This is a genomic window from Pantoea sp. Cy-639 (assembly GCF_011752525.1).
Lineage (GTDB): Bacteria > Pseudomonadota > Gammaproteobacteria > Pseudomonadales > Pseudomonadaceae > Aquipseudomonas.
Genome location: NZ_VWXI01000008.1, coordinates 115343 through 173013, shown reverse-complemented (window position 1 = coordinate 173013; position 57671 = coordinate 115343). Strand labels below are relative to the sequence as shown.

The following is a 57671-nucleotide window of genomic DNA, read 5'->3' as shown; positions in this document are numbered from 1 at the left end:
TGGTCTGCCGCCCCGACCCCACGGCGGTGTACCAGATCCCTTGGGCCATCGAACCGACTGCTATCGTCATCCACGACACCTTCGACAAACAAGGCAATCCCATCGAGCTGTCGCCGCGCAACGTGCTCAAGAAGGTCCTCAAGCTGTACGCGGACAAGGGCTGGCAGCCGATCGTCGCGCCGGAGATGGAGTTCTACCTGACCCAGCGCTGCGAAGACCCCGACCTGCCGCTGCAAGTGCCACTGGGCCGCTCCGGCCGCGCCGAAAGTGGCCGCCAGTCCTTCTCCATCGATGCCGCCAACGAATTCGACCCACTGTTCGAGGATGTCTACGACTGGTGCGAACTCCAGGGCCTGGACCTGGACACGCTGATCCACGAGGACGGCCCGGCGCAGATGGAGATCAACTTCCGCCATGGCGATGCCCTCGACCTGGCCGACCAGATCACCGTGTTCAAGCGCACGATGCGCGAGGCCGCGCTCAAGCACAACGTCACCGCCACCTTCATGGCCAAGCCGATCACCGATGAGCCGGGCAGTGCCATGCACCTGCACCAGAGCGTGGTCGACATCGCCACCGGCAAGCCGATCTTCGCCAATGAAGACGGCAGCATGAGCGAACTGTTCCTGCACCATATCGGCGGCCTGCAGAAGTACATCCCCAAGCTGCTGCCGATGTTCGCGCCGAACGTCAACTCGTTCCGCCGCTTCCTGCCCGACACCTCGGCGCCGGTGAACGTCGAGTGGGGCGAGGAGAACCGTACCGCCGGCCTGCGCGTGCCGACTTCCAGCCCCGAGGCGATGCGGGTCGAGAACCGCCTGCCGGGCGCCGACGCCAACCCCTACCTGGCCATCGCCGCCAGCCTGCTGTGCGGCTACATCGGCATGGTCGAGCGGATCGAGCCGAGCGCGCCGGTACAGGGCCGGGCCTACGAGCGGCGCAACCTGCGCCTGCCGATCACCATCGAGGATGCGCTGCAGCACATGGAAGACTGCGAGGTGGTGCAGCAGTACCTGGGCCAGCAATTCGTCCAGGGCTACGTGGCGGTCAAGCGTGCCGAACACGAGAACTTCAAGCGCGTGATCAGCTCGTGGGAGCGTGAGTTCCTGCTGCTGAGCGTGTGAAGAACAACGCCATGTGACTGCTTGTATGGGAGCGGACCCGCTCCCATGCCACCACTACACGTGCCACGACCCAGAACAAGACCAACGAGGTGTCGACATGCGTCATCTGCAAGCCCTGATCCCCGCAACCTTCGCCCTGCTCTGCGGCGCTGCCGCCCAGGCCCAGCCCACGGTCAGCGTGTACAACTGGACCGACTACATCGGCAGCACCACCCTGGCGGATTTCCAGGCCAGCAGCGGGATCAAGGTGGTCTATGACGTGTTCGACTCCAACGAGACCCTGGAGGGCAAGTTGCTGGCCGGGCGTACCGGCTACGACGTGGTGGTGCCCTCCAACCATTTCCTCGCCCGCCAGGCCCAGGCCGGCGCGTTCCTGCCACTGGACCGCAGCAAGCTGCCCAACTGGCAGCACCTGGACCCGAAACTGCTCAAGCAGCTGGAGCAGAACGACCCCGGCAACCAGTACGCCGCCCCCTACCTGTGGGGTACCAACGGCATCGGCTACAACGTCGACAAGGTCAAGGCGGCACTGGGCATCGACAAAGTCGACTCCTGGGCCGTGCTGTTCGAGCCGGAGAACCTGAAGAAACTCAAGCAGTGCGGTGTCGCCTTCATGGACTCGCCCGACGAGCTGTTCCCGGCCATGCTCAACTACCTGGGCCTGGACCCACGCAGCGAAAAGGCCGCCGACTATGCCAAGGCCGAGGCGCGGCTGCTGGAACTGCGTCCGTACATCACCTACTTCCACTCCTCCAAGTACGTCTCGGACCTGGCCAACGGCGACGTCTGCGTGGCCTTCGGCTACTCCGGCGACGTGTTCCAGGCCGCCAACCGCGCGGTGGAAGCGAACAACGGCGTGAAGATCGCCTACAGCATCCCCAAGGAAGGCAGCAACCTGTGGTTCGACCTGCTGGCCATCCCCAAGGACTCGGCCAACCCGGAACAGGCACTGGCCTTCATCAACTACCTGCTCGACCCGCAGGTGATCGCCAAGGTCAGCGCCGCCGTCGGCTATGCCAACGCCAACCCCGAGGCCAAGCGCTACATGGACGCATCGCTGGTCGACAACCCCGAGGTCTACCCACCCCAGGAGGTGCTGGACAAGCTCTACGTGTCCAGCACGCCGAGCCCGCAGATCATGCGGGTCATGACCCGTTCCTGGAGCAAGATCAAGTCCAACCGCTGAGCCGAGCCCGCCCATGCCACACATGACTGAACACACCGCCTCCTACTACGCCGCCACGGCGCGCCAGGCGGCTCCCTACCCTGTGCTCGAGCAGGACCTGCAAGCCGACGTGTGCGTGGTCGGCGGTGGCCTGACCGGGGTCAACGCGGCCCTGGAACTGGCCGAACGCGGCCTCTCGGTGGTGTTGCTGGAAGCCCGGCGGATCGGCTGGGGCGCCAGTGGCCGCAACGGCGGCCAGCTGATTCGCGGGATCGGCCACGACGTCTCGGGGTTTGCCCGCCACGTTGGCCAGGATGGCGTGCGCTACCTCAAGCAGGCCGGCATCGACTCGGTGGCGCTGGTGGCCCGGCGCATCGAGCAGTACGCCATCGCCTGCGACCTGCGCTGGGGCTTCTGCGAACTGGCCAACACCCCGGCGCAGTTCGCCGCCTTTGCCGACGAGCAGCGCGAGCTGGCCGAGCTCGGCTATCGCCACGAAACCCGCCTGGTCGAGCCCGGGCGCATGCATGAGGTAGTGGCCAGCGACCTGTACGCCGGAGGCCTGGTGGACATGGGCTCGGGCCACTTGCACCCGCTCGACCTGGTGCAGGGCGAAGCCCGCGCGGCCCACGGCCTGGGGGTGCGGATCTTCGAGCAGAGCCCGGTGCTGCGTATCGACCACGGCGCCACGGTGACCCTGCACACCGCGCGCGGCAAGGTCCGCGCGCAACACCTGGTGCTCGGCTGCAACGCCCACCTAGACGAACTGGAACCGCGCCTGAGCGGCAAGGTGCTGCCCGCCGGTAGCTACGTGGTGGCCACCGCGCCACTGCCCGAAGCCCTCGCGCGCACGCTGATTCCACAGAACATGGCGCTGTGCGACCAGAAGGTAGGCCTGGACTACTACCGGCTGACTGCCGACCGGCGCCTGCTGTTCGGCGGCGCCTGCCACTACTCCGGGCGCGACCCGAAGGACATCGGCGCCTACATGCGGCCCAAGGTGCTCAAGGTGTTCCCGCAACTGGCGGATGTGCGCCTGGACTACCAATGGGGCGGCATGATCGGCATCACTGCCAACCGCTTCCCCCAGGTCGGCCGGCTCAGCCAGCACCCCAACGTGTACTACGCCCAGGGCTACTCCGGGCACGGTCTCAACGTCACCCACTGGACCGCGAAGCTGCTGGCCGAGGCCATCGCCACCCAGGCCAGCCAGGGCCTGGACGTGTTCAGCGCGGTGCCGCACCTGACCTTCCCCGGCGGCAAGGCCCTGCGCTCGCCACTGCTGGCGCTGGGGATGCTGTGGTACCGACTGCGTGAGGCGTTGGGCTGAAGCCCTGCAGAACTGGCCATTTCCGTGAGCTGGAGCAGAATCTTCCGACACGCCGGGCAAGGTGCTGGCCATCCGCCTGGCACCTGCTAGCGTTGATCTGGCCAACCCACACATGGAACCCGTCATCATGATGCAACTGCCCCGCGCCACCCTGCTGTGCGCTGCTGTGCTGGCACTGGTTGCCTGCTCCAGCAACAAGGTCGACCCCAAGGACTATTCCGGGTTTCTCAAGGACTACAGTCGCCTGAAGCCTGCACAAAGCGCGTCCGGGACGCCGGTGATGCGCTGGATCGATCCGGACGTCAAGGCCAGCCGCTACACCAAGGTGTTCATCGAGCCCAGCCAGTACTACCCCAAGCCACAACCGACCGCGGTGATTTCGGCGCAGACCCTGCAGCAGATCACCCGCTACTTCAACGAGGCGATGCGTCGCGAACTGGGCAGCGTGCTGACCCTGGTCAAGACCCCGGGCGCGGACACCATCGTGGTACGCCCGGCGATCACCGCAGTGTCCACCAGCAACGAGGGGCTCAAGCCCTACGAGGTGATCCCCATCGCCCTGGTCGCCGCCGCCGTCAATACCGCCGCCGGCGGGCGTGACCAGGACGTGGACATCGGCGTCGAGGCCGCGTTCCTCGACGGCAGCAGCCAGCAGGTGCTGGCCCAGGTGGTACGCAAGGGCAACGGCAAGGCCCTGGAGAACGACACCCAGCAACTGACCCTCGACGACGTCAAGCCCGTGCTCGACGGCTGGGCCAGGGACATGCGTCGCAGTTTCGTGGCACTGCAACGCAAAGCGAAATGAGTGACCAGTCAGTCAAGTTCTGAACCGCTCGTCGGAGATACTGCAAAAAGGCCATCACTGCCTGGCCGCCCTGCTTAACTCAAGCGGGCTGCCAGGCAGGCGGCACCATGTACCAGGGATGGCTGCACAAGCCGGCTGCCAACAGCCGCTCGCACCGGGCACGCCAGTTCATCCGCCCGTTCTCCTGCCTTTCCCCGCCTCTTCCGCCCGCCTGCGCCAGTCGTGGTAACGGTCTGTCATTCATCGAATGCAATGGAGGCAATCATGTCTGAATCGCTACTCGCACCCGCCGAAGGCCTGTTCCCGGTGTCCTATCTCGTCGGCGCCAACCTGCCGGGCGCCCCGCGCCTGGAACTCAACCTGCTGGTCTATACACCCGATCGCAGCGTGCGTGGCCACGCACAGCTGACCCAGGCCACCAACCCGCCGCTGGACCTGCACCTGGATGTCTGGGGTACCTACAGCTACCTGTCCGTGCAGCCACCGAGCGAAGGCAAGATCCTGCTCACCCTGCGCGGCAACCAAGGCGGTCCGCAGGCCAATTCGCCGATCCAGCTGAACCTGCAAGGACTGCTGGAGCTCGACTGGCAACGCGGTTTGGCCAACTACCGCTATTACAGCGGCCAGCGCTGGATCGAGATCGACAATGCGCCGGTGGTCCTGCAGCCCCAGCACGTGCAGACCCTGGCCAACGTCGACCTGCAGCGTGAGCTGCACAGCGCCACCCTGGAGGCGGCCATCGCCACCGGCGATGTCGCGCAGCTCAAGCAGCTGGCCAGCGGCGCCGTGGGCAAGGCCCTCGACCAGGCCATCGCCTCGACCAAGAGCCCGGCCGGCAAGGCCGCCAAGAAAGCCTGAGCAGACAAGGAGAATCAGCAATGGCCATCGGACTTTTCCATACCCGCCTGAACGTTGGCAACGGCCTGCCTGGCGCACCGTTCCTGACCCTCGACCTGCTGGTGAACGTGGTGAGCAAGAAAGTCACCGGCAAGGCCCGCCTGTACCAGGCCACCCATCCGGTGCAGGTGTTCCACGCCGATGTCTGGGGCAGCTACAGCGAACTGCCGTTCGTGCCAGCCGCCAGCCCGTCGGTGATCCTGCACCTGGACGGCAGCCCCAGCGGCCCGTTCAGCCAGATCGCCCAGACCTTCCACTTGCAAGGCCTGCTGGACAAGGCCTGGAGCCATGGCACCGCCAGCTACCGGTACTTCGCCAACGGCCACTGGATCGACCAGCATGGCCGGGTACGCAAGGTCCCGGAGATCACCCACCAGGACCACGCCAGGCCAGCCGAGCGCCTGAAGGCGGCGATCAAGCACCTGGAACACGCCTGATCTGAAAAACGTCGCGGGGCCGGCCCGCTCCCACGCCATCATCGCGGCGTGGGAGCGGGCCGGCCCCGCGATGCCTCACCGGTTCAGGCGACGAAGCTGTAGACGATCGCCGACAGCGTGATCAAGCCGATCAGCACCACGAACACATTCGACAGCGTGCCCGAGTACTGACGCAGCGCCGGTACCTTGCGCACCGCGTACATCGGCATCAGGAACAGCAGGCAGGCGATCACCGGCCCACCGAGGCTTTCGATCAGCCCGAGAATGCTCGGATTGAGGGTCGCCACCGCCCAGCAGGTCACCACCATGAACAGCGCCGTGGCCCGCTCCAGGCGTTTGGCCGGCCAAGCCTTGCCACGCCCGCGCAGGCTCTTGACGATCATGCCCTGGAAGCCTTCGCTGGCGCCGATGTAGTGGCCCAGGAACGACTTGGTGATCGCCACCAGGGCGATCAATGGCGCGACGAAGGCGATCACCGGGGTCTGGAAGTGGTTGGCCAGGTACGACAGGATCGAGATGTTCTGCGCCTTGGCCGCGGCCAGGTCGCCAGGGCTCAGGGCCAGCACGCAGCTGAAGCAGAAGAACATCACCGTCAGCACCATCATCACGTGGGCGGTGGCCAGGGTGCGCCCGCTCTTGCGGTCGGCGTCGGCCCCGTAGCGGTGTTTCTGGTCGACGGCGAAGGCCGAAATGATCGGCGAGTGGTTGAACGAGAACACCATCACCGGAATCGCCAGCCACAGGGTCAGCAACAGCTTCGAGGCGCTGATGCCCTCATTGGCCTGGGCGAAGAACGCGCCGTTCCAGTTGGGCACCAGGCTCACCGCCAACAGCAGCAGCGAGGCGACGAAGGGGTACACCAGCACGCTCATGGCCTTGACGATCAACTGCTGGCCACAGCGCACGATGATCATCAGCCCGCAGATCAGCAGCAGTGCCAGCAAGGCACGGGGTGGCGGGGTCAGGTGCAGTTGGTGCTCGAGGAAGCTGGTCAGGGTGTTGGTCAATGCCACGCTGTACACCAGCAGGATCGGGAAGATGGCGAAAAAGTACAGCAGGGTGATCAGCTTGCCGGCGCCGGTGCCGAAGTGCTCTTCCACCACCTCGGTGATGTCCTCGCTGCCGCCCTTGCGCCCGGAGAGCACGAAGCGGGTCAGCGCGCGGTGGGCGAAGAAGGTCATGGGGAAGGCCAGCAACGCCAGGATCAGCAGCGGCCAGAAGCCCCCTACCCCGGCGTTGATCGGCAGGAACAGGGTGCCGGCACCGATGGCGGTGCCATACAGGCCCAGGGCCCAGGTGGTGTCGTGACGGTTCCAGGTGGTCGAGCCCGTCGCCGGGGCAGCCGAATCCGCACGAACGCTCGTGGTGCTTTGTACATCAGTCATGGGTATCGCCTTTGTAGTTGTTTTTGTCGCAGGTACAGCGGGTGTTGCAGGTTCAGCAGGATGTTGCAGTGACGCATGCCGGAGCGGGCGTGCCCGGCGATGGGCATTGCCTCGCCATCACGGGGCAAGCCCGCTCCCGAAAGTCAGCGCTTGGACTCAGCACTCGACGAACGCGACGGCCAGGCCGCCACGGGAGGTCTCCTTGTAGTTCGCGTGCATGTCGGCGCCGGTATCGCGCATGGTGCGGATCACCCGGTCGAGGGAGATGAAGTGCTCGCCGTCGCCACGCAGGGCCATCTGCACGGCATTGATCGCCTTCACCGCGGCGATGGCGTTGCGTTCGATGCACGGAATCTGCACCAGTCCACCGACCGGGTCGCAGGTCAGCCCAAGATTGTGCTCCAAGGCGATCTCAGCGGCGTTCTCCAGTTGCGGCGGGGTCGCCCCCAGCACCTCGGCCAGACCCGCGGCGGCCATCGAGCAGGCCGAACCGACCTCGCCCTGGCAGCCCACTTCGGCCCCGGAAATCGAAGCGTTCTTCTTGCACAGGATGCCGACTGCGGCAGCGGCCAGCAGGAAGGCCACCACGTCGTCGTCGCAGGCACCGGGGTTGAACTTCATGTAGTAGTGCAACACCGCCGGAATGATCCCGGCCGCACCGTTGGTGGGCGCGGTGACCATGCGCCCGCCGGCGGCGTTCTCCTCGTTGACCGCCAGGGCGAACAGGTTGACCCACTCCATGGCGCTGAGGGTTGAGCCGATCACGTTGGGCTTGCCCAGCTCCTGCAGGCTGCGGTGCAGGCGCGCGGCGCGACGCTTGACGTTGAGCCCGCCAGGCAGGATGCCTTCGTTGCGCAGGCCATTGTCGACGCATTCGCCCATGGCCGCCCAGATCTTCAGCAGGCCTTCACGTACCTCGTGCTCCGGGCGCCAGGCGCACTCATTGGCCAGCATCAGCTGGCTGACGCTGAGGTTGTGGGCCTTGCACAGGGCCAGCAGTTGCGCGCCGCTGGAGAACTCGTAGGGCAGCTCGACCTGGCCTTCGCTGGCCTGGGGCGCATCGATCTCGCCGGCTTCGAGGATGAAGCCGCCGCCAATGGAGTAGTAGGTCTGGACGAACAGGCTGCCCTGTTCGTCGAAACACTCAAGGCTCATGGCATTGGGATGATAGGCCAGGTTCTCGTCGAGCAGGCGCATGTCACGGGCGTACTGGAACACCACCGGATGACTGCCATCGAGCATCAGGCACTGCTCCTGCAGCAAGTGGGCGATGCGCGGCTCGATGCTGTGCGGGTCGATCCGGTCCGGCCACTGGCCCATGAGGCCCAGCAGGCAGGCACGGTCGGTGGCATGGCCAACGCCGGTGGCCGACAGCGAGCCGTACAGGCGCACCTCGACACGGCTCACCCGTGCCAGCAGGTCACGCTCACGCAGCGCCTGGGCGAATGTCGCCGCGGCGCGCATGGGGCCGACGGTATGGGAGCTGGAGGGACCGATGCCAATCTTGAAAAGGTCGAAAACACTGATAGCCATGCTAATGCCTGGCCGTGAAGGCGATAGGTGCCTGCTCACGGCTCTCTGTAAAAATTGAACGGTACTGCAAAGTTGCGCGATACTGCCGCGCTCCGGTTGGCTTGACCAACGAAACTTTCTACACAAGCCTTTAGTGGGACTAAACGATGAAGGGGCCACTCAACGGCCAGGTGTTCGTCTGGCTGCATGTGTTTTCCTGCGCCGCCCGGCACCTGTCGTTCACCCGCTGCGCCGAGGAACTGCATATCACCCCCGGCGCGGTCAGCCAGCAGATGCGTCAACTCGAAGAGCGCCTCGGTTTTCGCCTGTTCCTGCGCCGGGCCCGGGGCGTCGAGCTGTCCGCCGAGGGCCAGCGCCTGGCGCAGACCGTGGCCGAGGCCTACGGCAGCATCGAGAGCGAGCTGCTGCGCCTGGACGCCGGCGAGATCCGCGGCACCCTGCGCCTGCGCTCGATCCCCTCGTTCCTGGCCAAGTGGCTGACGCCGCGCCTGCCCCGCTTCCAGCAGCGCTACCCGGACATCGAACTGCGCCTGGTGGCCGAAGACAGCAACCAGGCCCTGCACCCGGAAGACTTCGACCTGGCCATCGACCTCAACGACGGCAGCTACCCGGGCATGCTGTCCACGCCATTGCTGGACGAGCAGATCTTCCCGGTCTGCTCCCCCGCCCTGCTGCGTGGGCGTCCACCGCTGCATGGCCCGGCCGACCTGGCGCACTACCCGCTGCTGCACGACATCACCGCCTGGCGCGGCAGTTCGGAGTACGCCGAGTGGGAGTTCTACCTGGATGGCATCGGCGCGGACGGCCTGGACGTACGCCGTGGCCATACCTTCAACCGCAATCACCTGACCATCGAGGCGGCGATCGCCGGTATCGGCGTGGCCATCGCCCGGCGCACGCTGCTCAACGACGAACTGGAACGGGGCGCGCTGATCGTGCCGTTCGGCATGCCGATCGCCAATCACAAGCGCTATGTGCTGCTCTATCCGCCTGGTGGCCTCAACCAGCCCGGCGCGCGTGCCGTGCATGACTGGCTGGTGGAGGAAGCGCAGGGGTTCCGGGCCCTGCACCCGCTGGCGCTCGGCTGACTAATAGGCCTGCTTGCCGGTGAAGGCGTTGAGGGTACGGACCAGGATCACGAAATCCAGCCACAGCGACCAGTTGTTGATGTACTCGATGTCCGAGTCGACCCGCTGGATCATTTGCGCGATGTCCTTGGTCTCGCCACGGAAACCGCGGACCTGGGCCAGTCCCGTCATCCCAGGCTTGATGTTGTGGCGGGCGAAGTAGTCGACGATGTCCTGGGAATACAGGGTGTCGTGCTGCAGCGCATGGGGGCGCGGACCGACCAGCGACATCTCGCCGGTGATCACGTTGAACAGTTGCGGCAGCTCGTCGAGGCTGGTGCGGCGGATGAAGCCACCGATCCGGGTCAGCCGCGGGTCGTTCTTCTGCGCCTGCTCGATCACCCCGGCCTCGGGCTGATGCACATGCATGCTCCTGAACTTCCAGATGCGGAACGACTCGCCGGTCCAGCCGGTGCGCTCCTGGCGGAAGAACACCGGCCCCGGGCTGTCGAGCTTGATCACCACGGCGATGGTCAGCAGTACCGGCGAAGCGCAGAGCAGGATCAGCGCCGCCAGCACCCGGTCCTCGAGGTTCTTGAGGAACAGGCTCATCCCGGTCAGCGGGGTCTCCGACAAGGTCAGCACCGGGATCCCGGCGATTTCCCGCACGCTGTGGTTGATCAGCCGCAGCGAGAAGATGTCCGGCACCCAGTTCACCGCGATGCACTTGTCCAGCAGCTTGAGGTAGACGTCGTTGATCACGTCCGACCCACCCAGCGGGGTCACCAGGTAGACGGTGCGAATGGCATGCCGGGCAACGATGGCATCGAGCTCGCGGATATGCCCCAGCACCGGTAGCGGCGGCAGGCTCTGCGGGTTGTCGTCGGCCTCGGCCTCGCCGATCAACAGACAGCCGATCACCCGCTCGCCCAGCCACGGGTTGTTGCTGATCTTCAGGTAGAGGAAATTGGCCAGGTCGCCGGAGCCGATGATCAGCACGTTCTCCGGACGCGAAGCATGGGCCATGAAGTGTTTCTGCGCCTCGCGCACGATGAAGTGCAGGAACAGCTGTACCGCGTAGCCAATCACGAACAACTGCGCCACCAGCAACCGCGAGTACTCCTGGCTCTGCTTGGTGAGGAACGCCATGACCGCGAGGAAGCAGAACGTCGCCGACCAGGCCTTGAACAGGCGGAACGCCTTGGTGGTCAGGCCGACATTGCTGCGGTAGATGCCGTAGTGGTCGTAGATCACCGCCAGGGCGCCGATCAGCAGCAACAGCATGATCACGTAGTCAGAGGTGATGTAGCCGAATTGCTCGTAGATCAGGTACCAGGCCACCCCGGTCACCGCGATACCGTCCAGCCCGGCCTGGAGGGCGTTGCTCACGCTGCTCCGGCGCTGGAGCACGGAGCGGCTGCTTCTGGGTTCGAAAACCATGATCGGACCTCATCGGGTGGACACGTCGGCAACGCTGTTCCCGCAGGCAGGCAAGCGTGCCTGCAACGGACCTTGGCATCCCGACATTGCAGTTCGACGCAATGCTCGATGAGATTCAGGATTATCCAGGACGCAGTCGACATACCGCCCCAAGGCATACGGCATGCGCTCGAGCAAGCGGCATCCGCAAGGTGGCGAAACAGACGAACGAACCAGGCATGCCGCAGACTCCTCCCAGGGACTGGCCCATCCTCGCCAGGCAAGGAAGGTTCCGTCAGAAGGTTGTGATATCACTGTAGCAGTGCCTCGCTGGCCGCGTAGGACATGTCGCTCTGATCGCCCATTGTGGCGCAATCACCCCGTGCCAGCTCGCTTCGCCTCGGCCCTGGCATAGTCCAGCACGCGCCAGAGGAACAGTGGATTGCCCAGCACATAGCGGGTGAACAAGCGCTTGGGTTCGCGCAACAGCCGATACAGCCACTCGCAACCGAACCGACGGACCCAGCGCGGAGCACGGGTGACCTTGCCGCCGAGAAAATCCAGGATCGCCCCGCCACAGACAATCACACAAGGCCCGGCACTGGCCGCCAGGGCAGCGGCGACTGTCTCCTGCCGAGGCATGCCCATGCCCAGCACGATCAACGCAGGCTGGTGTGCCCTGGCCAGTTCGACATAGGTGGCGACTTCGGAAAAGCCTTCCTGCAAAGAGACAGAGCGCACCCCGAACTCGGCCACGCAGCGCTGCATCGCCTGGCCCAGGTAAGGCTCGCGGGTGCCCCAGAAGGCCACCGGGCGCCCATTGAATGCCGTCAGCAAGCGGGGGATGAAATCAGTGCCATTGAGGTTCAGCCCCGGCGCCTGCCCCAACCGCCGTTGCAGGATCGCCATGCCGGAACCATCGCGCAGCAACAGGTCGGCAGCGGCCAGGGTCTCGGCAAAACCCATGTCGGTGGCGGCCATGTTCAAGGCATGGGCATTGACGAAGGCCAGCACCAGGGGCCGTTCGGGCTGCGCCAGCGTCTGCAGCAGTCGCTGCTCGTCGGCCAGGTCATGGACCACCATGAGCTTGTCCAGCACCCGGCGCCAACGCGCTTGCCATTCTGGCCCGGGCATCAGTCGCCGTCCCGCTTCGAGCGTACCCAGTCGACCTGGCGCCGAATCAGGAACTTCAGGTACACAGGGATCTTCCGGACCGCGTAGAACGGCGCGTACAGCAGCACAGAGAATGGCAGCTGCTCGCGGGCGAAACGCCCCCAGGCAAGCAGGACCGCGCCAGACAGCAAGCCTGCGGCACAGGTGGCGAGCAGCGCCGGCGCCAGGCTGCCCGACAGGGCGAAGAACAGCCAGCACACCACCAGCAGTGCCATCAGGGTCAGGCTCAGCAGGGCCAGCGGCGGCACCAGCAGATCGATGGTCATGGCCAGCAGCGCCCAGTTGCGCTGGGCGAAGGCACGTGCGACCAACCCCGGCGCATCGGCCAGGATCAAGCCCAGGTGGCCGTGCTCCCAACGGGTCCGCTGGCTGGTCAAGCCCTCGTCGCTGCTGGGAAACTGGCTGGTCACCAGTGCCTGCGGGCAGAACAGCGGCGGCTTGCCGTCCCGGCACAGCTCCAGCCCGAGCTTGATGTCCTCCACCAGGTGGCCACTGGCCAGTTCGCTGGCGGCCAGGTCCTTCCAGGCGAACGCCATGCCCGCCCCCATCAACTGGCACGGCAGCCCGAGACGCGACCAGCCCCGGGCCCGCACCAGGTTCTTCACCCGCCAGGCGAACTCGGCGATCAGCACTTTCACCCCCGCCCCGGCGGGTGCGCGCATCAGGTACAGCGACTGCACCGGCCGGCCACTGGCCAGGCAGCAGCGTGCCAGTTGCTCGATGGCGTCTTCGGCCACCAGGCAATCGGCGTCGATGATCACCACCACGTCCGGCGGCTGCTGCGCCAGCTGGCGTACACCATGGTCCAGCGCATAGCCCTTGCCACGCCGCTCGGCATCCTGGCGCTCGACCACCTGGGCGCCAGCGCCGCGGGCCAGCGCCGCGGTGTCATCGCTGCAGTTGTCCGCCACCACCAGCAGGGTGTCGTCTTCGCGCAACTGCGGGATGATGCTGGCCAGCGATGCACGGATGACCGATGCCTCGTCATGGGCCGGCACCAGCACCGCCACCCTGCCCCGCGCCGTGCTGGTCGATGGCAGCCAAGGCCCTGGCAGGCAGGCCAGCAAGACCTGGAGGAACAGCACCAGCACCGGCAGCAGCACGACCACTGCCAGTGCTCCCAGCAACCAAGCCAACAGGGTAATCATGCCAAGCCCTTCAGATAACCGGCCAACCTGGCCGCTTCGGTATCGATGTCATGACGCTGCAGGACACGCTGACAGGCCGCATCGCCCATGCGCTGAAGCGCCGCCTGGGGCAATGCCAGGCACTGCGCCATGGCCTCGGCCAGCGCCTCGACCGCGCCGGCCGGGAACAGCCAGCCGTTCTCGCCAGGAATCACCAGCTCCGGAATACCGGCGACATAGGTAGTCAGCACCGGGCGGCGCAATGCCATGGCCTCCATGATGACCACCGGCAGCCCCTCGGCGAAGCTGGGCAGGACCAGCGCCCGGGCCGCCAGCAGCTCCTCGCGCACCTGTGCGCCGCTGATCCAGCCGGTAATCCGCACCCGGTCCTGCAGATTGTGGCGGACAACCAAGGCCTCGATTTCACCACGCATTTCACCATCGCCGGCCAGTACCAGCTCGCAGGCTATCCCGCTGTCGGCCAGGCGTCGCACGGCCTCCAGCAGCAGCAACTGACCCTTCTGTTCGCACAGGCGGCCCACGCAGACCAACCGTGGCGCCTCGGGCACTGCCACGCTGTATCCCGCGTGGAAGTGCTGCTCCAGGCCGCAGTGCACCACCTTCACCTTGCGCCACTGCGCATGCTCGACCCAGCGCAGCAACTGGCTGCGACCGTAGCTGCTGATGGCCACGACGAACGCCGCCCGGCGAACCTTTTCGCCAAGGTGCAAGAATTGCGGCTTGTCGAACTCTTCAGGCCCATGCACGGTGAAACTGTAGGGTGGCCCGCCAAGAGCGCTGGCCAGCATGGCCACCTCGGTCGAGTTGGTGCCGAAATGCGCGTGCACATGTTCTGCGTCAAAGGCATTCAGCCACTGCAGCAGACAGCAGGCCTCAGCCAGGTAAACGAGGTGATAGGGCCACGCCCGGTCAGCGCGCACGCCCATTCGCAGGGCCAGCCACAAGGCCCGGCCGAACAGCCGCGGTCGCTCGCGCAACACCTGCAGCATCGGGCGCAACAAGCCCTTGAGCCCTCCTTGCAGCACATAGCGGGTCCTGTCTCGCTCGGCCAGGTCCTCGGCGTCCTGCAACTCGGCGTCCCAGCCACGCAGGGCGATTCGCTCGATCTCGAAGCCCTGCCGTTGCAGCGCCAGGATCTCCCGGCGAATGAAGCTGTGGCTGACCTTGGGATACTGGTTGATGAAGTAAGCGATACGCATAAGCCCCCGAATCAATACCGCGAGGTGAGCGAGCGGTGCGTCTGAGCTCCCGTCGCCACGCCTGTGGCGAGTACGTCCTGATAGATCCGCTGCAGCTCCGTGGCCTGGTCGCTGCACAAGGTGATGCCGGTCTTGAAACTGTTGCGGTGCTGCAGGTAACGCTGCGGATCATCCAGGATGTCGGCCAATGCCTTGGCCAGGTACTGGGCATCGGCGCTCAGTGGAATGATCGTGCCATTGACCCCGTCGACGATGTCCTCGACCGTGCCGCCGGCGTCGGTGCTGACCACCCAGATATCGCGCACCAGTGCCTCGCGTACCGCCAGACCGAAGGTTTCCTTCCACTGCGTGGGAAACAGCAGCACATCGATGCCCGCAAAGAATTCGTCGATGTTCTCCTGTGTATAGCCCGGAATGACACTGACCGTGCCGGAAATCCTGACGCTGTGCCGGTTGTAGGAACGAAAGCCCAGATTCAGCAGGTTGTCGACCAGCTTCAGTTCATAGTCGGAACGTTCCAGCGCGGCAAACGCACGACTGATCAGGGTCACCCCCTTGATCGCGGTGTTGCCGCCGACATAGCCGAAGCGCAAGCGCTGCCCTGGCTGGCGCTGATAGCCGGGCCCCGGGGGGAGGATGCCGTTGCGGTTGATCCGTACCTTCTCCGGGGCGAAGCCATTGGCCAGGTAGAGCTGCCTGGCGAAAGCGCTCGGCGCCAGCAGCATGTCGGCCTGCTGCAAGGTCTCGGCCAGCAGGCGCTGACGCTGCTCGTTCAATGCCGGATCGTCGACGCAGGTCGCGCAGACATCGCTGTGGATCCGGGTCTGACCACAATAGCGGCCCTTGCCATCGATCATGAACTGACGGGCGCAGATCCACCACGCATCGTGTAGCGTGACCACGAAGGGAATGCCCGCCTGGCGGCAGCTCGACGCCAGCAGCGCGCCCAGGCCCTGGATCGAATGCAGGTGCACGATGTCCGGTGCCACGCTGGCAAGCACCGTCGCGAACGCTTGCAGCGTCGCGGGGTTGTCGAAGTCATCACGGGCGCTGCGCGCGTCCGGCAGCCCCATGCCCAGCACAGTGGCGCCCTGTGCTTCATAGCGGTACAGCCCGTAGGCATCGACTTCGGTCAACGGCAACGAGGTGAAGACGAATGGCTGCCACTGCGACGACAGGCCCAGCAGCCGCACCATCTGCTCTGCCACCACGGTGGCGCCGCCAAAACTGCGTGGGGCGAAGAAGATGTTGGCCGCCAGCACCCGCAGCCGCCGGGGGCCGGACAGCGCTGGCAGGCACTCGCCCAGTTGCGCCTCGCTTTCGACCCAGGCCACCTGGCCCATGCCGGTATCACCCATCGCCGCTGCCAGCTCCGGTGTGGCGGCGAGCCCCCGTTCGCAGGCCAGCAAGGCCTCGCGGTACAACTGCACGCCACCGATCAGCCGTTCGGCCTCATGCGCGGGCAAGGCGTCGAGCGCATGCGCCTGGCGATAGGCCTGTGGCGCGAACACCTGCTCGTCGCAGTCCCAGTAGCGCTCCACCTTCAAGCGCCCCGCCTCGGCGATCAGCGCCAGCGCCTCGGGCAGCGCCGGCACGCGGTGCAGGATCAGCGTCGAGCAGGTCTGCACGGCTGACAGGCAGGCGTCCTGTGCCCGCCAGTCGTGTACCTGGCAGCGATAGCCCAGCCCCTCCAGCCACTGCCGCAGCTGCGCCGCCCGGGGTGGCAGGCCAGCGCTGGCATCGAGGCTGGCGACCAGCAGCACATCGCCAGGGAACAGGGTACTGGCCGCCACCGTCGGGGCCGCCAGCGGCAAGTCATGGTGACGCCCGTCAGGACGCTCCCACAGCAGGCTCGGCCCTTGCCGGCGCAGCTCTCGCCACAGCTTGCGCAACGTGCGATAGCTTCCGGCCTTGCGCAGGTAGGCGACGAAACGCTGGTCGGCCCGCGGCTCGCGCAGCAACTGCGCCTTGAGCACCTGCAGCCGGTCCCGCCAGGACGGGGCGAGCGCCGAGGGCCGGTCCGCCAGCAACGCCGGGCCGAGCCGCTGCCGATGCACGGCCAGCGGCGACTGCCCGGCGCCACCGGGCAGGAACGTGTCGATCCGCGCGAACAGCGCCTCGAGCAGCGCCTGGCGCCGGCGGTACATGGCCCGCTTCTTCGGCGCGACCTCCTCGGCAGCGCGCTGCGCCGAGGCCAGGGGAAGACTGAAGAAGTCTTCCCGCTCCGAGGCTGTCGCGCCGTTCTCTTGCCAGATGGTGTCGTAGTTGGCGGCCAGCTCATGGGCCTTGTCGGCCCCGAAATAAGGGTGGCGGTGATGCCGGCAGTCGTCGGCCACTGCGTAGATCCGCTCGACCCCGACATTGCGGGCGAGGCCTTTGAGCGCCTCGATCAGCAGGCTCCTGGGGCGCAGCCCTTCGAAGTCCTTGGTCAGATCGCGGTAGATGTTCAGCGAAGTCTCGCTGTCGATGCCCTTGTGGATCCCCTGCACGGCACCGATGAACATCGCCAGCCCAGCGTCGGCGCGCTGCAGGGTAAAGGCCAGCGAGGCCACGCGCAGGTTGCCCTGGAACAGGTTCAGCACCAGTTCGCCCTCGCGCTTGAACCATATCGGCCGGTCCAGCACCAGCGTGCACCCAGGGGAGTAGTCCGACAGTTCGCAGATCACCAGGTATTCGTCACGCCCGAACAGCAACAGGCCAGGCAGTTGCCCCGCCACCACTTCATAGTGCGAGGCCACGGCGTCGAAGCGTTGGCTGGCTTCCCAGCATTTGCTGATATACGGCCACTGCACCACGCCGACGCAGTCCACCCCCAGCCGGGCAAGGCCCTCACGCCCCAAGGCCGCCGACATGCGTTGCAGGAAGCGGCGCAACTCGGCCCGCTGCCTGACCATCAGGATGGCCAGCTTGCCAGTGCTCTTCAGTGCCCGCAGCGAATAGCCTGGTTGGAGGGTGAGGACACTCTTGACGATCGCGCGATAGAACATGGTGTCCTCACTTGTACTCGATCAGTGCCGTCCTGCTGCCAGACAGCCGGCTCAGCAGGAACTTCACCTGCCCCAGCATCTCGGGAAACTTGCCGAGCACCAGGAATGTCGCCTGCAACCAGTTCTCGCGGGCCGACCTGACGCCGCGCAGCGCCAGGCGCGTGACCTGTACAGGGTAGACCAGCAGCAACGACGCGCCCCAGGGCCCGCACGACAGGGTGGCGGCAACGACGCCCAGCGGCAGGCCCAACCCCCACCACCAGGCACGCCGCGACTCGCGCCGCCAATGGCGCTCCGGCGTCGAGCCATGCAGCGCGGCGCCCTCGGCGAAGGCATGCCCGGCGCGCAGGCTGCGCCGCCACCATTGGCCGAAACGGGTCATCGCCGCGTCGTGCAGGGTCATCTCGCCATCGAGCCGCCAGATCTTCCAGCCCTGGGCCCGCAGGCGCACGCACAGCTCAGGCTCCTCGCCGGCGATCATGCCCGCGCGGAAACCGCCCGCAGCGGCGAACGCCTCGGCCCTCATCAGCGCATCACCGCCGCAGGCCATTGCCTCGCCCACCGGGGTATCCCATTCCAGGTCGCACAACAGGTTGTATACCGAACGCTCGGGGTGGCGCTCACGGCGCCGGCCACAAACCACCGCGACCTGCGGATGCTCATCGAGAAATGCCCGCGCCTGCGCCAGCCAGCCCTCTGCCACCTCGCAGTCGCCGTCGACGAACTGCACGTAGCGCAGTTGCGGCAACTGCTGGCGCAGGCAGGCGAAGCCCTCGTTGCGGGCGCGGGCGGCGGTGAACGGGATCGACAGGTCGAGTGCCAGCACCTCGGCCCCGCGGGCATGGGCCAGTTGCACCGAATCGTCGGTCGAGCCCGAATCGACATAGACCAGGCGGTCCACGCCGACGGCCAGCGAGGCCAGACAGCGCGCCAGGCGCGCGCCCTCGTTACGACCGATCACCACGACTCCGATCCCTGTCACGCGCAGGCCTCGCTCGACTGTCCTGAAGGGCTCACTCCTCGGCGCCTGGCATCACGTCCCGCAGCGACTTGCGCGGCTTGACGGTGGCCGGCACGCCGACGGCGATGCAGTTGTCCGGCACATCCATCAGCACCACGGCATTGGCGCCGATCACCACGTTGTCGCCAATGCGGATGGCGCCCAGGATCTTGGCCCCGGTCCCGATGTCCACGTTGTTGCCGAACACCGGTGCCACCGGTGTGTCGACGTTCTTGAGCCCCACCACCACACCGTTGCGGATCCGGCAGTCATCGCCGAAGCGGGCATAGCCACTGACGACGATGCCGCCGAAATGGTCGATGACGAAATTGCGGCCGATCTCGACCTCGCAGGGCAGTTCGATGCCGGTGAGTACCTGTACCAGCTTGAACAATAGCTTGTAGACCAACGACAGCAGCTTGCGCAGCAACGCCGGACGCACGCCGTAGCGCCAGCGCCCGAAGCGGTACACCAGCATCACCCAGAAGCCCTGGGCCCCCCAGTCGCCACCGTACGCGCGCAGGTCGGCGCGGATATTGTCGAGCATGGCTTCTCCCTGGCTAACGGGTCGGTTGGCTGGCGAAACGGGTCTTGCGCAACAACGACCAGGTAGTCCGGGTGTGTCGCCAGCAAGCGGCGATGGCCGCCAGACCCCGCCCCTTGAGCAGCGCCTTGAGCGCCAGCAGCAGGTCGCCCAGGCCTACCAGCAGCATGTGCAAGGCCAGGCCGCCGATACCATGGTGCTTGCGAAAGTACAGCAGCTCGCTTTCGATCTGGTAGCTGGAGATCTGCCGGCTGGCGGCCTCCAGCGCGGCGACCGACTTGGAGCTCTCGCCACCGATGTGCACCACGGTGGTGTGCGGGTAGTACACCACCTTCCAGCCCGCCTGCTTGACCCGCTTGCAGTGGTCGACCTCCTCGTAGTAGAGGAAGTAGCGTGGGTCGAACAGACCCACCTGGTCGAGCACCTCGCGGCGGATCAGGTAGAAGCATCCCGGCAGCCAGTCGCACTCGCGCACGGCGTTGTGGTCCCAGTCCATCTCGTCGACCATCTTCAGCCCCGGGAAGAAACGCCCCAGCCCGGTGCGGGCGACGAACACGTTCAATGGCGTGGGGAAGTACCGGCAGCTCGGCTGCAGATCACCGTCGCGCCCGACCAGGCGCACTCCCAGCACGCCGCAATCGGGGTGTTCGTCCATGTAGTCGAGGGTCTTGGCCAGCGAGTCGACGGCCACGAAGGCGTCGGTGTTGAGCAGCAGCGCGTAGCGGCCGCGCAGATGGTCGAGCAGCTGGTTGTTGGCACGGCCGAAACCGACGTTCCTGGCGTTGCGCAGCAACAACGCCTCGGGGCATACCTCGGCCATGCGCTGCAGCGAATCGTCCACCGAGGCATTGTCCACCACCAGGTAGCTGGCCAGCACCTCGCCTCCTGCCCGGCGCAAGGCGTCGAACATAGGCTGCAACAGCGAAGCGGTGTTGAAGTTGACCACCATCACATCGACCGGCTTGCTATCCATGGTCTTCATTCCCGAAGAAGTACTGGCGCCGCCGCGCCGCCAGGATCGGCTCCAGTTCCGGGTCGTAGGCCCCCTGGCGCTGGTTGATCAGGTCGATCCACGGATACGCCGCGCAGCGCTCCTCGACCCGCTTGATCAGCGCCTCGGTGGTGCAGATGAACTTCGCCGGATTGCCGCCGACCACCGTACCGGGGGCGACATCCTTGGTCACCACCGCGCCGGCGGCGACGATCGCGTTGGGGCCGATGGTCACCCGCGGCATGACGATGGCGCCATGGCCGATGAAACAGTTGTCCTTGATATCGATGTAGCCCACCGAGTCGAGGTGCTTGCCGGTGGCGAACTCGATCAGCGCGACCACGCCGTCATGACCGATCAGCGTGCAGTCCGACAGCCCGACATTGGTGCCCAGGCGCACCAGGGTCGGGTCGGTGACGTTGCATCCGGGGTTGATGTGGATGTTCTCGCCTACCGAGTAGAACTTGCCCCAGCGCCCGAGGTAGGCGCCCCAGTCACGGGCGTTGGGGTTGCAGAATTTCTTGTAGGTCGAACCAGCACGACCTGTCGTGGTGGCGTAGTACGCCACTGCCCTGCGCATCCATCCGAACATGCTGCGTGCCTCGCGAGTCTGGTGTTGCTGGACTGTTCCTGAGGCGATGGGGTCAGTGGTACCTGCTGTCGACCGTGTCGCGCTCACTCCCTCTGCACTCTCCCTCATGCCTACATGGTGGCGCCCTCCCAGGCATCAGCTGGCAACGACCACGCCGTTCGCCGAGCGCAGGCGCTCATCCAGATGGTCCACCAGGCGCAGCGCGAACTGCAGCAGTGGCATGGTCGGGTTGGCGGCGGCGCCGCGGGCGTAGATGCTGCTGCCGGCCACGTACAGGTTGTTCGTGCCGAACACCTTGCAGTCATGGTCGACCACCCCGTGTTCGGGGGAGGCGGCCATCCGCGTGGTGCCCATGTGGTGGGCATGGGGCTCGAGCTTGAGAGGCTTGCTGGTGTCGTAGACGAATTCGTTGAGCTTGATGAAGCCCTCGCCACTGTCGGCGAACTGCTTGGCCAGCTCGGTGCCGATGCACTTGATGGTGTGGCGGTCCTCGGGGGTCAGCGCCCAGTTGACGTTGACCTTGGCCACCCCGAGGGCGTCCTTTTCACGGTGCAACGTCACCCGGCTCTGCAGGTTGGGACACTGCTCGATCATGGTGCCGATGATGCCATCGCCCGGGCAGCTGAAGTTGGCGATGAAATCGATCTTGTCGGCTACTTCCCAGCGGCACGCCAGGCTTTCCAGGAACTGCTTGACCTCGGCCATGCGCCCGTAGGTCTTGACCTGGTCCAGCACCGCTGCCGAGACATTGCCCTTGCCCGCCTTGTAGGTCTTGGCGAAGGCCTCGCTGGTGTAGTACGAGCGCAGGCCGGTGTCCTGCCCCGACTTGAGAATGAACGTGCCCATCTCGACATTCAGGTGATCCATCAGGCAGCGCCCGACCATGCCGTCCTTGCCGACCACGCCGGCCGCCGCCAGCGAGCCGCTGTTGAGCAACTGCCGGGCGTTCTCGATGGCCCCCATTGCCAGCACGAACTGCTTGGCCACTACCGCCTCACGGTGCCGCTCATAGTCCGAGACCATCACCGAGGCCAGGTTGCCGCTGGCCTTGTCGAAGTGCAGGTCGACGCAGTTGCAGTTGATGAACACATCGAGGCCGGGGGTATCGTTGAGCGCCGCGGCGTACTTCTGTGCAAAGCGCGTCGGTGGGCTGAGCAGGAAGCGGTCCGCATCGAACTCGCCGCCGTTCAAGGCGGTGTTCACCGCGCGAAAGTCCGCCCCTTGCTCAAGGTCGACGATATCCATTGCCGCCGGCAGGTAACGCTCGACCTCGGCGTAGGCAATGGGCCAGCCAGGCAGCGCGCCGGGAGGCGGATCGCTGAAGTCCGAGGCGTCGAACGGCCGGCAGCGCCCTGCCCAGTGGTTGGACGTGCCGCCCAAAAAGCGCAGGCGGGTGTCATGGGGGTACAGCTCCAGGCCCGACGAAGTGCAGGTGTAGAAGTCCTGCGAACGCTCCGCGTAGGCCTGGCCTCCGGCCTCCAGCAGCGCCACGCTCCAGCCGGCCTTGGCCAGGCGCAAGGCCAAGGTGATGCCGGCCGGCCCCGCGCCGACGATGCAGACGTCGTAGAGCACGCGCAGGGTCTTCTGTGTCTGATAGTCCTTGATCATGCCTGCCCGTCCCTGAAGTAGTGAGAAGGCAACACCCACCCGTTGATCAGCACGAAATCCGTCTGCGCCACGACTGAGGACCTGGCGACAGCCCCCGTGCCGAACACCGCCGCGCCTGCGCCCAGCACCGCGCAATTGCGCAGGAATCCTCGACGGCCCAACTGTGGAATGCAGAACCGAAGCTTCGTCATGCTTGCCAAGCCCCATGTCGTTGATTGCCCATCCCGGTGCCCCGACGCGCCCTGCGCGCGGCACTGCCCGAACCCCGTGAGCCCGCCGGCCTCACAGCCAGTTGAAGAAGTCCGTCAACAGCACGCCGCACAACGCCCCGAGCGCGATCATCGGCAACACCACCAGTTCCCGTTTCAGGTTGAACATGTCCAGCTTGCAATTGACGTAGACGATCAGCACCAGCGTCGGGAAGCTGTGCAGGGCCACGCCCCAGATCGCATACTTGACCCCGCCGATGGCCAGCAACAGCGGCAAGCCACCCCACAGCGCCACCAGCCGGATGATGTTGTCCATCGCCTGGTACTTGGTCAGCCCGAGGGCGATCCAGACCTGGTGGGCCAAGGTATAGCGCAAGGTGAAAAACGACAGCGAGAGAATAGCCAGCATAGTGCCTGCACCGGCATAGCGCTCGTCGTACATCCAGTCGATCAGCAGCGGGCTGGCCGTCAGGAAACCGCCCATGGCGAACAGCATCAGCAGGTCGACCAGCAGCCGTGCACGGTGGTACAGGGCCTTCAGGCGCTCGGTATCGCCGGAGCGTGTCGCCTCGCTGAAGGCCGGCAGCGCGACCATGCCGACCACTTTCATCAGGCCGGTCTGGATCGACCCGAGGATCAGCACGGCGATCGAATAGACGCCAAGTTCGGCCGCCGACATGCTGGCACCGAACCACATGCGGTCGCCGTACATGGCCAGCACGCCGACGATCGACGACACCAGGATCCAGCGCCCGAACACCACCAGTTCGGCCAGCGCCGTGCGGTCCCAGCGCAGGCGGTTGCGCGGTCCGCTCATGGCCAGGTGGCCGAGCACGGTACCGGTCAGCGCCCCGGCCAGCCCCGCCGCCACCAGCGACCAGATGGAGCGGGTGAAATAGCCGATCACCAGCATCACCACGAGCCCGACCACCTGCGAGGCCAGGTCCACCAGCACCACGCGCTTGTGCTGCAGGGTGCGCACGGCGATGTCCATCTTGGTCGACTGCAGGCCGTAGATGATCGCCGAGACACCGGTGATCGCCAGGACCAGCGGCAGTTCCGGCGCAGCGTAGGTGGAATCGGCCGGCCACAGGTTGGCCAACTGCGCCAGCCAGGAGGCCAGGGCCAGCAGCAAGGTCATCGCGAACAGGGTGAAACCGCGCAGGATCTGTACGGTCCAGGCCGTGTTGAGGAAGTCCGGATCATCACCCCGTGGGCTCTGGATGATGTTCTGCCGCAGGCCGACATCCGAGAGCAGGTGCAGCAGCACCGACACCGTGGTGGCGATGACCATCACGCCGAACATCTCCGGCAGCAGCAGCCGGGCCATGATCAGGTTGCCGCCCAGGCGCAGTACCTGCGAGGCGAGCAGCGACAGCGCATTCCATGCCCCGGCCCAGATCGCGCGCCTGCGCAGGCTCACCGGTGACGGCACCTCAATCGACGGCATGAGTTCGATCCCTGACTGGATGGCTAGAAGTCACTATAGTTTCAATCAGCCATGATGCGAGTGACCCGGGTGGCGAATTCACGCAAGCGCAAATGCCACCCAGGCCAGCCCTTGTCCACCAACGGATAGGTGTCCCAGCCCAATGCCCGAACATTTCCGCGCGCTGATCGTGATCCTGCTGGTGGCCATCCTGGTGTTCGGCTTCGCCCGCCGGTCTGCCTGCGACCTGATCCCCTACGCTGACTTCAAGCGGCGGCGCAACCTCTGGTTCATCTTGACCCTGGTGGCGTTCTGCTCGTTCAGCTTCTGGGTGTATGCCGTTGCCGCCAGCGTGATCATGTACCTGGCCGGGCGCCGCGAACACAATCCGGTGGCGCTGTTCTACATGCTGCTGTTCCTGATTCCGCCGGCCACGGTGCAGGTCCCCGGGTTCGGCGTGGTCAACTACCTGATCGACCTCAATCACGTTCGCCTGCTGAGCCTGTGCGTATTGCTGCCGGCAGCCCTGAAGCTGCGCAAGCTCCCCGAAAGCATAGGCTTCGGGCGCACCTGGCCTGACAGGCTGGTGCTGGCCGGCGTGCTGCTGATGGGCGGGTTGTACCTGCGCGAGACCACCCCCACCGACACCTTGCGCCAGTCACTGTACCTGTACCTGGACGTGATCCTGCCCTACTACGTCGCCAGCCGCGGCCTGCGTCAGCTCAGCGACTTCAAGGACGCGTTGCTGGCCTTCGTGCTGGCCGCCTTCCTGCTCGCCCTGATCGGCGTGGCCGAGACCATCCGCCACTGGTTGCTGTACGACGCCCTGCTCGACGCCATGGGCGTTGAGTGGTCGATGACCAGCTACCTCAGCCGCGGCGGTTCGCTGCGCGCCAGCGCCACCACCGGCCAGGCCATCGCCCTGGGCTACGTCATCAGCGTCGGCATCGGTCTGTTCCTGTTCGTCCAGGGCTATGTCCGCAACCGCCTGCACTGCCTGCTCGGAGCCCTGCTGCTGGCGGCCGGGCTGTTCGCGCCGCTGTCGCGCGGCCCCTGGATCGGTGCCGGGGTGATCGTCGCCGCGTTCATCGCCACCGGCCGCGGCGCCGTGCGCCGCCTGATGCTGCTGGCGCTGGCCGGAGTGCTGGCGCTGCCCCTGCTGGCAGTGCTGCCCGGGGGCGAGAAGGTCCTCGACCTGCTGCCGTTCATCGGCAACATCGAGGCAGAGAACATCACCTACCGCGAGCGCCTGATCGACAACTCGATGATCGTCATCCAGCGCAACCTGTGGTTCGGCTCGTTCGACTTTCGCAGCACGCCGGAGATGCAGTCGATGATCCAGGGCGACGGCATCATCGACATCGTCAACACCTACATCAACCTGGCCCTGCGCGTCGGCCTGGTCGGCCTGGGGCTGTTCCTGGCGTTCTTCGCCAGCGTCCTGCTGGGCATCAACAAGGCCATGCGCGCCTTCCCCGACAAGGACGACGAGTACCGCCAGCTAGGTCGCGCGCTGCTGGCGACGCTGATCGGCATCCTGGTGATCATCTTCACCGTCAGCAGCATCACGGTAATTCCCATCGTCTACTGGTCGGTCGGCGGCCTGGGCGCAGGCTACATCCAGATGGTCCGCCGGCTCAGGTTCCAGCAGGCCAGCCAATTCGCCCATCCACGCCTTCAGGCCAGGTGATCGCCCATGACGACCGCTGTGCTGTACCGAGTGCTGCGCATCACCACCCTTGCCGGACTGCTGACCATGCCGCTGGCCGGCTGGGCCTCGGCCTGGGGCGTCGCGGTCGACGAACAGACCGGCCTGCCGGGGCTCAGCCACGGCGGCGGCCCGGCGATGCAGGCCAAGTACGACTTCTGGGCGGCCGACTGGCGCTGGACCGGCTTCTACAGCCGCTTCAAGGTCGAGGCCCCGGGACGCTACAGCCTGGAGGGCAAGAACAAGGACCTGGACTTCGACCTGCGGGCGAACATCCTCCGTCGGGACGACAAGGCCCTGACCTGGACCTTCGACCTCGACGCTCACAGCCGGCAGAGCAACGTCAAGGGCGGCGGCCTGGTATTCCAGTTCGACCCGGCGCTGGTCGCCGGCGAGATGGGCGCCCCACAGCTGCTGCCAGGCAATACCGGCTGGGCCTGGGGCAAGCAGGACCGGCATGTCGAGATGCGCTTCGAACCGCCGCTGGCCAAGGTCTATTTCGAGCAGGGCAACCCCAGCGAGGTCCGCGCGTTCTTCTACCAGGACCCGATCGTGCCAGGGCACCAGCAAGTCAAGGCAACCCTGACGCTCAACGGTGACATCGGGCTCGAGCCGACCACTACCGAGCGCTTCGGCCTGGCCGACCCTGCCCGCTGGCCCGACGACCAGCTCGACTGGCAGACCTCGCCGGTAGACCTGGCGTTCCTCAACGCCCCGGAAAAACCCGCCGGCAAGCGCGGTTTCGTCAAGGCCGACGGCGAACGACTGGTGTTCGCCGACGGCACGCCCGTGCGCTTCTGGGGCACCAACCTGTCGGCCTATGCGCTGTTCAAGACCCCGGACGAGGAAATCAAGCGCCAGGCCCGGCGCCTGTCGGCCCTAGGCGTCAATCTGGTACGCCTGCACCACCACGACTCGCCCTGGGTGAGCCCGAACATCTTCGGCGACGTCAGTACCCTGCGTGACACCCAGCGCCTGAATGCCGAGTCGCAGCGCAAGATCGACCTGTGGATCAAGAGCCTGAAGGATGAAGGCCTCTACGTGTGGCTCGACCTGCACGTGCAACGCCCACTGACCGCCGCCGACGACATCTTCGCCTTCGACGAGCTGGCCAAGGGTGAACGGGCCGCCGACCTCAAGGGCTACGCCTACGTCAACGTCACCATCCAGCAGGCCATGAAGCGCTTCGCCGAACAGTACCTGACCCATGTGAATACCTACACCGGCCTGGCCTACAAGGACGATCCGGCGGTGGCCGCAGTACTGATCACCAACGAGAACGACATCACCCAGCACTTCGGCAACGCCCTGCTGCCCGACAAGCAGGTCCCCCGTCACAGCCAGCTGTACATGGATGCAGCCAAGGCCTTCGCGTTGCGTACCGGCCTGCCTGCCGACCAGGTCTGGCGGGCCTGGGAGCACGGCCCCTCGAAGCTGTTTCTCAACGACCTCGAGCACCGCTTCGACGCCGACATGATCCAGCACCTGCGCGGGCTAGGGGTCAAGGTGCCGATCGCCACCACCAGCACCTGGGGCGGCAATGGCCTGAGCGCGCTGCCGGCCCTGACCAGCGGCGACCTGATCGACGCCCACAGCTACGGTGGTAGCGGCCAGTTGCAACGCAACCCGCTGACCAGCGACAACCTGGTCAACTGGCTTGGCGCCGCGCAGGTGGTTGGCCTGCCGATGACGGTCAGCGAATGGAACGCCGAGCCCTTCCCGACACCTGACCGCCACTCGCTGCCGCTGTACGTCGCGGCCAGCGGCGCCTACCAAGGCTGGGACGCGATCTTGCAGTACGCCTACAGCCAGCAGGCGTTCAACCCCGGCTGGCGCACCGCCGACAACTGGCATGCCTACAACGACCCGGCGCTGCTCGCCACCCTGCCCGCCGCCGCCCTGCTCTACCGCCGCGCCGACGTGCAGCCGGCGCAGACCCGCTACGTGTTCGCCCCCACTCCCGAGACCCTGTACGGTCGCCAGATAAGCCCCAACAACTCCGTACTGCTGCGCACCGCCATGGAAAAAGGCCGGCTGCAGATCGCCCTGCCGCAGACAACGCAGTTGCCCTGGCTGCAACCACGCCAGGCGGCACCCGGCGCGCAGGTGCTGAGCGATCCCGACCACTCGCTGCTGGCGGCCGATGCCAGCGCAGCCACCAGCGATACCGGCCAGTTGCGCCGCGACTGGCGGCAGGGGCTGTACACCATCGACTCGCCGCTCACCCAGGCGGCCACCGGCTGGCTCGGTGGCCAGACGGTGAACCTGGCCAATATCCAGGTGCAGAGCAGGACGCCCTACGCCAGCGTCGTGGTGCAAAGCCTGGACGGCAAGCCTTTCGCCCAGTCGCGCAGCCTGCTGATCTCCCTGGGCACCCGCGCGGTGCCCAGGGAGGACGACAAGACGCCGTTCCACGTCGAGCCGCTCGAAGGCAGGTTGTCGATCAAGGCCGGCAAGGGTCTGAGGCTGTTCAGCCGCAACGCTGCCGGCGAGGAGCAAGCGCTGCCCGTCAGCTACCGCGACGGCCGCTACCAGATCGACTTCGACGGGCAGCGCATGGCCAATTGGCTGTTCCTCAAATAGCCATCTAGAGTCTGGAAAGGCCCGGTCCGACTGCTCGGCAGGGACGCCTACACAGGCAACAGGTTCCAGGAGGGTCGGATGAAATATCTGGTCGTCGGTGGCGCGGGCTACATCGGTTCACACATGGTCCGGCACCTGACGAAGGCCGGGCACCAGGTGGTGGTGGTCGATACCGCCCGCCCCCGGCCCGGCATCGCCTGGGTCGCCATGGACATTGTCGATGGCCCGGCCCTGGACCGGCTGTTCGGCGAACACCGTTTCGACGCGGTCTTTCACTTCGCCTCGTTCATCCAGGTCGGCGAGTCCGTCGCCGACCCCGGCAAGTACTACCAGAACAACGTCGCCGCCACCCTGAGCCTGCTCCAGGCCATGCGCCGCGCCCAGGTGAACCACCTGGTCTTCTCTTCCAGCGCCGCCGTGTATGGCGACCCCTTGTCGGTACCCATCGACGAAGCCCACCCCAAGGCACCGATCAACCCTTATGGGCGCAGCAAGTGGATCGTCGAGCAGATGCTCGGCGAGTTCGACCAGGCGTATGGACTCAAGTCGGTCAGCCTGCGCTACTTCAACGCCGCCGGGGCCGATCCAGGCGGGCAACTGGGCGAATGCCACGAGCCGGAGACCCACCTGATCCCGCTGATCCTGCAGGCCGCCGCCGGACGCCGCGAGGCGATCACCGTCTATGGTCGCGACTACGACACGCCCGATGGCACCTGCATCCGCGATTATGTGCATGTCAGCGACCTGGCCTCGGCCCACGCCCAGGCCATCGACTACCTGCGCGCAGGCGGCACCAGCACGGCGTTCAACCTGGGCAATGGCCAGGGCTTCTCGGTGCAGCAGGTGATCGACGCCGCGCGCACGGTGACCGGTCGAACCATCGCCACCCTCGACGCGCCACGCCGTGCCGGCGACCCGCCGCGACTGGTGGCCGATGCGGGCAAGGCGCGCAGCGTACTGGGCTGGCAGCCAGCGTTCAGCTCGCTGGAGCAGATCGTCGCCCACGCCTGGAACTGGGAATGCAAATACCCCTGGCACTGAATGCCAGGGGTATTTGCGCTGAGGGGCCGGCTCAGTAGTAGGAGCGTTTCTCCGGCTCTGCCTTGTTCAGTACCGCACCCAGCAGGTTGGCGGTGGCCAGGTGGTACAGGCAGTCCTCGATCTCCTTCTTGTTGTTCACCCCGTTGGCAACCACCAGTAGCACGCAGTCGAACTTCGGCAGCACGGTGATGGCGTCGTCTGAGCTGAGCAGCGGCGGCAGGTCGAAGATGCAGATGCGCGATTCGTAGCGGTCGCGCAGGTCGCCGATCAGGTTGTTGACCCGGGGTGAGGACAGCACCTCGGTGGACAGCGGGATCGGTTCGCGGGTCGGCAGCACCACGAAGCGCGGCAAGGTCGGGTTGACCAGCACGTCCTCCAGCGGCGCCTTGTCCGCCAGCAGGTCGTTGAGCGCCTTGTCCATCGGCAGCCCGAGGGTGCTGCCCACCCGCGGCCGACGCAGGTCGAAGTCGACCAGCAGCGCGGTACGGGTAGTGTGATGGGCGATGCTCATGGCCAGGTTGATCGCCAGCACGGTCTTGCCCGCCTCGGGCGTCGGCGAGGTGATCGCCAGGGTGCGCCAGCCGTTCTCCTCCATGGCCTGCAACACCTGGGTGCGCAGCAGGTCGAAGGCCCAGCTCATGTTCGAGTTCTTGTTGTACGCCACGATCCGGTTACGCTCCAGGTGCTCGGGGCGCAGGGGCACGGTGCGGGTCTGTATGTAGTCGAAGGGCCCCAGCAGCTCGGTCTGCTCCGGGACGCGCGGAGTGCCTGAGGTAACCGGGTGGATGTTCTTTCCAGCAGCGGGCGTGATCCTGTCCATCGCAGCCTTCCCTATCCGAAACGAGACAACGTTTTAATGAGCAGCAGGTCCAGCGGCATATAGAAGAGATGGACCACCAGCAGCAGCACGACCGCCAGCAACACCCCGCCGGCGATCAGGATCGTCAGCCATTTTCGGCGTCGTGCCAGCTCCGCCTGGGTGGCGATGAACGGGACGGCCACCAACACCCGCTTGCCCAGCACGCTTTCCAGGGCGCCGACACTGCGCACCCGCTGGTTGAGCATTTCCAGCAACATCACCAGTGCGCCACCACCGGCCGGTGCCAGCACCAGGCCCAGGGCGACGATCTTCTTGCGGTTGGGCTTGACCGGTTTCTCCGGCAGCAGCGGCGGCTCGAGGAGCACGAAGCGCTCGGCCTTGTTCTCCTGTTCCAGGCTTTCGGTGATCTTCGCGCCCATTTCCTTGTTGCGGATCTCTTCGTATTTCTTGCGCGCGTTGTCGTGATCGCGCATCAGCGTGACCAGGCCACGCTCGACCTGTGGCGCCTCGAGGATATCTGCCTCGTAGCCCGACATCTTCTGGCTCAGGTCACGCTTCTGCTGGGCCAGGGAGGCGATGTTGTCCTGGGCGGCGGTGATCTTCGCCTGGGCCCTGGCGACATCCAGGTTCACCGCCACGGCACCGGCGCCCGAACCGGCCCCGGCGTCCTGCAACGCCTGGATCTTGCGCTTGATGGCCACCACATCGGGGTGGGCCTCGGTGTACTTGGTCAGCAGCCGGGCGTACTCGGCCTTGAGGCTGCCCAGGTCCTGGGGCTGCTCGATCGGTCGGGTGCTGCCATCGGGCTTGGTCGCCAGGCCGGCATTGGCCGCCGACAGCTCCAGTTGCAGCAGGCGCAGCTCTTCCTGGGCGTTCTTGTAGTCACGGTCGACTTCGCGGAACTCCAGCTCGGCCCGCGACAGCATGCTCATGCGCAGCGCCTGGTTCTCGGGCAGCGCATTGGCGTGGGCCTGTTTGAAGTCGGCCAGTTGGTTCTCCAGGGTGGCCAGTTCGGCGCCAAGCTTGTTGGCCTCCTGGGTGAGGAATTCAGTGGTCTCGCTGGCGCGCTCGGTGCGCTGCTTCATGTTCTCGTTGAGGAACAATGTGACCAACTCGTCGGCAACCTCCTTGGCCACCTCCGGGCGCTTGTGTTCAAAGGCCACGTTGAAGGCCACGGTGGTGTCGCCGCGACCCTTGACGAAGGTGCTGAGGGTGGTGACGACGATCGAGTTGCGCATCAGGTCGATCTTGTCCGACTCGCTGAGCGGGCGGCTGCCATCGGCGAACAGGTGGTACTTGTCGATGATCTGCAGCAGGTTCTCGCGGGTCATCACGCGCTGGCGGATGACCTCGATGCGCTCGTCGGCGAAGCTGGTGTTGTTCGAGGCCACCAGCTCCGGGGATATCTGCTGGGACTCGACGAGGATGGTGCCGGTGGACTCGTACACCGGCGGCATGCTCATGGCGACCCCTACCGTCGCTGCGAGGATGACCACGATGCTCACCCCCAGCAGCAGCGCGCGGTCCTTGATGATGGCGATGTAGTCCTTCAGTGACAGCTCGTACTCAGCGTTCATGGCGGCCACCCGGCTGGGGTTCAGAGTTCGGGGAATCTGTAGGTCAGGGTCATTCCGACAATCGTGGCAACGGCATCCGGCAGGTGACTCTGCTGGCGTTCCTTGTACATCAACGATAGGCGCAGATCCCAGAAAGGCGAGAACTGGCGACTGGCCCAGACGCTGTAGGTCTGCAAGGTGTTCGGGGTCTGGCCCTTGCTGTCCTGCCAGGCGGCGTTCAGGCCCACTCGGTTCAGTTCACTGAGCGCGTAGCTCCAGGTGCCCTGGATCATGTCGAGCTGGGCGAAGCTGCCCTGGGCGCTGGCATCGGTACGGCGTTCCGCGCTGAAGCTGGCATCGGCGCGCGCACCGCGATAGTCCAGCAGCACGCCGCCCTCCTCCTTGCGCTGGTTGGAGCCGGAGACCTGGCTGACACCGATGTGCATCACCGTCTCCAGCTGGTCGGTAAGCTGGTAGCGCATGCCGATACTGGGTGTGTAGCTGTTGGTGGCGACGGCGCCCGTGGAGGTCTGCTGTGGCTCGTAGCGCCGCACACGCATGGAGGTGAAGACATCCGCGCGCTCGCTCCAGGCGTAGGTGTACTTGAAGGTGTTCCCCAGCTCTTCGAAACCGGTCAGCGACGTGATGTCGTAGCGGGCATGGTCGTAGCTGATCTCGTTGCTCAACGTGCTGCGCTCGGTCAGCGCGTATTCCCAGTCCCCGGTGAGGGTGATCAGTTTCTGCGTGCCGTCGGTGGTCACCACGCCGGTGTCCAGCACCGTGCCGGACAACGTCGAGCTTTCGAGGTACTGCGCGTGCAGGCCGTAATGCCCGCGTTCGGTCTCGTGCCGCCAGCCCAGGCTCACGTCCGGGTCCTCGCGGTTGCCCAGCACCGAGGTGTTGGACGAGTGCAGGACATGCGCGCCCAGGCCCAACCGCCACTCGTCGCGGTCGAAGGTACCGACCAGGCTGTAGCGCGGCTCGATGATCGTTCGCATCACACCCTTCTCCTCCGAAGTCAGGAGCAATGGGTTGCTGTCGTACTCGACAGTAGTAGGCACCTCGACCGAGGACTGCCAGTTGGACGCTTGGGCCAGGCCCGGGACCGGCAACATCAGGATTGCCGTTGCAACACTTGTTGTTCGAAGAATAGGCACTATGCAGTCTTAATAAGGTCGAGCAGGCTTATGGGACAACCAGCGTGTCACCCGCCTGGAGTTGGAAGTTGGTGGACATGTCACGTCCGGAAACGAGGTCCTTGTAGCGCACCGGCAGCACTTGTTGCCTGATGCCGTTGTTGCGAATCACCTTGATGTCACTTACGTCGGCAAACTTGTCCAGTCCACCCGACATGCTCAGGGCCTGCAGTACCACGGTGGGGCCAGTCATGGGCACAGGCCCGGGCTTGATCACCTTGCCCTGGACATACACGAGATTACCGGCGGGATTGATCACCACGACACTGACATTGGGATCGGCGAGGAAAGGTTTGAGGCCGGTGGTTATTTTCTTCGCTGCCGCGGTAACGTCGAGACCCGCTACGTCAATGCGCCCGGCCAGCGGAAAAGTGATACTGCCGTCGGGTAGCACCGTGGTTTCCTGACGCAAAGTATCTTCCTGCCACACTGAGACCAGGACTTTGTCGCCGGGGCTGAGTAGATAGGGAATTTCGGTGACGCCAACGGGCCGCGTTTCCAACGGAACGTCAGCGTTGCCCCCCCTTCCGGGAGACTGAGCGCACGCGCTAATCAGCAGCACGCACAGCAGCGAAGACAATGAACGTACCATGGGACCCTCCTGGCCTCTCGGCATGCAAAGAGCACTGATGAGCACAGCACTGACACCACTTCGCAGCCTGACCGGCCGCTGCGACGGCCTCGATCATCCATAAAAACCGATTGCCTGATTACCTGGGCCAGCGCGATGAAAGCGTCAGTGCGCTGGCAGATTGGAATATAGCAATGGCTGGAAAATTGACAAGCCGCCAATACGGCGAGAGACAGCAAATTCAACCGGTTCAAGTCAATTTGCTGTCACCCTCCTCGGCAGACATTTATTTGAATGCGATAGACACTTGTTCGACAGGGTAAATGTCAGATTCTTCTTCTATTGGCGACTACCACGAATCCGATTACCGCGAAGCCGAACAACCAGCCGGCCGTCGCTACTGGCATGACGCTCGCCTGGCTGACGTAAGAGTCTGCCGCACGCGCCGCGCCGCTCAGAAGCACCAACAGGAAAACGGATTTGATGAACAGTGTCGAGCCCATGATCCCCTCCTGACAGAGGACGGTTATTGTTGTTTGGGAGTGGTGTTCTTCGCCGCTGATTTGAGCTTATGGGCACAATGACACTACGTCAACGATCCGCCACCATAATAAATCTCAATGGGGATCTCGCTAATTAGTCAAAATACCGACAGCGGAAAACAACGCTCACTTTCTACTCCCGCAGGCCTTTTTCGACACCTCGAACTTCCAGGGAAAGTTCATCCATTTCAATAAGTTGAGACAAAGTTAGGCAAACAGGCGAAGACTGCGCCATGGCCAGTTAAGCGCCATTGCAACGGCGTCAAGCCGGGAACAGATCCAAGGTCCGCTCGACCTCCTCGATGTCGATACGGAAACCATTCCCCTCAGGCACACCGACCACGAAGCCATAGTGCTGGTGATCCCGATCGGTCAGGTACTTGTAGTAGCTGACAAAACGATTGGGGGGCTGCAAGGCCAGCAACGCGCAGCCCGGCTGCAGCACATTGACGCCGTGCACCAACTGGCTGCCTTCGACCCCGATCACCACCCGCGCCCCGGCACAGGCCGCGACAATCCCCGGCACGTCGCTGTGCATCGGGTCGATGACCCGAAAACCCCGATGCCGGCGCAGGTGCTCGGCGATTTCCAGCTCGTTGCGCAACAGGCGCAAGTCACCGTCGCTGCCACGCAGGATGAACACCCCAGGGTGTGCCGTTGGATCGACATGGGACAACAGCTTGTCGCCCATGGCACGGTAGCGCTGGTGACGGCTGCGGTTATTGCTGGTGTCCTCGAACAGCACCAGCTCATGGAAGTACGCACCACGCGTGCGCAATGGCTGCATCCCCAGCCAGTCTTCATACGCCTGCTGCTGGGTGAACAACGGGTAGCGCGACGAAGGCGCGATCGTCACCGGCACCCCTTCGTCGCATGCCAGCGTATAGGTGGCGCAGTCTTCCATCAGCCAGGTACCGAACCAGGTGCTGCCGTTCTGCGTGCAATAGGTGGCGCCGCGCTCGATCTCGTGGTCGATGCTGATACCCGGCCAGGGCCTGGGCTTGAGTGACAGCCAATGACTGGCCCGCCCTTTGTAGAGCGCCCCGTCGATCAACCAGACATCCTTGAGCAAGTAGCCGCGGGTCGGCCCCTGCTCCATGCGGATACCACCGGCCATGGTCGGGCCTGGGTGCACGTAGGGATAGAAGCGCTTGGCCTCCCAGCCGGTCACCCGCTCAAGCTGGTTGGGCAGGAAGAACGCCGGTGGCGACACCGTGGTTTCGCCCGGCGCGATGTCCCAGGTCTTGTCGGCCAGGCTCTTGAGCTCGACCTGTGCCTGGTGGCCAAGCCGCTTCCTGACGATGTTGCGATAAGCTGCCAGGCTCCAGCGGTATTGGCCGCTGCTGGCGGCGACAACGGATTTGCGGGGATCGATGCCCATTACGCACGCTCCTTGGTAATTCGACCGCAATCGTCATCAACTGGACGAAATACGCTCCATCGCGGGGGGCGACTGCAAGTTGGCGTAACGGCTGCGCAGGATCTCAAGAAACCGCTCCGCCGAAGTCTTGGCGCCGTAGAGGTAGATCTTGTCCAGCCCGCCAAAGACCATTTCATGGTAGCGGCTGGCAACTTCCTCATCGCTCGTGCCCTCAGGGACACCCAGGTGAAGGGTCAACTTGTTGCCTTCCACCGCGAACAACGGCGTCTCCCAGAGGAACTTGGCGGTACCGCTCCTGGGCAAGCGCAGGAACAGGTAGGCATGATTACCCAGCGAATCGATATCGCCACCACGCCGGCGCTTCCATTTGAGCAGGCCATCATCCGGACGAGCCAGGCACAGGCCGATGTCGTAGTAGTCGTAACCGTTCTCCAACGCCCATTCCAACGCCATGAACGTGGTGATGGAGTTCACTTCGCGCAACTTCTTCGCATCGGAGAACACCGTTTCGCGATAACCAAAGCGCAGGGTGCTCCAGTAGCGTTTGCCGCCACGGGTTATTTCACACCCCAGGTGGCAGGCCACCACCTCGTCGTCGTGATAGATCAGGTCCAGGCGCCCAACCCCCTTGGCCAGGCGGAATACGTCGTCGGTGGGGAACTGCGCGGCATGGATGCCTTGCCTGGCGCTGGCGTAGGGCCGCAGCAGCTCGCGGTCGGCCATGGCGATCTCTTCATCGTCACGGGTCTGGCGCATCTGGTACAACGGCCGGTGCTTGCGCAGGCTGCGCCGCAGTTCGCTGTCGTAACGCGCGGTGATGTCATCGAGCGAACGCCCCAGCGGCACCACCGCGCTCAGGTAATGGGGGATGCTCAAGGCGCCGGGGTTGGGCATTTCACTGACCACCACCACATGCCTCTGATCGCCCGCCGCCACCGGCAACTGCGGCGCAGGCCCGCCGTCGGGCGACTTGCCGCCGATCAGCAGCTTGGCCATTTCTCGCTGCTGTTTCCGACCGATGTAGAGAATTTCGAAGGGACTTTCCTGCTGCAACTTGAAACGGCTGACTTCCCAGCGCCAGAAACACGCGCGCCCCAGGTAGTCACGCGCCGTGTTGGCAACGTTCCTGATTTCATAACGCAGGGAGGGTGACAGAAGCTGACGGGCGGCAGCGGCCAGGTGCTCTTTCATTTCTTCTCCGACGTCCTAGGATGCTGGCGATGGGGCAGATCAGAAAAGGGGCATGGCGCAGGCGCCGCCATTGCACATGACGCATTGAAATAAGCGGGCCAAGGGCCTGGCCAGGAACAGCACATCCACGCACAAGTAAAGATGCAAGGCCAGGCCTTGGCAAGGGGTCCACTGCCCTCACTGCGTCGGGTTCGAATGACGTCTTTTTTTCGCCAGGGTCGGTGTCGGCACGTCCGGCAACCGCCCTGCCCGAGCGAGGGCGGACGGTCTCAGCGTTGTCTCTTGTGTACCGGGTACTGCGCCATCCAGCGTTGCAGGTCAGCCGCGGGCATTGGCCGGCCGAGCAGGAAGCCCTGGCCATGATCGCACCCGGCGTTGCGCAGGAAATCGTACTGCTCCTGGGTCTCGATACCCTCGGCGGTAATCCGAAAACCCAGGGCGTGCCCCAGATCGACGATCGCCCGGGCAATGGCCACCGCGTCGTCGTCGTCCGGCAGGTCCTTGATAAAGGCCCGGTCGATCTTCAGGTGGTCGATCGGCAGCGCCCGCAGGTAGGCCAGCGACGAATAGCCGGTACCGAAGTCATCGACCGCGGTGGCCACGCCCATCGCCTGCAACTGGGACAGCACCGCGCAGGCCTGCTGCTGGCTCTCCATCAGCAGGCTCTCGGTGATTTCCACCTCCAGCAGGCTGGCTGGCAGGTCATGGCGCTCCAGCGCCGAGGCCAGGCTGGTGACATAGTCGCTGCGCTCGATCTGCAACGCGGCGACGTTGATCGCCAGCGGCCCGGGCAGGCCATCCCCGGCGCGCCAGTCGGCCAATTGCTGGCAGGCCAGTTCCAGTACCCGCTCCCCCAGGGGAATGATCAACCCGGTACGCTCGGCCAGGGGAATGAACTCGGCTGGCGAGACCAGGCCATGCTCCGGATCGCGCCAGCGCAGCAAGGCTTCGACGCCTTCGAGCCGACCGCTGAACAAGTCGACCTTCGGCTGGTACCACAGCTCGAATTCGTTGCACTCGAGGGCTCGACGCAAGTTGCGCTCCAGCTCCAGGCGCTGGTGCAGCCGGTCGGTCATCTCCGCCTGGTAGGGGCGCCAGGCATTGCGGCCACTTTCCTTGGCCGCATACATCGCGGTATCGGCATGGCGCAGCAGGCTATCGACATCCTCGCCATGCTGCGGGCACCAGGCCAGGCCGATGCTGCCGGTTACCAGGGAGGCATTGCCATTGAGGTCGAACGGCCTCTGCAGGCAACGCAACAGGGCACGCACCTGGTGATTCACCTGGCCCTGGGCGCCCTGCAGCATGAACACGAACTCGTCGCCGCCCAGGCGGCAGACCCGGTCCTGGCTATCGAGCTCCTGCAAGAAACGCGCAGTGGCCTGTTGCAGCAAAAGATCGCCCATGGGGTGACCGAGGCTGTCGTTGACCTGCTTGAAGCCATCGATATCGAGCATCAGCACCGCCAGCCCATGGCCTTGCGCAATCCCTTCGCTCAACTGCTGCTGGAACAGCACCCGGTTGGGCAGGCCGGTGATGGTGTCGTAGTGCGCCAGGCGCTCGAGCTGCACCTGGTACTGGTGCAGCTCGCTGTTGCGCAGTTCCAGCAGGCGTTGCTTGCGGTTGAGCTGGGCGACGAACAGGCTGAACAGCCCGGTGCAGCTCAAGGCGAAGAGGAACAACGGCGAGCAGAACAGGCTCAGCCCCGACCAGCCGCCGCGGGGCTCGGCCGCCAGTTGCCAGAAGCCGCCCGGCACCTGCACGCTGCTGGTCACCAGGGCATGTTCGAACAGCTGCTCGTCGCCCCAGATCATCGCCCCTTCGGCGCCCTTGCCGTCGCTGCCCCGCACGGCCAGCTCGAAGCCGGTCTCCGGGCGCAGGCCGGCGGCCAGCAGCAGGCGATCGATGTCGGCGACGATGGAGATGTTGCCCCAGTAGAACTTCACCCCGCGCTTGCCCGAGATGAACACCGGGCGACGGTACACCAGCGCCCGCCCACCCTGGTACAACGCCAGCGGGCCAGCCAGCACCGGCTCTTCGCGTTCGCGCGCCGACGCCAGCAGCGGCATCTGCTCCGGCAGGCCACGGTAGTCCAGGCCGAGGATGCGTTCATTGCCGTCACGTGGGTAGACATCCACGACCACATCGGCCGGAGCCAGGGCGATGTGGTGCATGTAGCTCACCGAAGCCAGCGCATCCCGGGCCATGCCGTGGAAGTGACTATCGCTGATGCGGCCATCGGTGCTGATCAGTTGGGCAATGCCCTCGGCCTCGGCGAACGCAGCACGCAATTGCGCCTCCAGCGCCCCGCGAACGCCGGACAGGCGCGCCGCCAGGTTGGCGACCTCCTCGCTCTGTTCACGCTTGGCATCCAAGTGGCCAAGGACCATGGACAGGCCGATGCCGACCACGGCGAAGCCCACCGGCAACAGGCGACTGAGGGTGCGGCGCAGCGCGCCTTGGGCAGGTGGCTGTTCATCGGAAGCGAGTTTGTTGCTGCTGATCATAGGTCTGCAATCGGCGTCGATTCATACTGTATCGGCGCAGCCTGGGCAATGTTGAGCCAGACTGGTGTTTTTCCGGCGCGGGGTGCATGCTCACCAGCTGAAGCGCTTCACCCAGTCCCACACATAGAGGTGCAGTACCCATGGACCGTCTGCTCGACTCGCTGTTTCCCGCCCCTGAAGACATTCCCGCACAATGGCGCCTGGATGCGCCACTCGAACAACGCGACTACCTGGTCGGCGGCGAGCTGCGGCGCTGGGATGGCCCGTTGGCCACGGTGCGTAGCCCGGTCTGGTTGAAAGAGGGCGACAGTGAGCGCCAGGTGATCCTCGGCAGCGCACCGCTGCTCGATGCCGACACCGCCCTCGGCGCCCTGGACGCTGCCGTGCAAGCCTATGACAAGGGCCGTGGCGCCTGGCCGACGATGCGCGTCGCCGAGCGCATCCAGCATGTCGAGACGTTCCTGGCACGCATGCGCGAGCAGCGCGAGGCGGTGGTCAAGCTGCTGATGTGGGAGATCGGCAAGAACCTCAAGGACTCGGAGAAAGAGTTCGACCGGACCTGCGACTACATCGTCGATACCATCAACGCACTAAAGGACCTCGACCGTCGCTCCAGCCGCTTCGAGCTCGAACAGGGCACCCTCGGCCAGATCCGCCGCGCACCGCTGGGCGTGGCCTTGTGCATGGGCCCCTACAACTATCCATTGAACGAAACCTTCACCACCCTGATCCCGGCGCTGATCATGGGCAACACCGTGGTGTTCAAGCCGGCCAAGTTCGGCGTGCTGCTGATCCGCCCGCTGCTCGAGGCCTTCCGCGACAGCTTCCCGGCAGGCGTGATCAACGTCATCTATGGCCGGGGGCGCGAAACCGTCAGCGCACTGATGGCCAGCGGCAAGGTCGACGTATTCGCCTTCATCGGCACCCACAAGGCCGCCAGCGACCTGAAGAAACTGCACCCGCGCCCGCACCGCCTGCGCGCGGCATTGGGCCTGGACGCGAAGAACCCGGGCATCATCCTGCCTCAGGTCGACCTGGACAACGCCGTCGACGAGGCGGTCACCGGCGCGCTGTCGTTCAACGGCCAGCGCTGCACGGCGCTGAAGATCCTGTTCGTCCACGAGGACGTGGTCGAGCCGTTCCTCGACAAGTTCCAGCGCAAGCTCGCCGCGCTCAAGCCCGGCATGCCCTGGGAGCCGGGCGTGGCGCTGACGCCGTTGCCGGAGCCGGGCAAGATCGACTACCTCGATAGCCTGGTCGCCGACGCTACCGACAAGGGCGCACGGGTACTCAACGAAGGTGGCGGGCACAGCCGCGGCTCGTTCTTCTACCCCGCCCTGCTCTACCCGGTCAGCCCCGCCATGCGCATCTACCATGAAGAGCAGTTCGGGCCGCTGGTGCCGGTGGTGCCCTACCGCGACCTGCAAACGGTGATCGACTACGTGCTCGACTCCGACTACGGCCAGCAACTGAGCCTGTTCGGCAACGATCCGCAGACCATCGGCGCGCTGGTCGACACCTTCGCCAACCAGGTCGGTCGGATCAACCTCAACGCCCAGTGCCAGCGCGGCCCAGACACCTATCCGTTCAACGGGCGCAAGAACAGCGCCGAAGGCACCTTGTCGGTACATGACGCGCTGCGGGTGTTCTCGATCCGCACATTGGTGGCGACCCGCTTCCAGGAAGCCAACAAAGAGCTGATCAGCGAGATCATCCGCAACCGCCAGTCGAGCTTCCTGACCACCGACTACATTTTCTGAACCAAGGGCTGCATCGCGGCCCGTCACCGGCTCCCACAGGCCAATATGAATCTGCAAAGGTGCAGATAGTGTGGAAGCCGGCGATGGGCCAATCCCTCTTTTTATAGACAATCGATCTAAGGTCACTGTCGATTTTCCACCTGCCGGAACGACTCTAATCACCTGGGCAGCACATTCCCCCACGTGAAAAGGAGCGTACGCAAATGGCAGTCAAACCCATCCCCGAAGGCCAGCACAGCATCACCCCCTACCTGGGCATCCGCGATGCCGCCAAGGCCATCGAGTTCTACAAGAAAGCCTTCGGCGCGATCGAGATGTTCCGTCTCGAGGGGCCGGACGGCCGCGTCGGCCACGCCGAGCTGAAAATCGGCGACTCTTCATTGATGCTCGGCGACCCCTGCGACATGGAAGGCGGACTCAAGCCCAGCCAGACCATCGAGCATCCCGCCGTCGGCCTGCACCTTTACGTCACCGACTGCGACAAAGTCCATGCCCAGGCCATCGCGGCCGGGGCCACACCCGTCAGCGAGGTGAAAGACCAGTTCTACGGCGACCGCAGCGGCACCCTGAAGGATCCGTTCAACAACCTGTGGTTCGTCTCGACCCACAAGGAAGATCTCAGCCCCGAGGAGATCCGCGCCCGCGCCGCGAAACTGTTCGGCGGCAGTTGATCCGGGCCAAGCTGCAAGCTTCAAGTTGAAAGCCGCGCGGCTTTGCTTGAAGCTTGCAGCTTGTAGCTTGGAGCTGCCCCTCAATGCGAATCATCGAAAAATCCGGCGCCCTGGTGCGCAGCCTGACCCCGGCGGAAGAAGAACTGCTGGTCGGCTTCACCTCCGGCACCCTCGCCGGCCCCCGCCTGCTGCAGGCCAACCAGTGGCTGATGAAAGTACGCAGCGCCAACCAGTGGCTGGCCTGCGACTGCCGCAAGGACGCCCTGCCAGTGCTCAACATCTCGTTGAACGGCAGCAGCGGCACGCTGTTCCTGCGCAACAATCCCGACACCCCCGAGCATGGCCCCGGCTGCCCGTTCACCAAGGACGAACGCGAGGCCAGCGAACGCGCCGCCGAGAGCAGCCCGCCCGCCGCCTGGCTGGCCCCCGACACCCCGCTGCGCCTGCTTGGCGACTATCGCCGCGACAGCGTCGCCGAGCCTTCCACCACCTCCCGCAGCCCTGGCGAACGGCGCGAGCAGCAACGCCTGCTGTCGCTGCTGCTGACCTGGATCGAAACCAGCGGCCTGAACGTCTACGCCACCCACCTGAAGAAGGACCTCAGTGCCCAGTTCGCCGAGCTGCGCAGCGTGGCCAGTCGCTACCCGCTGCTGGAGCGGGTACCGGCCAGCAACTACCTGGAAACCCGCCTGGACATGAAGCACATGATGATGCTCAAGGGCCGGCTGCGTGATGCCACGGTATTCGGCGAACACCGCCGCCATGGATTGCTGCTCGACTGTGTGGAGCAGGTCAAGGGCCGCAAGGTGATGCCCAGTCGCAACGACGACGGCTTCGACTTCCAGGGCCATCACCAGTACTGGGGCGGCAGCCGCACCAGCGGGCCGTTGCTGGCCCTGGCGTTGTACTCACCGGCCACTGCCGGCAGCCAGTTCTACGAACTGATCCACCTGGCCAGCGTGCCGGTGCTGTCGCGCGGGCAGCTGTTCCCGGTGTACCGCGACGAAGAGCGCGAACCGCTCAAGGCGCTGGTTTCGCTGATCGACTGGATGGCGGGCAAAGGCGTGAAGGTGCTGATGCGCAGGCCGGTGATCGGCGGCCAGGTGATGGACGAACTGGTGCTGACCTCGGACCAGGACCGGGTACTGTCGGTGTCGCTGCTCGAGCAACCGCTCGGGCCTGAGCCGGACGCCGAGAATTTCAAGCGCTATGCCGACTTCAAGAGCCTGGAGACCTTCCGCAAGTATGTCGCCGGGTTCTTCATGCGCGAGCGTTGATCGATAGTGCCGGCGCTGCTCTGCAGCCCCGGCAAGTCCAAGTTGGACGCTATTCATCAGCCCCTGAAAGGCTCGAACCTTAAAACGCCGCCTTGAAGATCGCCTCGATCTCCACCTGGCTGGCCACCCGCGGGTTGGTCAGCCCGCAAGCGTCTTTCAGCGCATTGGCCGCCAGCACCGGCACATCCTCGACCTTGGCCCCCAGTTCGGCCAGCCCCGCCGGAATGCCGATCGCCGCCGCCAGGTGCTCGATGGCCGAGATCGCCGCCCCGGCGCCCTGCTCCGCGTCCAGCCCGCACACCTTCACCCCCATGGCCTTGGCCACATCACGCAGGCGCGCGGCACTGACCTTGGCGTTGAAGCGCTGCACATGGGGCAGCAGCACCGCGTTGCAGACCCCATGCGGCAGGTCGTAGTAACCGCCCAACTGGTGCGCCATGGCATGCACATAGCCCAGCGAGGCATTGTTGAATGCCATGCCCGCGAGGAACTGGGCATAGGCCATGTTCTCCCGGGCCTGCAGGTCCGCACCGTCGGCCACGGCCTGGCGCAGGTTGTCGCTGATCAGGCTGATGGCCTTGAGCGCGCAGGCATCGGTGATCGGCGTAGCGGCCGTCGAGACATAAGCCTCGATGGCGTGGGTCAGCGCATCCATGCCGGTGGCAGCGGTAAGCCCCTTGGGCATGCCGGCCATCAGCGCCGGATCATTGACCGACAGGATCGGAGTGACATTCCGGTCGACGATGGCCATTTTCACGTGACGGGCTTCGTCGGTGATGATGCAGAAGCGGGTCATCTCGCTGGCCGTGCCAGCAGTGGTATTGATGGCGATCAGCGGCAACTGCGGCTTGCTCGAACGGTCGACGCCTTCGTAGTCGCTGATATGCCCGCCATTGGTGGCGCACAAGGCGATGCCCTTGGCGCAGTCATGGGGCGAGCCGCCACCCAGGGAAATCACGCAATCGCACTGTTCGCGGCGCAGCATGGCCAGGCCCGCCTCGACGTTGGCGATGCTCGGGTTGGGCTTGGCACCGTCGAACACCCGCGAATCGATGTCGCGCATCGCCAGCATGCCGGCGATGCGCTCGGCCACGCCGGCCTTGACCAGGCCGGCATCGGTGACGATCAGCGCCTTGCGCAAGCCATGGCCGGCGATCGCGGTCATCGCCTCGTCCAGGCAGTCGATGCCCATGATGTTCACGGCGGGAATGAAGAAAGTGCTGCTCATGGGCGGATCCTCTCAGGCTTGTGTTTGCCTTGAGCATCTGCCTGAACCGCAGGCATGACCTTGATCCAGGGCAAGGATTGCGGCACCTGGGAAGCGCCATTATCCCGGATGCCACCAACCCCCGACGCCTCGACCTGCCCTGGCCTTACCCCAGGAACAGCCGATACGCCGGATTCTGCGTCTCATCCCAGTACCGATACCCCATCTCGTCCAGCGCCTGGGGCAATCCGGCCACTTCGTCGTCGGGCACCTCCAGCGCCGCGAACACCCGCGCCTCGGCGGCGCCATGGTTGCGGTAATGGAACAGACTGATGTTCCAGCGCTTGCCCAACCGTTCGAGAAAGCCCAGCAAGGCACCCGGCCGCTCGGGGAACTCGAAGCGCAGTACCCGCTCGCGGGCACCCGGCGCGGCATGGCCACCGACAGTGTGGCGCACGTGCAGCTTGGCCAGTTCGTTGTCGGTCAGGTCGAGCACCTGGTAACCCTGCCCGGCCAGATTGGCCAGCAGTTGCGCGCGCGGGTCATGCTGCGGGTGGGTCTGCACGCCAACGAACAATCGTGCCTCCTTGCCTGGGTAGTAGCGGTAGTTGAACTCAGTGATCTGACGCTTGCCCAGGGCCTGGCAGAAGGCGCGGAAACTGCCCGGCTGTTCGGGAATGGTCACCGCGATCACGGCCTCGCGCTGTTCCCCCAGTTCGGCGCGCTCGGCCACATGGCGCAGGCGGTCGAAGTTGACGTTGGCACCCGAATCGATCGCCACCAGGGCCTGTCCCTGCAGCCCTTCCCGGGCCACGTAGCGCTTGATCCCGGCCACCGCCAGCGCGCCGGAGGGTTCGGTGATCGAGCGGGTGTCGTCATAGATGTCCTTGATCGCAGCGCACAGCTCGTCGCTGCTGACCGTCACCACTTCGTCGACGAAATGCCGGCACAGCTCGAAGCAATGGGCGCCGACCTGGGCCACCGCGACGCCATCGGCGAAGCTGCCGACCTGCCCCAGGACCACCCGTTCACCCGCAGCCAGGGCGGCCTGCAGGCAGTTGGAGTCCTCCGGCTCGACACCGATCACCTTCACCTCAGGACGCAGGTACTTCACATAGGCGGCGATGCCGGCCACCAACCCGCCGCCGCCCACCGGCACGAAGATCGCGTGCAACGGGCCAGGGTGCTGGCGAAGGATCTCCATGGCCACGGTGCCTTGACCGGCGATGACGTCCGGGTCGTCGAACGGTGGTACGAAGGTCGCGCCGTCCTGGTCGGCCAGGGCCAGCGCATGGGCCAGGGCGTGGGGGAAGCTCTCGCCGTGCAGCACCACCCGGCCGCCGCGCGAGCGGACGCCTTCGATCTTCAGCGAGGGGGTGGTGGTCGGCATGACGATGGTGGCCTGCATGCCCAGTGTCGCAGCCGCCAGGGCCACGCCCTGGGCGTGGTTGCCAGCCGAGGCGGTGATCACGCCGCGCGCGCGCTGGGCATCGGTCAGCCGCGACAGCCGGGTGTAGGCGCCGCGGATCTTGAAGGAAAAAGTCGGTTGCAGGTCTTCGCGCTTGAGCAGCACCTGGTTGCCCAGGCGCATCGACAACGCCGGCGCCGGCTGCAGGGGCGTCTCGATGGCCAGGTCGTACACCGGCGCGCTGAGGATGCGGCGCACCTGCTCGGACAGCAACTGCTGGGGTGAGGCCGGGGTACGGGGGCTGGGGTTCAGACTGGTCATCGATGACTCCTGGTTTTCTTGTGGTGCCCAGGAGTCAGAAAGAACAAACCCGCCTCCAGGGCGGGTTCGGTGCACGTACGCGCTAGCCCGCCAAGCTGATAATGGCGGTAATAATGATGACGGCGGCGTGACGCTGCGGGGATGTGTTCATGGGGCTGGAAGGTAGCCTGGAGCGCTCGACGAAGTCAACAGTGGTCTATCAACAGCCTTTGGCCACTTCCTGCGCCGACACCGGCACATCGAACACCTTGTCGAAACCCCACTGGAACACGAAGGCATAGACGAAGAAGAACACGAACAGCGCCAGGTTGGTCATCAGCGCCGCCACCAGGCCGATGCCCAGCCACCAGGCCACCAGCGGCAGCAGGATCAGCACCAGCCCGCCCTCGAAACCGAGGGCGTGCAGCAGGCGGCGCAGGAAGGTGCGGCTACGCTGCTGCTGGCGTGCTTCCCAGCGCTCGAACGCCCAGTTGTAGGCCATGTTCCAGCTCATGGCGATGGCCGACATGAGGATCGACAGCACCGTCGACTGGCCCATGCCGGCACCGAACGCCAGCTCGAGCGCCGGCGCCACGCAGGCCACGGCGATGGCTTCGTAGAGGATGGCCTGGACGATCTTGCGGGCCTTGCCTTGCATGTGCAGTTTCCTTGAAGAAAAGGCCTACAAAATAACAAGAAGCCTCCCTCAAGAAAAAGTCTGAAATACTTATTTAACTGATCATCCAGTCAAGATCCTCTAGCATAAACGTTTCCGCAACACCCGCCCCCTGGCGTCCGGCACTCTTCACCGCCCGACACGACCTTCCCCAATGCCCGCCCGGCAACGGCCCAAACGCCGCTGGCCGCAGACGCACCGCGCATTGGACAACCCCGCTTTCGGCTGCTTGTATCTATCACTTGCGAGCGGCGACATGTCGTACAACTTCGTCCAGGGAATCGAACGAGGAAATACACGATGGCCTACACCGTGATGATGGTATTCGGTACCCGCCCAGAAGCGATCAAGATGGCCCCGTTGGCCCGGGTACTGCGCACCTGGCCAGAGGTCGACCTGCGCATCTGTTCCACCGGTCAGCACCGCGAAATGCTCGAACAGGTGCTCACCGCCTTTGGCCTGAAGGTCGACCAGGACCTCAAGGTGATGACCCAGAACCAGACCCTCAACGGCCTGTCCCGCGATCTGCTGGACAAGATCGACCAGGCCTACGAGCAGACCCGACCAGACATCGTGCTGGTCCACGGCGACACCACCACCAGCTTCATCGCCTCGCTGGCAGCGTTCCACCGGCGCATTCCCATCGGCCATGTCGAGGCCGGCCTGCGTACCGGCAACCTGCAGCAGCCTTGGCCCGAGGAAGCCAACCGGCGCCTCACCGGGGTGCTCGCCGACCTGCACTTCACCCCGACCCGCGACTCCGACGCCAACCTGATCCACGAAGGTGTGCCGCCCGAGCACATCGCGGTCACTGGCAATACCGTGATCGATGCCTTGCTGTGGATGCGCGACCATCTCGCCGAGCAGCAATGGAAGCCAGCCGCCGACTCGCCGCTCGGCGTGCTGCGCGACGACCAGCGCATGGTGCTGATCACCGGCCACCGCCGGGAGAATTTCGGCCATGGCTTCGAACGTATCTGCAAGGCCCTGGCCCAATTGGGCGAGCGCTACCCCGACGTGCAGTTCGTCTACCCCGTGCACCTCAACCCACAAGTACAGCAGGCGGTCTACGGCGTGCTCTCCGGGCGCAACAACATCCACCTGGTGCCGCCCCAGGACTACCAGCATTTCGTCTGGCTGATGGCCCGCGCCCATGTGATCCTCACCGATTCCGGCGGTGTGCAGGAAGAAGCCCCTGCCCTGGGCAAGCCGGTGCTGGTGCTGCGCAAGGTCACCGAGCGCCCGGCGGTACTCAAGGGCGGTACGGTCAAGCTGGTCGGCACCGACACCGCAAGGATCGTCGATGAAACCAGCCAGTTGCTCGACGACCCTGCGGCCTATGCACGCATGGCCCGGGTCTACACGCCATTCGGTGACGGTCACGCCAGCGAGCGCATCGCCGAGCGCCTGAGCCGCTGGTTCACCGAGCAATCCGCCGCACGGGACAACGCATGAGCCTGGCCTTCATCGATTTCCTCACCTATGTCCTGTTCGGCCTGAAGATTCTCGCCATCGTCCTGGCCTCGCTGATGTTCCTGCTCGGCCTGGACGACCTGTTCATCGACATCTGCTACTGGGGCCGCAAGCTGGTCCGGCGCTTTCGCATCTATGACAAGCACGAGAAGGCCGACGAGAAACGTCTGTTCGAGGTACCGGAAAAACCCTTGGCGATCATGGTCCCGGCCTGGAACGAAGTCGGCGTGGTCGGCGAAATGGCACGCCTGGCGGCCTCGACCATCGACTACGAGAACTACCAGATCTTCGTCGGTACCTACCCCAACGACCCACAGACCCAGGCTGACGTCGATGCCGTGTGCCTGCACTACCCCAACGTGCACAAGGTGGTCTGCGCCCGTCCCGGCCCGACCAGCAAGGCCGACTGCCTGAACAACATCATCGACGCCATCCTGCGCTTCCAGCAGGACGCGCGCATCGAGTTCGCCGGTTTCATCCTGCACGACGCCGAGGACGTCATCTCGCCGATGGAGCTGCGCCTGTACAACTACCTGCTGCCGAACAAGGACATGATCCAGATCCCGGTGTACCCCTACGCCCCGGAATGGAAAGGCTTCACCGCCGGCCACTATGTCGACGAGTTCGCCGAAAACCATGGCAAGGACGTCATCGTGCGTGAAGCGCTCACCGGCCAGGTGCCCAGCGCCGGCGTCGGCACCTGCTTCAGCCGCCGGGCGATCAGCGCCCTGCTCGAAGACGGTGACGGTATCGCCTTCGACGTGCAGTCGCTGACCGAGGACTACGACATCGGTTTCCGCCTGAAGCAAAAAGGCATGAAATGCATCTTCGCCCGCTACTCGATCACCGATCCGGCCCTGGCCTTGAAGCAGGAATGGCGCTTCGGCATGAGCCGTGAGTTCTCCCAGGTGATCTGCGTGCGCGAGCACTTCCCGCGTGACTGGCAACACGCCATCCGGCAGAAGTCGCGGTGGATCGTCGGTATCGTGTTCCAGGGCACCAGCAACCTCGGCTGGAGCCGCAAGGGCGCGCTCAACTATTTCCTCTGGCGTGACCGCCGCGGCCTGTTCGCCTACCTGCTGAGCTTCCTGGTCAACCTGTTGCTGCTGGTGTTGCTGGCCATGTGGCTGGTCACCGTGATCGCCCCGGAATCCTGGCGTTTCATGTCGATCCTCAGCGACAGCCAGCTGCTCAGCGTGCTGCTCTGGCTCAACGGCCTGCTGCTGTTCAACCGGCTGTTCCAGCGTTTCTGGTTCGTCACCCGCTACTACGGCGTCTTCGAGGGCCTGCTGTCGGCACCGCGGATGATGTGGAGCAACTTCGTCAACTTCTTCGCCAACCTGCGCGCGCTGCGCCAGGTCATGGAAATGGGCGACTCGCGACGAGTGGCCTGGGACAAGACCACCCACGAGTTCCCCGCCCTCGCCTCGCCGGCCCGCACCCCGCTGGGCCAGCGCCTGGTGGAAAAAGGTCTGATCAGCACCGAGCAACTGGAACAGGCCATCACCAGCCCGGTGCGCCGACGCCTGGGCCGCGAGTTGCTGCTGCGTGGCTGGTTGACCAGCGAACAGCTGACCGAGGCCCTGGCCGAACAGCTCGACCTGCCCTGGGAGCCACTGAACCCGTTCAAGATCGACCCCGCACTGATCGCCAAGCTGCCGCGCAAGCTCGCCACCCACTACGGCGTGCTGCCGGTGGCCGAAGACGGCGATACCCTGGTGCTGGCCAGCGAGAGCCCGGTCAGCCAGGTCTCGTTGGGCGTCATCAGCCGCCAGCTCAAGCGTCCGGTCAGTGCCCGCCTGGCGCCTCAGGGACGGGTCACCCTGGGCCTGCGCCACCATTACCCGAGCCCCTGGCAGAAACCCGAAACCCGCGAGATGCTCGAGGTGCTGATCCGCCACCAGGACGACGCCGAGCTGCTGGAGCGGGTCAGCACCCACCAGGTGATGCTCGGTGCCCTGCTGCAGGTCCGCGGCATGGTCCCGGTGACCCTGTTCAACCAGGCACTGATCGACTTCGACCCCGAACACCAGAGCCTCGGCGAACACCTGATCGCCCGCGGCATCATTACCGAAGAGGTGCTGCAGCAGGCCCTCGCCGAACAGGCCAGCGAACAGCAGGCCGCCTATGACCTGACCCGGGAGGTGGCATGAAGCCCCGTCTTTCCCTGACTTTCGCCGGCCTGCTGCTCGGTTCCTCCGCGCTGGCCGCGCCTACCGCACCGATGACCGACTTCCAGCGTTTCACCAGCTATCCGTTCATGGAGCGCAGCTACCGCGAGGCGCAGAAGGATAACTGGGCCGAAGTCGAGCGCCTGACCCGGCATGTGCTCAAGCGCGTGCCCAACAACAACGAGGCGCGCGCCCTGCTGGCCGAGTCCCTGGCCCACCAGCGCCGCTACCAGGAGGCCGAGGCGATCGCCGAGGACCTCGATGACAACCCCGAGCACGCCGACGCCCTGCTCGAGCTGCGCCTGACCTGGATCGAGCAGGATCCGCCGCCCGCCAGCCAGGTCGAGGCCTGGCTGGCCAAGAGCGAGGGCCAGCATCGCGTACGCCTGTGGCAGGCCTACAGCGTCAGCCTGGCCAAGTTCGGCGGCGCGGCCAAGGCCCTGGAATGGCTCAACCATTTGCCGCCTGGCGACGACGGCATGGTCCTGCGCCTGACCCGGGCCAACTTCGCCGAGCAACTGCGCAACTGGGGCGAGACCATCGACCAGTTGCAGCCGTTGGCCGACAAAGGCGAACTGCCTGCGGATGACTGGCAGCGCCTGGCCAATGCCTATATCCAGCAAGTCGACGAGAAGAACCTGAACAAGCTGCTGGCCAGCGCGCCGTCCCAGCAAGCGGCCACCCGCACACGCCTGGCCATGGCCGACCGCGCCATCGCCATGGGCCACAACCAGCAGGCCGAGCGCTGGTTGCACAGCGTGCCGGAGGACCAACTGCAACGCCCCGAACAGCGCCAGCAGCTCTGGGAACTGGCCCGCGGAGGCGACGACGCGCCACTGGTGCGGCGCCTGAGCAACGAACTGCAACGCCCGTGCATGGAAACCGTCGACTGGCTGTCGCACAAGGACCTGGCCCTGGCCCGCGAACAGCTCGGTCAATGCCAGGCCAGCGACAACCCGCGCGCCTATGCCATCCTGCGTCAGCGCCTGTACGGCGACCCACCGCAGCCGCCGCAACCGCGCACCCCGGCACAGTGGGAACAGCGCTATCGGCAGACCGGCGACCTCGCGGCCCTGGAGCAAGCCACCTTCATGCTCCTCGAGCAAGGCCAGGCCGAGCGCGCCAGGCAATTGCTCGAGCAGGCCTACGACCGTCGCCAGGGCCGCCTGAGTGCATCGCTGCTACAGCGCCTGGGCAACCTCTACGCGCGCAACGATGGCCCCATGAACAGCTCGCGCATGCTGGCCCTGGTACCACGGGTCGATGCCGCCACCCGCGGCCAGTTGCTCGGCCGCCTGGCCGAGTCCGGCCAGTGCGATGCCGTGCGCCGGGCGATCCCGACCACGCCGACCGAGGCCGGCCAGTTCCGCGCCCTGGGCCGTTGCGCCATGCCCGACCAGCCCGGCGAGGCAGTGGTCTACTACCAGGCTGCCGAGCGCCTGGGCGACCACGCCAGCCGCCTGCCCCTGGCCTATGCCCTGGAAGCCTCCGGTGACTCCACCGCGGCACTGCCGATCTGGAACAGCCTGCCGGCCAGCGCCTGGAACGACAACGCCCGTCTCACCGCCGCCCGTGGCGCGCTGAACGCTGGCGACGTCGACGCCGCGCGCCGCCACTGGGACGCCGCCGGCCACCACAGTGCCGATGACTGGGCGCTGGGCGCCGCCATCGCCCAACGCCAAGGCGACTTGCCACAAGCCCTGGCGTTCCAGCGCGAGGCGCTGCGCCACACGCCACGCGCCGACCACTACTACGCCGCCGCCGGCACCGCCCAACAGGCCGGCGACAGCGCCCAGAGCAGTGCCTGGCTGGCCGAGGCCGTGCGCCTGGCCCCCGACCAGCCACGTTACCGTGCCGACTACGGCATGCGCCTGGCCGGCTCGAGCGACAAACAGCAGCGGCGCCAGTCGATCCCCTACCTGGAGCGCGCTACCCGCGACTTCCCCGAGGACTTCCGCCTCGGCGAGACCCTGGCCCTGCGCTACGACGAAGTCGAGGACAGCGCCGCGGCCCGCCGCGAGCTGCGCCGGGTGCTGGACGTGGAGCAGAACCTGGTCGATGGCGATGACGAGTACGGCAGCCTCGAAGCCCGAAAATACCGCCAGCGCCGCGCCCACGAAACCCAGTCGCGCCGCGACAGCATCACCCTGGCCAGCACTTGGTCGCCAGCCGGCACCTCGACCAACGACAAGTTCCTCGACACCGGCCAGCCCAACGGCACCTCGCGCAAGGCCCGCTCGCAGAACGTCCAGATCGCCATGTGGGACCACGCCCTGGGCGAGGAGCCCAGCCGCAACGGCAGCACGCTGTCGGTCTATGGCCGCGTGCTGTTCGGTGGCCAGAGCCGCACCGACTACGCCCAGAGCATGGGCACTGGCGTCGGCCTGCGCTACAAGCCGCTGGGCCAGGCCAACCTCAACCTGTATGCCGAGCTCTACCACCAGCGCCAGATCGACAGCGACCACTACAGTGGCCTGAGCCTGGGCGAACTGCTCAGCCCGGCCAAGGTCGGCGGCAACTGGGGCGACCTGCGCCACCACGCCGAGTCGAGCAACGACCTGCTGCTGCGCGCCACCGCCTCGTTCCTCGACCAGGGCCGCTACCGCAACGACTGGCGTATCGACGAGGACGACTGGGACGAGCGCTTCCTCTACCTCGATGCCGCCTGGTGGACCCGTGCCGGCGACCACGCCTGGCTGTCACGCTTCCAGCAGGGCCATGCCTGGAAGCTGCCCGGCAACTCGCCACAAAGCATCATGCCCTATGGCTTCCTCGAGTTCGCCAGCCAGGACCCGAGCAACGACTGGCGCCAGGACGCCCGCGCCGGGGTCGGCGTGCGTTGGCAGTGGTGGTTCGACGACGATCGCTACAACGCCTACCGCGGCTCCCTGAAGGTGCGTGCCGAGTACCAGCAGTCACTGGGGGGCAACCTCTACATGCGCGCCAACGGCATGCTGGTGGGTGTGGAGATGAACTTCTGATGCGTACCTTCCTGGCAATCTGCCTGCTGGCCCTGTGCTTGCCGGCACAGGCCGACACACGCCTGTTCTACCAACCGTTGAACCGCGACGCCTCGGTCAGCCCCGGGCAGTGGCAACAGTTGTGGCGAGCCACCGTGGCCCAGGGCGGCAAGACCCTGGTCGTGCAATGGAGCGCCTATGGCGACAGCGACTTCGGCGGCCCCCGGGGCTGGCTCGCCAACAGCCTGCGCGAGGCCCGCGCCCAGGGCCTGGAACTGGTGCTCGGGCTGTACATGGACCCGGCCTACTACCAGCGCCTGGAACAGCTCGATGGCGAAGGCCTGAACAGCTATTTCAAGGCCCAGCTGGGTCGCTCCCTCGGCCAGTACCAACAGGTACGGGCCAAATGGGCGCTGCCGGCCAGCGGCTGGTACCTGCCGCTGGAGCTCGATGACCTGCATTTTCGCGACCCGGCCCGGCGCGATGCGCTGTACAGCCAGTTGCAGGCGTTCAACCGCCAGCTGGACAAGCCGCTGCACATCAGCGCCTTCAGCGCCGGACAATTGTCGCCCAGGGTCAACGCCGCCTGGCTGGACCAGTTGGCAAGCCTCGGCCTGAGCGTCTGGTGGCAGGACGGCGCCGGTACCGGGCGCCTGGCGCCGATGGTTCGACAAAGCTACGAACAGGCACTGCCATGCCGGGTGGGGGTTGTACGCGAAGCCTTCCGCCAGGTCAGCAAGCCCGGCCAGCCGTTCCGTGCCGAACCGGCTGAACCGGCCCTGGGCGGCGGTTGCCATGCCGAGGCGGTGTTTTCCTTGCGCTACCGCCCCTGGGCCAAGGGGATACTTTCCAAAGACTGAGCCAGGCCTGCTGGCGAACCAGGTGCCGCGCGGCTGTGCCGGTGGCCGACGCCTGCCGCGCAGGCTTTCAGGAACCCTGCCCGCATGTACAAGACCCTCGAGGCCCATGTTCGCCAGCAAGTCGCTCCCGCCGCCCTGCGCGCCGAGTTCCGCCAGCATGAATTCGAGGCGATGCGCCGCTTTTGCCTGCTGATCTTCTGTATTGGTATCGCCATCTGGCTGGTCTTCGACCTGATCGTCAGCTACCTGGGCAACCAGGGCTTCACCTGGCGCTCGGGTGTCTTCTTCGCGGGGCTCTGCTGCCTGACCGTGGTGCTGGGCTTCACCCGCAGGAGCCATCATTTCGACGTGCTCAACCTGCTGTTCATCGCCACCATCACCCTGGCCATGCGCCTGGTCATCGATGGCGTGCCCATCGTCCTGCGCCCGGTGTGGCTGGTACTGGGCGTGTCCACCGTGCTGTACACGGTGTCGGTGCTGCCGGTGCGGCGCTGGTCGTTCTTCTGCGCCATGGGCATCAGCTGGGTGCTGCTCAACCCGTTCTACCACACCCGGCTCGCGGCCCTGGAGCTGGAGGGCGCGATGCTGCTGGCCTATGCCGTATTCCTCAGCGGCCTGGTGAGCTATAGCTACCTGCGCATCCGCCAGGCCAAGCTGCACAACTTCTACCTGACCAAGGTGCTGCTGGAGCAGGCCTACATCGACGCCCTGACCGAGATACCCAATCGCCGCTCGTTCATGGTCAAGGCCGAACGCCAATTGCGTCTGGCCACGCCCGGGCAGTACCTGGCGATGATCGACATCGACAACTTCAAGCAGGTCAACGACCGCTACGGGCATGACATCGGCGATGAGGTGCTCAGGCGCGTGGCGGCGCACATCAAGGCGGCGATGAGCGGTTTCGAGATCGCCCGGCTGGGCGGCGAGGAGTTCGCGATCTTTTTCCAGGGGCTGGACGAGAGCGGCGCCGAGCAACAGGTCGCGGCCTTGTGCCGCCGGGTGCGCGAGGACACTGGCGAGCATCGGGTGACCATCAGCATCGGCCTGGCCCGGGTCGACTGCGGCGACACCCTGAGCATGGCGCTGGTGCGGGCGGACCAGGCGTTGTACGAGGCCAAGCACAGCGGCAAGGACCGGGCCGTGCTGTGGACGTCACGGTTGCTCGGACACTGACCGCCCTGCCCCGGAAACCTCTGTCACAAGCCCACTCCCACACCAAAGCGTTGCTGCAAGCAAAGCGTCATCAACCCGCCGGCAGGCGGATACGGAACTGCGCCCCGCCCAACGCCGACTGCGCCACGGTCAAGGTCCCGCCCTGCCCTTCGATCGCTCGCCGGCTGATCGCCAACCCAAGCCCGAAGCCACCGGTATTGCGGTCGCGGCTGCGGTCCAGCCGGTAGAACGGCTGGAAGATCCGCTCGCGTTCCTCGGCCGGAATACCGATACCATCGTCCTCCACCGTCAACAGGCAGGCGCCGTCCGGTTCCAGGCGCAGGCGCAGCAGCAGGCTCTCGTCGCAATAGCGCATGGCATTGCGCACCAGGTTCTGCACCGCCCGGGCGGTCAGGCGCGGGTCGAGGACGAAACGCGGCAGCTCGGACTCGGCGCGCACCTCCCAGCGAATCCCCCGGGCATCGAGCTCTTCGGCAAAACCGCCGAGCACGCTGTCGACCAGCTCCAGCAAGGACACCTCGACCCGCTCGCGGGCTTGGTCGGCGTTGACCAGGCGGCTGTAGGACAACAGTTCCAGCACCAGCTCGTCCAGCTCGCGCACATGCCCGACCAGTTCCAGCAGGCGCTTGCGGCTGGCGGGCGGCACTTCGTCGTACAGCAGCACCAGGCCGAAGTCCAGGCGGGTCAGCGGCGTGCGCAGTTCATGGGAGACCGCGTTGAGCAACTCGCGCTGCTGGTTGACATGGCGCTCCAGGTCGCTGGCCATGGTGTCGAACACCCCGGCCAGCTCGCCGATGTTCGAGCGCGGCGAAATGTGCGTACGCTCGCTCATCTCACCCTCGCCAAGGCGCCGGGCGGTTTCCTTCAGGCGCTCCAGGTCACGCCAGTGCGGCCACAGCCACAGCAACAGGCAGCCGAGCAAGGCGGCGCCGATCAGCACCGTCACGCCCCATGACAGGAGGTTGATGTCCAGCGGGTCGTCCGGCGAGTGCAGGCGCACCAGCCATTGCCCGTCCAGCGGCGCCAGGGCGGTTTCGTAGTAGCCCCAGTCGGCCATCCGCACCACGTACAGCCCCTGCTGCAGACGGTCGCGCTCTTCGCGGCTCAGCTCGACGGCGTCCATGCGCTGCAACTGCACTTCGAGCGGTTTGAACGCTGCCGCCAGCTCCTGTTCCAGCGCCGGCCACTGTGCCTGCGGGGTCTGCTGGAACTGACGCACGATCAGGGTCTGCACGCCCTTGGCCTGCTCGAGGTTGTAGGCCATGAAGCGGTCGTGGAACAACCCGACGATGGCATCGGGGATCAGCAGCAACGCACCGGCATAGGCGACGATGATCACCAGGTACAGGCGCACCAGGATCTTCAGCATGGTGTATCAGTACTCCCACTCGACACGGCTGAACAGGTAGCCCTTGCCCCACACGGTCTTGATCTTGCGCGCTTCGCCGGCGTGGTCGTCGAACTTGCGCCGCAGCTTGGAAATGGCCACGTCCACCGAACGGTCGGTACCGTTGAACTCGATGCCGCGCAGTTGCTGGAGAATGCGGTCGCGGCTCATCACCTCGCCGGCGTTACGCGCCAGCACCACCAGCAGGTTGTATTCACCGCTGGACAACTCGACCTCTTCGTCGCGCCAACTGACCGTACGCTCGGCCAGGTCGATGCGCAGGCCGCCTACCTGGATCAGCTCGCTGTCCAGGCGCGGCTCGTTGATGCTGCTGCGGCGCAGCAAGGTACGCACCCGCGCCAACAGCACCCGCGGCTCGCAAGGCTTGGTGACATAGTCGTCGGCGCCCATCTCCAGGCCCAGCACCTGGTCGTGGCTGTCGTCGCGCGCCGTCAGCATGAGGATCGGCAGTACCTGCGACTCCTGGCGCAGCAGGCGGCACACCTGCAGGCCATCGAGCCCGGGCAGCATCAGGTCGAGGATCACCAGGTCCGGCTTCTGCCGGCTGAACTCTTCCAGCACATGGTCGCCCCGGGCAATCACCCGGACATGGAAATCGTTGCGTTGCAGGTAGCTGGCAATCAGCTCGGACAGGGCGCTGTCGTCTTCGACCAGGAGGATGTTCGGCATAAGTGGATGTGCAGTCGGAGTGAAGTGAGGCAGGATATAGAATCCTGCGCCGGGCGCCGTCGCTTGTTCACACTTTTTCACATACGTCCTACACAGCTTAACAGCGCACATGCGAATGGCTGCCTTAGCATACGCCCGATCAAAATCCGGAAGATCCGCATGCACACTCCAAGCACCCCGCACCTGCGCCGTCTGGCGCTGTTGGCGCTGCTGACCCTGCCCCTGGCCGCCTGCAACGACGCTGCCGACCAGGAGGCAAAGGCCCCTGCCCCGCAGGTCCGGGTCGAAACCCTCGATGTCCAGCCACTGGCCATCAGTACCGAACTCAGCGGGCGTATTCTCGCCCCGCGCACCGCCGAAGTGCGCGCGCGTGTCGCCGGCGTGGTGCTCAAGCGGGTATACCGCGAAGGCAGCGACGTGAAACGGGGCGATGTGCTGTTCCTGATCGACCCGGCACCATTCAAGGCCGACCACGACAGCGCCCGCGCTACCCTGGCCAAGGCCGAGGCCACGCTGTACC

The 57671-nt window shown here is 65.5% G+C and carries 44 protein-coding genes and 1 pseudogene (2 of these 45 running past the window's edge); 19 read left to right on the top strand and 26 right to left on the bottom strand.

Annotation, left to right across the window (positions count from 1 at the left end; genetic code table 11):
* The 6 genes from F3J43_RS12410 to F3J43_RS12385 form a co-directional block, all read left to right on the top strand.
* Positions 1-1124, top strand: the 3' portion of a protein-coding gene (locus tag F3J43_RS12410) for a glutamine synthetase family protein (protein WP_166886310.1). 235 nt of this gene lie to the left of the window's left edge; the window shows 1124 of its 1359 coding nt (coding positions 236-1359); its start codon lies off the left edge, out of view; the stop codon is at positions 1122-1124.
* A 97-nt stretch (positions 1125-1221) separates the two neighbouring features.
* Complete coding sequence (locus tag F3J43_RS12405; RefSeq protein WP_166886307.1) at positions 1222-2310, top strand: polyamine ABC transporter substrate-binding protein; 1089 nt, start codon at positions 1222-1224, stop codon at positions 2308-2310.
* A gap of 13 nt (positions 2311-2323) precedes the next feature.
* Complete coding sequence (locus F3J43_RS12400; protein ID WP_166886304.1) at positions 2324-3619, top strand: NAD(P)/FAD-dependent oxidoreductase; 1296 nt, start codon at positions 2324-2326, stop codon at positions 3617-3619.
* A 127-nt stretch (positions 3620-3746) separates the two neighbouring features.
* Positions 3747-4424, top strand: a complete 678-nt coding sequence (locus tag F3J43_RS12395) for a DUF3313 domain-containing protein (RefSeq protein WP_166886301.1) — start codon at positions 3747-3749, stop codon at positions 4422-4424.
* 264 nt (positions 4425-4688) lie between these two features.
* Entirely contained in the window at positions 4689-5282 is a 594-nt protein-coding gene (locus F3J43_RS12390; protein ID WP_166886298.1) for a DUF1842 domain-containing protein, read from the top strand.
* A gap of 20 nt (positions 5283-5302) precedes the next feature.
* Positions 5303-5758, top strand: coding sequence for a DUF1842 domain-containing protein (locus F3J43_RS12385; protein ID WP_166886295.1), 456 nt, complete (start codon positions 5303-5305; stop codon positions 5756-5758).
* An 83-nt stretch (positions 5759-5841) separates the two neighbouring features.
* On the opposite strand, the gene F3J43_RS12380 is transcribed toward F3J43_RS12385, so the two are convergent.
* Positions 5842-7143: a serine/threonine transporter gene (locus tag F3J43_RS12380; protein WP_166886292.1), complete on the bottom strand. Its 1302-nt coding sequence runs from the start codon at positions 7141-7143 to the stop codon at positions 5842-5844.
* A 156-nt stretch (positions 7144-7299) separates the two neighbouring features.
* The gene (locus F3J43_RS12375) at positions 7300-8676 is read right to left on the bottom strand and encodes an L-serine ammonia-lyase (protein ID WP_166886289.1); all 1377 of its coding nucleotides are present in this window, start codon (positions 8674-8676) and stop codon (positions 7300-7302) included.
* A 146-nt stretch (positions 8677-8822) separates the two neighbouring features.
* On the opposite strand from F3J43_RS12375, the gene F3J43_RS12370 reads away from it, so the two are divergent.
* On the top strand, positions 8823-9764 hold the full coding sequence (locus F3J43_RS12370) for a LysR substrate-binding domain-containing protein (RefSeq protein WP_166886286.1): 942 nt from the start codon (positions 8823-8825) through the stop codon (positions 9762-9764).
* Here F3J43_RS12370 and F3J43_RS12365 read toward each other — a convergent pair whose 3' ends face one another.
* The 11 genes and pseudogenes from F3J43_RS12365 to F3J43_RS12315 form a co-directional block, all read right to left on the bottom strand.
* Positions 9765-11132, bottom strand: a complete 1368-nt coding sequence (locus tag F3J43_RS12365; protein ID WP_205297817.1) for an undecaprenyl-phosphate glucose phosphotransferase — start codon at positions 11130-11132, stop codon at positions 9765-9767.
* A 405-nt stretch (positions 11133-11537) separates the two neighbouring features.
* Positions 11538-12296, bottom strand: a complete 759-nt coding sequence (locus F3J43_RS12360; protein WP_166886280.1) for a WecB/TagA/CpsF family glycosyltransferase — start codon at positions 12294-12296, stop codon at positions 11538-11540.
* Positions 12296-13483 (bottom strand): glycosyltransferase family 2 protein, encoded by a 1188-nt coding sequence (locus F3J43_RS12355; RefSeq protein ID WP_166886277.1) that lies wholly within the window; start codon positions 13481-13483, stop codon positions 12296-12298. The genes F3J43_RS12360 and F3J43_RS12355 overlap by 1 nt, the downstream gene beginning before the upstream one ends.
* Positions 13480-14682, bottom strand: coding sequence for a glycosyltransferase (locus tag F3J43_RS12350; protein ID WP_166886274.1), 1203 nt, complete (start codon positions 14680-14682; stop codon positions 13480-13482). The genes F3J43_RS12355 and F3J43_RS12350 overlap by 4 nt, the downstream gene beginning before the upstream one ends.
* A gap of 11 nt (positions 14683-14693) precedes the next feature.
* Positions 14694-17669 carry a DUF535 family protein gene (locus tag F3J43_RS12345; protein WP_166886271.1) on the bottom strand — a complete coding sequence of 992 codons (2976 nt, stop codon included), beginning with the start codon at positions 17667-17669 and terminating at the stop codon, positions 14694-14696.
* 7 nt (positions 17670-17676) lie between these two features.
* Positions 17677-18651 carry a glycosyltransferase family 2 protein gene (locus tag F3J43_RS12340; RefSeq protein ID WP_166886267.1) on the bottom strand — a complete coding sequence of 325 codons (975 nt, stop codon included), beginning with the start codon at positions 18649-18651 and terminating at the stop codon, positions 17677-17679.
* A gap of 31 nt (positions 18652-18682) precedes the next feature.
* The gene (locus F3J43_RS12335; protein WP_166886264.1) at positions 18683-19216 is read right to left on the bottom strand and encodes a serine O-acetyltransferase; all 534 of its coding nucleotides are present in this window, start codon (positions 19214-19216) and stop codon (positions 18683-18685) included.
* A gap of 13 nt (positions 19217-19229) precedes the next feature.
* Positions 19230-20186, bottom strand: a complete 957-nt coding sequence (locus tag F3J43_RS12330) for a glycosyltransferase family 2 protein (RefSeq protein ID WP_166886262.1) — start codon at positions 20184-20186, stop codon at positions 19230-19232.
* Positions 20179-20478 (bottom strand): annotated as a pseudogene (locus tag F3J43_RS24430) (acyltransferase); the annotation flags it as partial. The pseudogene F3J43_RS24430 and the gene F3J43_RS12330, both read right to left, overlap by 8 nt.
* 453 nt (positions 20479-20931) lie before the next feature.
* On the bottom strand, positions 20932-22404 hold the full coding sequence (locus F3J43_RS12320; RefSeq protein WP_166886256.1) for an FAD-dependent oxidoreductase: 1473 nt from the start codon (positions 22402-22404) through the stop codon (positions 20932-20934).
* Positions 22405-22686: 282 nt separating this feature from the next.
* Positions 22687-24063, bottom strand: a complete 1377-nt coding sequence (locus F3J43_RS12315) for an oligosaccharide flippase family protein (protein ID WP_166886253.1) — start codon at positions 24061-24063, stop codon at positions 22687-22689.
* Between the two features lie 142 nt (positions 24064-24205).
* On the opposite strand from F3J43_RS12315, the gene F3J43_RS12310 reads away from it, so the two are divergent.
* The 3 genes from F3J43_RS12310 (at position 24206) to galE (ending at position 29374) form a co-directional block, all read left to right on the top strand.
* The gene (locus F3J43_RS12310; RefSeq protein WP_166886250.1) at positions 24206-25732 is read left to right on the top strand and encodes an O-antigen ligase family protein; all 1527 of its coding nucleotides are present in this window, start codon (positions 24206-24208) and stop codon (positions 25730-25732) included.
* Positions 25733-25738: 6 nt separating this feature from the next.
* The gene (locus tag F3J43_RS12305; protein WP_166886247.1) at positions 25739-28333 is read left to right on the top strand and encodes a glycosyl hydrolase family 5; all 2595 of its coding nucleotides are present in this window, start codon (positions 25739-25741) and stop codon (positions 28331-28333) included.
* Between the two features lie 78 nt (positions 28334-28411).
* Positions 28412-29374 (top strand): UDP-glucose 4-epimerase GalE, encoded by a 963-nt coding sequence (galE, locus tag F3J43_RS12300; protein ID WP_166886243.1) that lies wholly within the window; start codon positions 28412-28414, stop codon positions 29372-29374.
* Between the two features lie 31 nt (positions 29375-29405).
* Here galE and F3J43_RS12295 read toward each other — a convergent pair whose 3' ends face one another.
* The 8 genes from F3J43_RS12295 to F3J43_RS12260 form a co-directional block, all read right to left on the bottom strand.
* Positions 29406-30194, bottom strand: coding sequence for a CpsD/CapB family tyrosine-protein kinase (locus tag F3J43_RS12295; RefSeq protein WP_166886240.1), 789 nt, complete (start codon positions 30192-30194; stop codon positions 29406-29408).
* A gap of 11 nt (positions 30195-30205) precedes the next feature.
* Positions 30206-31771 carry a GumC family protein gene (locus tag F3J43_RS12290; protein ID WP_166886237.1) on the bottom strand — a complete coding sequence of 522 codons (1566 nt, stop codon included), beginning with the start codon at positions 31769-31771 and terminating at the stop codon, positions 30206-30208.
* A gap of 20 nt (positions 31772-31791) precedes the next feature.
* Positions 31792-32748, bottom strand: coding sequence for a hypothetical protein (locus F3J43_RS12285; protein WP_205297816.1), 957 nt, complete (start codon positions 32746-32748; stop codon positions 31792-31794).
* A gap of 187 nt (positions 32749-32935) precedes the next feature.
* Positions 32936-33538, bottom strand: coding sequence for a polysaccharide biosynthesis/export family protein (locus F3J43_RS12280; protein WP_166886230.1), 603 nt, complete (start codon positions 33536-33538; stop codon positions 32936-32938).
* 305 nt (positions 33539-33843) lie between these two features.
* Positions 33844-34020, bottom strand: coding sequence for an EPS-associated small membrane protein EppA (gene eppA / locus F3J43_RS12275; protein ID WP_166886227.1), 177 nt, complete (start codon positions 34018-34020; stop codon positions 33844-33846).
* Between the two features lie 301 nt (positions 34021-34321).
* Complete coding sequence (locus tag F3J43_RS12270; protein WP_166886225.1) at positions 34322-35440, bottom strand: glycosyltransferase family 61 protein; 1119 nt, start codon at positions 35438-35440, stop codon at positions 34322-34324.
* A gap of 36 nt (positions 35441-35476) precedes the next feature.
* On the bottom strand, positions 35477-36631 hold the full coding sequence (locus F3J43_RS12265) for a GNAT family N-acetyltransferase (RefSeq protein WP_166886221.1): 1155 nt from the start codon (positions 36629-36631) through the stop codon (positions 35477-35479).
* A 269-nt stretch (positions 36632-36900) separates the two neighbouring features.
* Positions 36901-39138: a putative bifunctional diguanylate cyclase/phosphodiesterase gene (locus F3J43_RS12260; RefSeq protein WP_205297815.1), complete on the bottom strand. Its 2238-nt coding sequence runs from the start codon at positions 39136-39138 to the stop codon at positions 36901-36903.
* 140 nt (positions 39139-39278) lie between these two features.
* Here F3J43_RS12260 and F3J43_RS12255 point away from each other — a divergent pair, with 140 nt between their 5' ends.
* The 3 genes from F3J43_RS12255 (at position 39279) to F3J43_RS12245 (ending at position 42846) form a co-directional block, all read left to right on the top strand.
* A complete protein-coding gene (locus tag F3J43_RS12255; RefSeq protein WP_166886218.1) occupies positions 39279-40898 on the top strand; it encodes an NADP-dependent glyceraldehyde-3-phosphate dehydrogenase in 1620 nt (539 codons plus the stop codon).
* 203 nt (positions 40899-41101) lie between these two features.
* Positions 41102-41569, top strand: a complete 468-nt coding sequence (locus F3J43_RS12250; RefSeq protein WP_166886215.1) for a VOC family protein — start codon at positions 41102-41104, stop codon at positions 41567-41569.
* An 83-nt stretch (positions 41570-41652) separates the two neighbouring features.
* Positions 41653-42846, top strand: coding sequence for a DUF8534 domain-containing protein (locus F3J43_RS12245; RefSeq protein WP_166886212.1), 1194 nt, complete (start codon positions 41653-41655; stop codon positions 42844-42846).
* Between the two features lie 79 nt (positions 42847-42925).
* Here the strand turns inward: F3J43_RS12245 and yiaY are convergent, their stop codons facing one another.
* From yiaY to F3J43_RS12230, 3 genes are all read right to left on the bottom strand, one after another.
* Entirely contained in the window at positions 42926-44074 is a 1149-nt protein-coding gene (yiaY, locus tag F3J43_RS12240) for an L-threonine dehydrogenase (RefSeq protein ID WP_166886210.1), read from the bottom strand.
* A gap of 145 nt (positions 44075-44219) precedes the next feature.
* Positions 44220-45782, bottom strand: coding sequence for a threonine ammonia-lyase, biosynthetic (gene ilvA, locus F3J43_RS12235; protein WP_166886207.1), 1563 nt, complete (start codon positions 45780-45782; stop codon positions 44220-44222).
* Positions 45783-45981: 199 nt separating this feature from the next.
* Positions 45982-46419, bottom strand: a complete 438-nt coding sequence (locus tag F3J43_RS12230; RefSeq protein WP_166886204.1) for a PACE efflux transporter — start codon at positions 46417-46419, stop codon at positions 45982-45984.
* A 318-nt stretch (positions 46420-46737) separates the two neighbouring features.
* On the opposite strand from F3J43_RS12230, the gene wecB reads away from it, so the two are divergent.
* From wecB to F3J43_RS12205, 5 genes are all read left to right on the top strand, one after another.
* Positions 46738-47892 (top strand): non-hydrolyzing UDP-N-acetylglucosamine 2-epimerase, encoded by a 1155-nt coding sequence (wecB, locus tag F3J43_RS12225; protein WP_166886201.1) that lies wholly within the window; start codon positions 46738-46740, stop codon positions 47890-47892.
* Positions 47889-50063: a cyclic di-3',5'-guanylate-activated glycosyltransferase NfrB gene (gene nfrB / locus F3J43_RS12220; protein WP_166886199.1), complete on the top strand. Its 2175-nt coding sequence runs from the start codon at positions 47889-47891 to the stop codon at positions 50061-50063. Before wecB ends, nfrB begins: the two co-directional genes overlap by 4 nt.
* Positions 50060-53062 carry a phage receptor gene (locus F3J43_RS12215; RefSeq protein ID WP_166886196.1) on the top strand — a complete coding sequence of 1001 codons (3003 nt, stop codon included), beginning with the start codon at positions 50060-50062 and terminating at the stop codon, positions 53060-53062. Before nfrB ends, F3J43_RS12215 begins: the two co-directional genes overlap by 4 nt.
* Positions 53062-53901, top strand: a complete 840-nt coding sequence (locus tag F3J43_RS12210; protein ID WP_166886194.1) for a DUF4434 family protein — start codon at positions 53062-53064, stop codon at positions 53899-53901. Before F3J43_RS12215 ends, F3J43_RS12210 begins: the two co-directional genes overlap by 1 nt.
* 84 nt (positions 53902-53985) lie before the next feature.
* Positions 53986-55074 carry a GGDEF domain-containing protein gene (locus F3J43_RS12205; RefSeq protein ID WP_166886192.1) on the top strand — a complete coding sequence of 363 codons (1089 nt, stop codon included), beginning with the start codon at positions 53986-53988 and terminating at the stop codon, positions 55072-55074.
* 70 nt (positions 55075-55144) lie between these two features.
* Here F3J43_RS12205 and F3J43_RS12200 read toward each other — a convergent pair whose 3' ends face one another.
* Positions 55145-56443 carry an ATP-binding protein gene (locus F3J43_RS12200; protein WP_166886190.1) on the bottom strand — a complete coding sequence of 433 codons (1299 nt, stop codon included), beginning with the start codon at positions 56441-56443 and terminating at the stop codon, positions 55145-55147.
* 6 nt (positions 56444-56449) lie between these two features.
* Positions 56450-57151, bottom strand: a complete 702-nt coding sequence (locus F3J43_RS12195) for a response regulator (protein WP_166886187.1) — start codon at positions 57149-57151, stop codon at positions 56450-56452.
* Between the two features lie 159 nt (positions 57152-57310).
* Between F3J43_RS12195 and F3J43_RS12190 the strand changes: the two genes are divergently transcribed.
* A protein-coding gene (locus tag F3J43_RS12190; protein WP_166886185.1) for an efflux RND transporter periplasmic adaptor subunit crosses the window boundary here: on the top strand, positions 57311-57671 show its 5' portion. 815 nt of this gene lie beyond the right edge of the window; only the first 361 of its 1176 coding nucleotides appear in the window; it begins with the start codon at positions 57311-57313; its stop codon lies off the right edge, out of view.

What these genes read in the sequence shown, in the direction of transcription:
- F3J43_RS12250 (WP_166886215.1), top strand. Translation starts at nt 41,102, where the DNA reads ATGGCAGTCAAACCCATCCCCGAAGGCCAGCACAGCATCACCCCCTAC.
- F3J43_RS12305 (WP_166886247.1), top strand. Translation starts at nt 25,739, where the DNA reads ATGACGACCGCTGTGCTGTACCGAGTGCTGCGCATCACCACCCTTGCC.
- F3J43_RS12370 (WP_166886286.1), top strand. Translation starts at nt 8,823, where the DNA reads ATGAAGGGGCCACTCAACGGCCAGGTGTTCGTCTGGCTGCATGTGTTT.
- F3J43_RS12230 (WP_166886204.1), bottom strand. Translation starts at nt 46,419, where the DNA reads ATGCAAGGCAAGGCCCGCAAGATCGTCCAGGCCATCCTCTACGAAGCC.
- F3J43_RS12210 (WP_166886194.1), top strand. Translation starts at nt 53,062, where the DNA reads ATGCGTACCTTCCTGGCAATCTGCCTGCTGGCCCTGTGCTTGCCGGCA.
- F3J43_RS12380 (WP_166886292.1), bottom strand. Translation starts at nt 7,143, where the DNA reads ATGACTGATGTACAAAGCACCACGAGCGTTCGTGCGGATTCGGCTGCC.
- yiaY (WP_166886210.1), bottom strand. Translation starts at nt 44,074, where the DNA reads ATGAGCAGCACTTTCTTCATTCCCGCCGTGAACATCATGGGCATCGAC.
- nfrB (WP_166886199.1), top strand. Translation starts at nt 47,889, where the DNA reads ATGAGCCTGGCCTTCATCGATTTCCTCACCTATGTCCTGTTCGGCCTG.
- F3J43_RS12290 (WP_166886237.1), bottom strand. Translation starts at nt 31,771, where the DNA reads ATGAACGCTGAGTACGAGCTGTCACTGAAGGACTACATCGCCATCATC.
- F3J43_RS12375 (WP_166886289.1), bottom strand. Translation starts at nt 8,676, where the DNA reads ATGGCTATCAGTGTTTTCGACCTTTTCAAGATTGGCATCGGTCCCTCC.
- F3J43_RS12350 (WP_166886274.1), bottom strand. Translation starts at nt 14,682, where the DNA reads ATGCGTATCGCTTACTTCATCAACCAGTATCCCAAGGTCAGCCACAGC.
- F3J43_RS12280 (WP_166886230.1), bottom strand. Translation starts at nt 33,538, where the DNA reads ATGGTACGTTCATTGTCTTCGCTGCTGTGCGTGCTGCTGATTAGCGCG.
- F3J43_RS12400 (WP_166886304.1), top strand. Translation starts at nt 2,324, where the DNA reads ATGCCACACATGACTGAACACACCGCCTCCTACTACGCCGCCACGGCG.
- eppA (WP_166886227.1), bottom strand. Translation starts at nt 34,020, where the DNA reads ATGGGCTCGACACTGTTCATCAAATCCGTTTTCCTGTTGGTGCTTCTG.
- galE (WP_166886243.1), top strand. Translation starts at nt 28,412, where the DNA reads ATGAAATATCTGGTCGTCGGTGGCGCGGGCTACATCGGTTCACACATG.
- F3J43_RS12330 (WP_166886262.1), bottom strand. Translation starts at nt 20,186, where the DNA reads ATGGATAGCAAGCCGGTCGATGTGATGGTGGTCAACTTCAACACCGCT.
- F3J43_RS12385 (WP_166886295.1), top strand. Translation starts at nt 5,303, where the DNA reads ATGGCCATCGGACTTTTCCATACCCGCCTGAACGTTGGCAACGGCCTG.
- ilvA (WP_166886207.1), bottom strand. Translation starts at nt 45,782, where the DNA reads ATGACCAGTCTGAACCCCAGCCCCCGTACCCCGGCCTCACCCCAGCAG.
- F3J43_RS12245 (WP_166886212.1), top strand. Translation starts at nt 41,653, where the DNA reads ATGCGAATCATCGAAAAATCCGGCGCCCTGGTGCGCAGCCTGACCCCG.
- F3J43_RS12335 (WP_166886264.1), bottom strand. Translation starts at nt 19,216, where the DNA reads ATGCTCGACAATATCCGCGCCGACCTGCGCGCGTACGGTGGCGACTGG.
- F3J43_RS12260 (WP_205297815.1), bottom strand. Translation starts at nt 39,138, where the DNA reads ATGATCAGCAGCAACAAACTCGCTTCCGATGAACAGCCACCTGCCCAA.
- F3J43_RS12285 (WP_205297816.1), bottom strand. Translation starts at nt 32,748, where the DNA reads ATGCGAACGATCATCGAGCCGCGCTACAGCCTGGTCGGTACCTTCGAC.
- F3J43_RS12270 (WP_166886225.1), bottom strand. Translation starts at nt 35,440, where the DNA reads ATGGGCATCGATCCCCGCAAATCCGTTGTCGCCGCCAGCAGCGGCCAA.
- F3J43_RS12320 (WP_166886256.1), bottom strand. Translation starts at nt 22,404, where the DNA reads ATGATCAAGGACTATCAGACACAGAAGACCCTGCGCGTGCTCTACGAC.
- F3J43_RS12360 (WP_166886280.1), bottom strand. Translation starts at nt 12,296, where the DNA reads ATGCCCGGGCCAGAATGGCAAGCGCGTTGGCGCCGGGTGCTGGACAAG.
- F3J43_RS12355 (WP_166886277.1), bottom strand. Translation starts at nt 13,483, where the DNA reads ATGATTACCCTGTTGGCTTGGTTGCTGGGAGCACTGGCAGTGGTCGTG.
- F3J43_RS12310 (WP_166886250.1), top strand. Translation starts at nt 24,206, where the DNA reads ATGCCCGAACATTTCCGCGCGCTGATCGTGATCCTGCTGGTGGCCATC.
- F3J43_RS12315 (WP_166886253.1), bottom strand. Translation starts at nt 24,063, where the DNA reads ATGCCGTCGATTGAGGTGCCGTCACCGGTGAGCCTGCGCAGGCGCGCG.
- F3J43_RS12215 (WP_166886196.1), top strand. Translation starts at nt 50,060, where the DNA reads ATGAAGCCCCGTCTTTCCCTGACTTTCGCCGGCCTGCTGCTCGGTTCC.
- F3J43_RS12200 (WP_166886190.1), bottom strand. Translation starts at nt 56,443, where the DNA reads ATGCTGAAGATCCTGGTGCGCCTGTACCTGGTGATCATCGTCGCCTAT.
- F3J43_RS12205 (WP_166886192.1), top strand. Translation starts at nt 53,986, where the DNA reads ATGTACAAGACCCTCGAGGCCCATGTTCGCCAGCAAGTCGCTCCCGCC.
- F3J43_RS12395 (WP_166886301.1), top strand. Translation starts at nt 3,747, where the DNA reads ATGATGCAACTGCCCCGCGCCACCCTGCTGTGCGCTGCTGTGCTGGCA.
- wecB (WP_166886201.1), top strand. Translation starts at nt 46,738, where the DNA reads ATGGCCTACACCGTGATGATGGTATTCGGTACCCGCCCAGAAGCGATC.
- F3J43_RS12345 (WP_166886271.1), bottom strand. Translation starts at nt 17,669, where the DNA reads ATGTTCTATCGCGCGATCGTCAAGAGTGTCCTCACCCTCCAACCAGGC.
- F3J43_RS12265 (WP_166886221.1), bottom strand. Translation starts at nt 36,631, where the DNA reads ATGAAAGAGCACCTGGCCGCTGCCGCCCGTCAGCTTCTGTCACCCTCC.
- F3J43_RS12390 (WP_166886298.1), top strand. Translation starts at nt 4,689, where the DNA reads ATGTCTGAATCGCTACTCGCACCCGCCGAAGGCCTGTTCCCGGTGTCC.
- F3J43_RS12195 (WP_166886187.1), bottom strand. Translation starts at nt 57,151, where the DNA reads ATGCCGAACATCCTCCTGGTCGAAGACGACAGCGCCCTGTCCGAGCTG.
- F3J43_RS12405 (WP_166886307.1), top strand. Translation starts at nt 1,222, where the DNA reads ATGCGTCATCTGCAAGCCCTGATCCCCGCAACCTTCGCCCTGCTCTGC.
- F3J43_RS12295 (WP_166886240.1), bottom strand. Translation starts at nt 30,194, where the DNA reads ATGGACAGGATCACGCCCGCTGCTGGAAAGAACATCCACCCGGTTACC.
- F3J43_RS12255 (WP_166886218.1), top strand. Translation starts at nt 39,279, where the DNA reads ATGGACCGTCTGCTCGACTCGCTGTTTCCCGCCCCTGAAGACATTCCC.